Origin of the sequence: Vibrio sp. ABG19, assembly GCF_029962385.1 — a bacterium.
GTDB classification, from domain to species: Bacteria; Pseudomonadota; Gammaproteobacteria; order Enterobacterales; family Vibrionaceae; genus Vibrio; species Vibrio ostreae.
The window spans coordinates 1-57,671 of sequence record NZ_CP071708.1 but is presented as its reverse complement, the minus strand read 5'-3'; the positions used below and the strand labels follow the sequence as shown (position 1 = coordinate 57,671).

At 53.2% G+C, this 57,671-nt stretch carries 24 protein-coding genes (1 of these 24 running past the window's edge); 13 read left to right on the top strand and 11 right to left on the bottom strand.

The window, feature by feature from the left end:
- Positions 1-1,623, top strand: partial view of a TonB-dependent siderophore receptor gene (locus J0X00_RS06345; RefSeq protein WP_282477704.1) — the 3' portion only. The gene continues 525 nt to the left of window position 1, outside the view; the window shows 1,623 of its 2,148 coding nt (coding positions 526-2,148); its start codon lies off the left edge, out of view; the stop codon is at positions 1,621-1,623.
- 76 nt (positions 1,624-1,699) lie between these two features.
- On the opposite strand, the gene J0X00_RS06340 is transcribed toward J0X00_RS06345, so the two are convergent.
- Positions 1,700-3,139: a sucrose-specific PTS transporter subunit IIBC gene (locus tag J0X00_RS06340; RefSeq protein ID WP_282477703.1), complete on the bottom strand. Its 1,440-nt coding sequence runs from the start codon at positions 3,137-3,139 to the stop codon at positions 1,700-1,702.
- Between the two features lie 254 nt (positions 3,140-3,393).
- Between J0X00_RS06340 and J0X00_RS06335 the strand changes: the two genes are divergently transcribed.
- Both J0X00_RS06335 and J0X00_RS06330 read left to right on the top strand, forming a co-directional pair.
- Positions 3,394-4,383 carry a LacI family DNA-binding transcriptional regulator gene (locus J0X00_RS06335; RefSeq protein WP_282477702.1) on the top strand — a complete coding sequence of 330 codons (990 nt, stop codon included), beginning with the start codon at positions 3,394-3,396 and terminating at the stop codon, positions 4,381-4,383.
- Positions 4,384-4,617: 234 nt separating this feature from the next.
- The gene (locus J0X00_RS06330; protein WP_282477701.1) at positions 4,618-6,249 is read left to right on the top strand and encodes a glycoside hydrolase family 32 protein; all 1,632 of its coding nucleotides are present in this window, start codon (positions 4,618-4,620) and stop codon (positions 6,247-6,249) included.
- A 217-nt stretch (positions 6,250-6,466) separates the two neighbouring features.
- On the opposite strand, the gene J0X00_RS06325 is transcribed toward J0X00_RS06330, so the two are convergent.
- Both J0X00_RS06325 and J0X00_RS06320 read right to left on the bottom strand, forming a co-directional pair.
- Entirely contained in the window at positions 6,467-7,855 is a 1,389-nt protein-coding gene (locus J0X00_RS06325; protein WP_282477700.1) for a carbohydrate porin, read from the bottom strand.
- A 344-nt stretch (positions 7,856-8,199) separates the two neighbouring features.
- On the bottom strand, positions 8,200-9,123 hold the full coding sequence (locus J0X00_RS06320; protein WP_136483123.1) for an aminoimidazole riboside kinase: 924 nt from the start codon (positions 9,121-9,123) through the stop codon (positions 8,200-8,202).
- Positions 9,124-9,374: 251 nt separating this feature from the next.
- Between J0X00_RS06320 and J0X00_RS06315 the strand changes: the two genes are divergently transcribed.
- The 6 genes from J0X00_RS06315 (at position 9,375) to oppF (ending at position 16,143) form a co-directional block, all read left to right on the top strand.
- A complete protein-coding gene (locus J0X00_RS06315) occupies positions 9,375-9,758 on the top strand; it encodes a DMT family protein (RefSeq protein WP_282477699.1) in 384 nt (127 codons plus the stop codon).
- Between the two features lie 830 nt (positions 9,759-10,588).
- The gene (locus tag J0X00_RS06310; RefSeq protein WP_136483127.1) at positions 10,589-12,220 is read left to right on the top strand and encodes an ABC transporter substrate-binding protein; all 1,632 of its coding nucleotides are present in this window, start codon (positions 10,589-10,591) and stop codon (positions 12,218-12,220) included.
- A gap of 99 nt (positions 12,221-12,319) precedes the next feature.
- Entirely contained in the window at positions 12,320-13,240 is a 921-nt protein-coding gene (oppB, locus tag J0X00_RS06305) for an oligopeptide ABC transporter permease OppB (RefSeq protein WP_218562939.1), read from the top strand.
- A gap of 15 nt (positions 13,241-13,255) precedes the next feature.
- On the top strand, positions 13,256-14,158 hold the full coding sequence (gene oppC, locus J0X00_RS06300) for an oligopeptide ABC transporter permease OppC (protein WP_136483131.1): 903 nt from the start codon (positions 13,256-13,258) through the stop codon (positions 14,156-14,158).
- Between the two features lie 24 nt (positions 14,159-14,182).
- The gene (locus J0X00_RS06295) at positions 14,183-15,154 is read left to right on the top strand and encodes an ABC transporter ATP-binding protein (RefSeq protein WP_168796943.1); all 972 of its coding nucleotides are present in this window, start codon (positions 14,183-14,185) and stop codon (positions 15,152-15,154) included.
- Complete coding sequence (gene oppF / locus J0X00_RS06290; RefSeq protein ID WP_168796937.1) at positions 15,151-16,143, top strand: murein tripeptide/oligopeptide ABC transporter ATP binding protein OppF; 993 nt, start codon at positions 15,151-15,153, stop codon at positions 16,141-16,143. The genes J0X00_RS06295 and oppF overlap by 4 nt, the downstream gene beginning before the upstream one ends.
- Positions 16,144-16,237: 94 nt before the next feature.
- Here the strand turns inward: oppF and J0X00_RS06285 are convergent, their stop codons facing one another.
- The 6 genes from J0X00_RS06285 to J0X00_RS06260 form a co-directional block, all read right to left on the bottom strand.
- A complete protein-coding gene (locus J0X00_RS06285; RefSeq protein WP_282477698.1) occupies positions 16,238-18,352 on the bottom strand; it encodes a type I secretion system permease/ATPase in 2,115 nt (704 codons plus the stop codon).
- 11 nt (positions 18,353-18,363) lie between these two features.
- Positions 18,364-20,274 carry an EAL domain-containing protein gene (locus J0X00_RS06280; protein ID WP_282477697.1) on the bottom strand — a complete coding sequence of 637 codons (1,911 nt, stop codon included), beginning with the start codon at positions 20,272-20,274 and terminating at the stop codon, positions 18,364-18,366.
- A gap of 5 nt (positions 20,275-20,279) precedes the next feature.
- A complete protein-coding gene (locus J0X00_RS06275; protein WP_136483141.1) occupies positions 20,280-20,942 on the bottom strand; it encodes a transglutaminase-like cysteine peptidase in 663 nt (220 codons plus the stop codon).
- 126 nt (positions 20,943-21,068) lie between these two features.
- On the bottom strand, positions 21,069-22,460 hold the full coding sequence (locus tag J0X00_RS06270) for an HlyD family type I secretion periplasmic adaptor subunit (RefSeq protein ID WP_282477696.1): 1,392 nt from the start codon (positions 22,458-22,460) through the stop codon (positions 21,069-21,071).
- 263 nt (positions 22,461-22,723) lie between these two features.
- Positions 22,724-23,353, bottom strand: coding sequence for an OmpA family protein (locus J0X00_RS06265; protein WP_282477695.1), 630 nt, complete (start codon positions 23,351-23,353; stop codon positions 22,724-22,726).
- Position 23,354: 1 nt separating this feature from the next.
- Positions 23,355-24,668 (bottom strand): TolC family outer membrane protein, encoded by a 1,314-nt coding sequence (locus tag J0X00_RS06260; protein ID WP_282477694.1) that lies wholly within the window; start codon positions 24,666-24,668, stop codon positions 23,355-23,357.
- A 417-nt stretch (positions 24,669-25,085) separates the two neighbouring features.
- On the opposite strand from J0X00_RS06260, the gene J0X00_RS06255 reads away from it, so the two are divergent.
- The 3 genes from J0X00_RS06255 (at position 25,086) to J0X00_RS06245 (ending at position 52,983) form a co-directional block, all read left to right on the top strand.
- Entirely contained in the window at positions 25,086-50,264 is a 25,179-nt protein-coding gene (locus J0X00_RS06255; protein WP_282477693.1) for an Ig-like domain-containing protein, read from the top strand.
- A gap of 331 nt (positions 50,265-50,595) precedes the next feature.
- Positions 50,596-51,540: a glutathione S-transferase family protein gene (locus J0X00_RS06250; protein WP_282477692.1), complete on the top strand. Its 945-nt coding sequence runs from the start codon at positions 50,596-50,598 to the stop codon at positions 51,538-51,540.
- A 165-nt stretch (positions 51,541-51,705) separates the two neighbouring features.
- A complete protein-coding gene (locus tag J0X00_RS06245; protein WP_282477691.1) occupies positions 51,706-52,983 on the top strand; it encodes an MgtC/SapB family protein in 1,278 nt (425 codons plus the stop codon).
- Positions 52,984-53,125: 142 nt separating this feature from the next.
- Here the strand turns inward: J0X00_RS06245 and pta are convergent, their stop codons facing one another.
- A complete protein-coding gene (pta, locus tag J0X00_RS06240; RefSeq protein ID WP_282477690.1) occupies positions 53,126-55,270 on the bottom strand; it encodes a phosphate acetyltransferase in 2,145 nt (714 codons plus the stop codon).
- Positions 55,271-55,424: 154 nt separating this feature from the next.
- Entirely contained in the window at positions 55,425-56,621 is a 1,197-nt protein-coding gene (locus tag J0X00_RS06235) for an acetate kinase (RefSeq protein WP_136484410.1), read from the bottom strand.
- A 348-nt stretch (positions 56,622-56,969) separates the two neighbouring features.
- On the opposite strand from J0X00_RS06235, the gene yfbV reads away from it, so the two are divergent.
- Positions 56,970-57,422, top strand: coding sequence for a terminus macrodomain insulation protein YfbV (gene yfbV, locus J0X00_RS06230; RefSeq protein WP_136484411.1), 453 nt, complete (start codon positions 56,970-56,972; stop codon positions 57,420-57,422).
- Positions 57,423-57,671: the final 249 nt, after the last annotated feature.

The window sequence follows — 57,671 nt, the reverse complement described above, 5'->3', positions numbered from 1 at the left end:
CTGTCGGTTTCCGGCGGGTCGCGTAACCTCAAACAGGTCACACTCGATACCACCGGTCCGCTTGGGGATGGCGACCTGCGCTATCGTTTGCTGGCTAAATCCCGTAAACAGGATGGCCAGGTCGACGGCACTGAAGAAGAACGTTACGTGATTGCCCCGTCTCTGGACTGGCAAATTACGGACGATACGTTACTCAACCTGAATCTGTACTATCAAAAAGATCCGGATATGGGAATGAATTCCGCTTTACCGGCATCAGGCACCGTAACCGGAAATCCATATGGTTCAACGTCGCCATCGACCTCGGCCGGTGACCGTAACTGGAGCAAGTTTGAGCGGGAATTTTGGATGCTAGGCTACAAAATCCAGCATGATTTTAATGCCGAGTGGTCTTTGCTGCAAAGTCTGCGTTATACCGATGCCACGCTTTATCAGGAAAACACCTATCACAGCGCCGGACAATTTGATGCCGTGACGGGCAATCTGCAGCGCAACATCTACAGCACGGATGAAGATTCGCACGGCATTGTGGTCGATAACCAGCTGTCAGGTCAGGTTAGCTGGGGCAGTGTGGAACACAACCTGTTGTTGGGTCTCGATTATCAGCGTCTCAAGGGCAATTCGGACTATCGGACTTATCAGACTACTGAGAGCGATTTTGGCGCATTCAACCTCTTTGCACCTGACAATAACCTGTTGGATCGCAGTAGCCTCACGCAGACGGATTTGTATGCCTACGATATATCCATCAAACAGTTGGGTTTCTACTTTCAGGATCAGTTACGCTGGAATCGCTGGGTGCTGATTGGCGGCGGCCGCTTTGATCATTATACCAGCAGCAGTGAGGTGTCCGGTTACAGCACGGATGCGGATGATAATGAGTTTACCTATCGGGTCGGTGCATTATACGAATTTGATTCTGGCCTGGCGCCTTTTGCCAGCTTCGCGACCAGCTTCTCTCCGGTTGCCGGGGTCGACAGCCAATTCGGCCAGCCGTTTAAGCCTGAAACCGGTGAACAGGTGGAAGTCGGGGTCAAATACCAATCGGCGGATATGAGCAAGCAAGGCAGCATCTCTTTGTACCATATCCTCAAAAACGATGTTGTGGTGACCGATCCTTCTTCCGCGGATTATCAGGATGATATTCAGGTCGGCGAAGTACGTTCACAGGGGATCGAAGTCGAAGGGCGCTGGTGGGTAACCCCTGGCTGGGATATTGCCGCCAGTTACACCTATTCCGATGTTGAGGTTACTAAAGACAGCGCCAACGGCCTGCAGGGCACGACACCGATTTACGTCCCTGAGCACAGCGCCACACTGTGGAGCACCTATCAGATTGATCAGGGAGTGCTTGATGGCAGCCGGGTCAGCGCAGGCGCACGTTATGTCGGCAGCATGATGATGGATGCGACGAATACCCAGGGCAAAGTACCGGACTACACCATGGTTGATTTGTCGCTGGGCTACGACTTGGGCAAAATCAGTGAGCGTCTGCAGGGCGTCAGCGCCGACGTGATTGCCAGCAATCTGTTCGATGAAAAATCCTATACCTGTTACGACAATATGAACTGCTGGTACGGAGCGGAGCGTACGATTGAAGTCAAACTGGGTTACCAGTTCTGAGTTAAGCACAGAGAAAACAACGCCCGGCGAAAGCCGGGCGTTTTGTTCGTCATCAGCCAGTGATTATCTATGTAGATCAGGCTGTAGTACTGACGCCTTGCTTGGCTTTTTGACGCATCCCCAGCACTATGGTCAGACCGAAGGCGACCGCAAACGAAATCACCATACCCACCACGTAGTAACCGATTTTTTCCGGATTGATGGAGATAATGCCCGGAATACCGGCTGCGCCCAAAGCGTGTGCTTTTACGTGGAACAAGGTCAGGAAAGCGCCGGATACCGCAGCACCAATAATCGCAGCGATAAACGGGTAGCGTAGCTTGAGGTTAACGCCGAACATGGCGGGTTCAGTGATGCCAAGCAGCGCTGTAATACCCGATGGCATCGCGATGCCTTTTTGTTTCACGTCTTTGGTGGTAAATGCCACTGCCAATGCAGCCGCGCCCTGTGCAACGTTCGACATTGCTGCAATTGGGAAGATGAACGTACCGCCTGTGGTGACGACATCAGCCAGCAACTGGGTTTCAATCGCGATAAAGCTGTGGTGCATACCGGTAATGACAAACGGAGCGTAAATCAGGCCAAATACCGCACCGCCAACGAAACCCGCTGAGTCATATAACCAACTCAGGCCATCACCGAGCATAAAGCCAACATCACGGGTAATAGGGCCAACCAGAGTGAAGGTCAGAAAGCCGGTGATAAAAATTGCCAGCATCGGAGTCAGCAGGTTATCGAGTACCGAAGGGACAACCTTACGCAGCCCCAGCTCAACTTTGGCCAGAATAAATGCCGAGACCAGAACCGGCAGTACAGAGCCCTGATAACCGACTTTTTCGATTTCCAGCCCGAGTATATTCCAGGTCGGTACCGTGCCATGGACAGCCGCGCTGCCAAAACCCCAGCCATTAAGCAGGTCCGGGTGCACCATCAGCATACCCAGTGCCGCGCCCAGGAAGGGGTTACCACCGAACTTACGTGATGCGGAAAATGCCAGTAAGACGGGTAAATAAACAAAAGGCGCGTTGGCAAAGGTGTTGATCATGCTGGCCAAATCAGCCAGTCCCGGGTTGGCGTCAATCAGAGATTGCCCGTCAATAAACAGCCCTTTTGCGGTCAGAACATTAAACAACCCCATCAGCAGACCGCCGGCGACAATGGCCGGAATGATGGGGACAAAAATATCCGACAGGCCTTTAACCGCGCGCTGCAGCAGATTTTGCTTATCTGCCCCGGCTGCGGCTACGTCATTAGTCGACATTTCAGCCATGCCAGTCAGTTTAGCCATCTCGGCATAAACCTGGTTGACAATGCCGGATCCAAAAATGATCTGGTATTGACCTGCGACTTTAAACTGGCCTTTTACGCCCTGCAGTCCGTCAATGGCCTTTTCGTCAATCTTATTTTCGTCTTTGACTGCAAGACGCAGTCTGGTTGCGCAGTGTGCCAGCGCCTGAAGGTTTTCTTTACCGCCCAGGTGCTCGAGAAGTTGCTTTGCTATGACTGGATAGTCCATAACTCACTCCGGTTCTTGTTACTTGTCAGTATAGTGGTTAACTGCGTTATTTTTGAATTTTCGGGAACGTTTGCAAGACGCATTCTTGTCAATAAAAAACCGCCGGTCAAAAGCATCTCGTTTATTCTGTGAGAAAGATCAGCAAAACCGAGAAGGAAAAAGGGCAAAACAAGGTTAAAATCACGCTAGTTAGGTGGTTGATGTCGGTTCATTCTGCAATCAATCCCAATTTTCGCAGCGTAATAGGATATGGCATGGCAAGTTTGCACGATGTGGCCAGGTTGGCCGGGGTGTCAAAATCGACGGTCTCGCGCGTCATTAATGATGAATACGGGGTCAAAGAGTCGACTAAAGTGAAAGTGCTTCAGGCGGTGTCCGAGTGCGGCTACGTCGTCAATCAGGTGGCTAAAGATCTTAAATCACAGAAGACCAATCTGATTGGTGTGATTGTGCCACGGGTGTCTTCCCATGCCACCGCACAGGGTGTGGATGGCCTGACCAAGATACTGGAACAAAATGGTAAGCATGTCCTGCTGGCCAACACTCATCAGATGCATGCCAAAGAGCTGGAATACATCCGCATCTTCAATCAAAAACGGGTCGAGGGCATTATTTTTTATGCGACCCACCTCGACATGCCGCTGATTAAAGAGATTCAGAACTCTGCAGTGCCGGTCGTGCTGGTCGGGCAAGATGGTTCTCTGCACGATATTCCCAGCGTGGTTCATGACGATACCCGGGTTGGCTTTGAAGCGGGCAACCGTCTGGTAGCGGCAGGCTGCCAGCGTGTTGGCTTTATCGGCGTACAGAGTGATGATATCGCGGTCGATGTGCAGCGCGGTCAGGGGCTAGAGCAGGCGCTGACGATGCATAACCAGTCGTTGGTTTGTCATCTGCGTGGTGACTTTTCGATTGAGTCCGGTCATCGGCTGGCACAGCAAGCGATGCGCGACTATCCGCAACTCGATGGCTTGTTCTGTGCGACAGACCGTCTGGCAGTAGGGGCGGTAAAAGCGCTGCAGGCGGCCGGTATTCAGGTTGGTAAGCAGGTGAAAGTGCTGGGCGTCGGGAATGATGAACTGGCGTTTGTCAGTAATCCCGGGTTATCAACCTTCAATTATGCGTTTGATAAAGCAGGTGAAAATGCCGCTAAAATGCTGCTGGACCGGATTGCCGGTCAAGGACAGGAAATGAGTAAAGTGGTGCTGACATTTCAGAACATTGTCCGTGAAACCTGTGTGTGACGATCCTGCTCTGATCATCGTTGCCGACCATTCTCACATAACATCTGTTCTCACATAACATTTGTGTTTCACAACCGCCTGAATGTTCGGCTTCGGCCGCCTATCAGGCGGAGTTTGTGTGTCCGGCTTCACACACATCTGCATAACCTTGCTATAAAAATTGGAAACACTTGCCTGACAGTGGTTAGTTGTATATTTTGAGAACGTTCCCGAAATTAGCTATTAGGTCAGTTTATGTCGTTACAGAGACTTATCGAACTCGCGGGCGGGCTCGATAACATTCAACGGATTTTGGCGCCGGACGGGCGCATAGTCGTTGCGGTATCCGATCGCCACGCTGTCTGTTCACTACCAGATGAGGTCACGGCGGAGTCCGTACTCGGAGAGTGGCAACTGAGTATAAAACGTGATAATACCATTCAGGATGAGGATCTGGCCTTGGTCGGCCGCTCTATTGCCGCCAGGCAGCAGATTAAAGCCGCGCAGTATCGTGTCGCCCGGCCATCTCACTATCGCCCGCAGTGGCATATTTCTCCGCCGCAAGGCTTGCTCAACGATCCCAATGGTTTTATCTACCATGATGGGGCTTACCACCTGTTCTATCAATGGTATCCATATTCCTGTGAGCACAAAGACAAATACTGGGTTCATCTCACAAGTGATGATTTGATTAGCTGGCACTGGCAGTCTGTGGCCTTAACCCCGTCCGACTGGTTTGACAGCCACGGGGTCTTTTCCGGCCATGCAGTCAGTCATGGCGATGATTTAATGCTGTTTTATACCGGCAATACTCGTTTGGGGCCTGATCGTCAGCGCCAGACTATGCAGTGTTCGGCCCGTATGAACGCAGACGGGCAGTTTGAAAAATTAGGACCGCTGATTCGAGAGTTGCCGCCGGGGGTGACCGAACATATCCGTGACCCGAAAGTGGCGTTTCATCAAGGGCGCTGGCATATGTTGCTGGGTGCTCAGACCGAATCTCTGCAGGGACGACTTGCCGTTTATCATTCTGATGATCTGCTTAACTGGCAGTTTGATAAGCTATATGGTGATGAGCTTTCTCCTTACGGTTATATGTGGGAGTGCCCGGACTGGTTTGAGCTTAGCAATGAATGGTTTGTGGTGTTTGGCCCGCAAGGCATTGAATCTGAAAACCTGCATCACAATATTGTGCACCAAAACCGTATCTTCCGCGTTAATCAGGATGAGCAGGGCGGCTTTGATTTTATCGAAGGCTGGGCCCTGGACGAAGGGTTTGATTTTTATGCGCCGCAAAGTGTACAAACCCCGGACGGGCGCCGTGTGATGTGCGGCTGGATGGGATTACCGGATGAGTTAGATCAACCGAGTTGTGATCATGGTTGGCTGCACCAGTTAACCTCGATGCGTGAATTACGCTGGCTTAACGGGCGGGTGCTGCAACAGCCGGCGGCTGAACTGGATTTACTGCGTGGTGAAACCCGTCAGGTCAACTTGAATGATAAGCCGCTTGACCTGAGTACCAAGAGTTTCGAGCTGGTGGTCACGCTGGCGTGGGGCAGCGAACTGCACCTGATGCATGACGATAAACATAAAGTGGTACTGACGCTGGATAAACAGCAGGGTGTGCTGCGTTTTGATCGCTCCCAAACCTTGATCCGCCAGGGCGATACAATCCGTGAACTGGTGTTGAACAGTGAGTCGGTAACATTGCAGATTCTGGCCGACAGCTCATCGCTGGAAATTTTTATTAATGGTGGTGAGCAGGTAATGACCGGACGTGTATTCACTCCTGAGCATGCAACCCGGATCTCTCTGCAAGGTGCCGCTGTCAGTGGCAGAGTGACTCTTCTTCATTCTGCTCACGCGCCGTTTGTTGACGCATAAGAGGTTATGAGCAGCCAAGCCATCCCGTCGGGATGGCTTTTTTTGTTTCTATGCTGGCTGTTTTCTGGTTTGCTGTTTTGCAAGGCAAGGCAAGGCAAGGCAAGGCAAGGCAAGGCAAGGCAAGCTGTGAGTGCCGGGGTCAGGAGCACTGACAGAAAAAAGCCCGGCTTGCGCCGGGCTGAATGGGGGATTACTTTTTTGAGACCAGGTATTAAAATCAGAACCAGGTTTCCATTTGCAGTGCGAATACGGTTTCACCGCCGTTACCCATGGTGCTGGCGTCGCTTGCCAGGCTGACTGCGTAGTCATCCAGTTCGCTGCTCCAGTCAACGTAGCTGACTGCAAAGCGAATTTCCGGGCGGTCAAAGAAGCCGGCGGATGTCGCCAGTTTAAAAGTGGGTGCCAGTGTCGCTTTGTAGAAACTGCCCTTGGCTTTTTCAACGCTGTTGTCCATATCCATGTACTGATAGGTGCCTTCGTAAACCATCTCAAAGTTCTCGGTCAGCTCTTGCGCGAAACGAACGTTGGCGGTTGCCCAGATAAACTCGTCGTTGTTTTTAATGCGATCCTGGCTGTATTCAGCCATCAGCGCTGGTGCGATGCGCCAGTTGTCGGCAAATTGGGTGACACCGTAGCTGAACAAACGAACCGCTTTGGCATCATCATTCAAATCGCCGTTTGAACCTATACCTTTTAGTTCAGCACCTAATCCCTGACCCAACACAATACCGGTCTTGGAGAAACCGTCTTGTATGCCATAGAAGCTGTCGCCATGATACGCGAACAGAGCATGGATACCGTTTTCAGCGCGCTGAGTCGGGGACGCTGCTTCACTGGCGCGATCTCGGTTATCAGCCGATTTCATGCCACTTAACATCACCTGAAAAGGACCAATATGGTTATTCATGGTCGCCACATAGTTTTCGATGTCCGTGCTTGAGCTGTCAATGTCACCAAAGTCGCGGCCGTAAAGCGAGAAATTGGCTTTCCAGCTGTCACTCATCTGCACATCATAAATCCCTGCGCCGCTTCCGGACAGGAATACAATATCTGAATCAAGGAAGTGGATGTCAAAATTATCGCGGTCAAAGCGTTTTCCCGCCCAGAGTGTTGCATTAGCAAAGGCACCGCTGAACGAGGGCAGCGAGCTCAGCTCAGCATACACCTGGCGTACGTTAAGCTGGCTGTCATCCGCGGTCCATTCATTGTTGGTTTCGACTCCGTCGGCCAGCATGATCTTAAATCGTGCTTTTGAACCATCGTCCATCACCCGGTTATGAATCAGATTCGCTTCGAGGTAATTGTCATCTTCCAGTCCGAGACGGCCAACCGGTGCGCCCAGCGCGCCTGCGGCGGTCATGTAAGGACCGGTGCCGACCGCACCGTTAAAGTTGTCATTGATTAACAGTCCGGCACGGGCATAACCGTGAAATTCGAACGATGACGCTTTCTGTTCCGCCTGCTGGGCGGTTTGCTCGGTCTGGGTCAGACGTGATTCCAGTTCGTTAATCCGGGCTTCCAGAGTTGCTAAATCACTCTGTGCGAATACAGAAGTAGTCGGTAGCAGGGCAAGCGAGATAGCGATCGTCAGGGCTTTTGTCTTCATTGTTATTGTCTCCACAAATGGATGAAAAATAGGGGATTGCTGCAAACGTTCCCGTTAATTCATGACACAGTGTGGGTTGTTTTAATTTTTTGGTCTCATCGATTCAGCAAAGTGCGTTTCACGCTACGCTCTCTGAATCTGAAGACTTAATTTGATTAGCAATATACCTAACATTTCGGGAACGATCCCTGAAAATAAACTGATAATTCTACTCAACGCACGATCTACGGTGATTTTGTGATCCAGATATGGGGAAGTTGATGCATAGACAGCATAAATAAATAGGGAGAAATAAGAAGAAAGGCGAGCGTCAAGCTCGCCTGGCAGGATACGAGTAAGCAGGCTTACGACTGCAGGAATACCATTAATGCCTGTTGATTGGGTAAAGCGGTCATCGCCCCTTTTTCAGTGGTCGCCAGAGCGCCACAACCATTAGCCGATTGCACCGCCTCATGGATAGAAGGCTCGGTTTGCCATTGTTCATGTTGTGCCAGTGTGGCCAGTAACCCGCCGACAAACGCATCACCGGCCCCTGTGGTATCGACCGGTTTTACTGCTTTGCCGCTGAGCAGTTGTTGCCCCTCTGCGGTCACTACCAGCGCGCCTTTCGCGCCCTGTGTAATCACGGTCAGTGGCAGGTCGTAACTGCGCAGGGCTTGCAGACCATCCTCGATAGACGCTGTGCGTGTCAGTTGCATAAGTTCTTGTTCGGAGAATTTGGCGACATCGGCCAGCGCGACCGCCTGCATGACCACGTTAATGAGTTCACTCGGATCGTTCCATACTTCCTCACGTAGGTTAGGATCGAAGCTGATAAATCCACCGGCTTGTTTCATTTTCTTCATCGCCGCCAGAGTTGAGCTGCGGCTCGGTTCGTTAGCAAGCGCGATAGAGCATACGTGTAACCATTCTCCTGCCCGAAAATCAGGAATATCCTCAGTTTGCAGGAACTGGTCTGCGCTTGGCTTCACCATAAAAGTAAAGCTGCGTTCACCGTCATCATCCAGATCAACAACGACCGTAGAGGTGCGATGTAAAGGGTCAAAGTGAAGGTGGTCAATATTGACCCCTTCACTTTGAAGTGTCTGTGCCAGAAATTGTCCGAAGGGATCTTTACCCACCCGGCCAAAAAAGGCGGTGTTACCACCGAGTCGGGCGATAGCGACAGCCACGTTGGCTGGCGCGCCGCCCGGACACTTGAGGTAATGTTGCTCGCCGTCCGGAATCAAATCAATCACTGCGTCTCCGGTGACCCATACTCTGTTCATAGTCAATCTCCTGTAAATTTGCTTCAGTTTAATCCAAGCCCGATTGATGAAAAGTGGTTGGCGGGATGGTTTGTTAGTGCAGGATAAAATCTGTGATCAACAAGAAAGATAAAGCTTCTATCAGGAGCAATTGGCTTGATTTGTTGGTATCGTTCCCGACATTTTGCTTTTGTATTTCGCTTGCTGAGATTGACGGCAGTCAGACGCAGGCGCAAACTGCGCTGGTTTTCCATTTATTAGCGGAGTTAATCATGTTTGGTCTTCCACCGATTGTGCCCACCATCGGGCTGCTTGTCATCAGTAACGTATTCATGACTTTTGCCTGGTATGCCCATCTGCGTGAGTTGGAACATAAACCCTGGATTGTGGCCGCGCTGCTCAGTTGGGGGATTGCTTTGTTTGAATATATGTTTCAGGTGCCGGCAAACCGTATTGGCTACACCGTACTTAATCTTGGTCAACTGAAGATCCTGCAGGAAGTGATTACGCTGAGCGTGTTTGTGCCTTTTGCGCTGATTTATATGAAAGAGCCGTTTCGGATGGACTTTATCTGGGCGGGCTTATGTCTACTGGGGGCGGTGTTCTTTATATTCCGGCCACAAATCATCGAAGTGGTCGCGCGTGCTCTGGCTTAGAGCTGGCTTTGTGTTACTAAACTTAAACCACTTTTCAGCCGGTTTATTCTCCTTACTCTCTCTATTGGTGTTGGTTTCCGTCTCCCTCTGGGCCTGATAACCGCGTGCCTGCTGGCACGTGGTTATGTATCACGCACGCTGTGTCGTTAACTCTCCCTGTTTATAGACTGATAGGCTCGCCACTTAGGGTGTGTCATTCTATTTATTGTACAAAATGATGCTTTATAACGGATTATTTTGGACTAGGGTTAATAGTTAGAGGCGAAATTTAATGCTCCGTATTCGCTCACGTTCAACCTGGCTGTATATCACGCATCATGCGGTAATTAGCGTTATGATACCGCTTTCATTTTGTAACTGATACGCAAACGTTTCCTAAAAAGTGCGTTGTGGATCACAATGGTGCAACAGGTGACTCTGTTCACAATTTCTGTCATCTGATGAGTGGATCATCACTTTCAATTAGACGTAATGTGAGGCGGATGTTAAATTTTCCGCCGAATTTCTAGCATAAGATGCTGAAAAAGTAATCTTGGTTAGTATATGTGGCATTTACGGTTGGCTCTAAGTCCTTATTTGTACTGAAATTCTGCGTTACTGACGATCAATTAAGTCATTTCACTGATTTATTGATTCTGCGCAGTGCATAGTTTTTGTTAAAGACTATTTTTAGGCAAGTTAGTTTGATGGTCGCCGTTCTACGCCGCTTTCTTTGTATGGGTTAGGTTTTGTGTTTGGTTTTTTGCGTTAAACACCCTAATTATGGCAGTCAGATGCCTCATGCCCCACAAGGAAGTCATGGATGCAAAATGAAAACTTGGAGTTTATGCATGTATAAAAATAAAATCACTCAGGCCCTGCTTCTGGGGGCTGGCCTTGCAGTGGCAAGTGCTTCTTTCTCATCTCTCGCCGCGAATGTTCCCGCTGGTACTAAACTCGCTGACAAACAGGAATTTGTCCGTGGTAACGGTACTGAAGTCGCTTCTATCGATCCGCATAAAACGGAAGGGGTGCCAGAGTCACACGTGATTCGTGACCTTCTGGAAGGCCTGGTAAACCAGGATGCGAACGGTAAGACGGTTCCGGGTGTCGCAGAAAGCTGGGAAACGACAGACAACAAAACTTTTATTTTCCACCTGCGTAAAGATGCGAAATGGTCAAACGGTGATCCGGTTACCGCTGACGACTTCGTGTACAGCTTTAAGCGTGCGGTTGATCCTGCAACGGCTTCTCCATACTCGTGGTATATTGAAATGACCACTATGGTGAACGCGGCAGATATTATCGCCGGGAAAAAAGATAAAGAGACACTGGGTGTGAAAGCGCTGGATGCGAACACCCTAGAAGTGAATCTGGAAACATCGGTTCCATATTTTGTAAAAATGATGGGCCACACCACAGTGAAACCTGTTCACCGTGCAACGGTTGAGAAGTGGGGCGATCAGTGGACCAAACCTGAACACTTCGTTGGTAACGGCGCTTATGTGGTTGATAAGTGGACGGTAAACGAACGTTTAGTGCTCAAGCGTAACCCATACTATTGGGATAACGCACACACCGTTATCGATCAGGTCACCTACCTGCCAATCGAAAACCAGGTAGCGGAAATGAACCGCTTCCTGTCGGGTGAAATTCAGATGACGTATGAACTGCCGCTTGAGCACTTCAAACGTCTGAAGAAAGAGTACCCGGAATCGGTGAACGTGAAAGGTAACCTGTGTACTTACTACTACGGCTTCAACAACCAGAAAGCGCCGTTTGATGATGTGCGCGTGCGCAAGGCGCTATCGTACGCTATCGACCGTGACATTGTCGCCAATGCGATTCTGGGTCAGGGTCAGAAGCCTGCTTACTTCATGACGCCGGAAATCACCGCTGATTTCAATCCAGAGATGCCAGCTTACGGCAAAATGACTCAGAAAGAGCGTATTGCTGAAGCGAAAAAACTACTGGCAGAGGCCGGCTTTGATAAGTCTCACCCACTGGAATTCACCCTGCTGTACAACACCTCTGAAAACCACAAGAAAATCGCAACCGCGATTCAGTCAATGTGGAAACAGGCGCTGGGTGTGAACATCACTTTGGAAAACCAAGAGTGGAAAACCTTCCTGGATACCCGCCGTGAAGGTAACTATGACGTGACTCGTGCTGGTTGGTGTGGTGATTATAACGAAGCATCCAGCTTCCTGTCGCTGATGCAGTCCAACAACAGCTCCAACGACCAGAAATATCACAGCGCAGAGTACGACGCCGTGATGGAAAAAGCGTTGAATGCGAAGACCGATGAAGAGCGTGAAGCACTGTACGTTGAGGCAGAAAAACTGCTGGCGCGTGATATGCCAATCGCCCCTATCTATCAGTATGTAACTTCCCGTCTGGTGTCGCCACAACTTGGTGGTTACCCGGTTAATAACGCGGAAGACAAGATCTACACTAAAGATCTCTACATCAAAGCTCAGTAAATCCTGAGCATTAAAACTATAAATATATAGACACTGTATGTGCCCTGCACATACAGCGTCTTTTCGTTTTCTATTGTCACAGACTGAAAGAGTGAGTTTATGATTAAATTCATAGCAAAAAGGATATTTGAAGCAATCCCAACCTTGTTGGTATTGATCACGATATCATTCTTTCTGATGCGTTTTGCACCAGGTAACCCATTTTCTTCTGAGCGTCCGTTACCGCCGGAAGTGATGGCCAACATCAATGCGAAATATGGCCTGGATAAACCAGTATCCGAGCAGTACTTCACCTATCTGACTAACATTTTGCAAGGCGATTTTGGTCCGTCATTCAAATACAAAGATTATTCGGTTAACGAACTAATCAGCGCGGCTTTGCCTGTTTCAGCTAAAGTGGGCTTTGCTGCTTTCATCTTCACTGTCATCATGGGGGTCGGAGTTGGCACCATTGCCGCGCTAAGGCAAAACACTTGGGTCGACTACACCATAATGTCGACCGCCATGCTCGGGGTGGTGATGCCATCCTTTGTGTTGGCACCGGTACTGATCTACATCTTCTCCATCAATCTCGGCTGGTTCCCGGCGGGGGGGTGGCAAGACGGATCGTTACAGTACATGGCGCTACCTGTCATTGGTATGTCCTTGTTGTATGTGGCCACGTTTGCCCGTATTACCCGTGGTTCGATGATCGAAACCCTCAACAGTAACTTTATCCGTACCGCTCGTGCGAAAGGTCTGAGCTATCGCTATATCGTGTTTAAGCACGCATTGAAACCGGCGCTGTTACCTGTGGTGTCCTACATGGGCCCAGCGTTTGTCGGCATCATTACCGGGTCGGTGGTGATTGAGACCATTTTTGGTCTGCCGGGGATTGGTAAACTGTTCGTCAATGCGGCGTTTAACCGTGACTATTCATTGGTGATGGGCGTAACGATTTTGATCGGTTTCCTTTTCATTCTCTTCAATGCGGTGGTGGATATTCTGCTTGCTTATATCGACCCTAAAATTCGCTACTAATCGGACACGGATATTATGTTGAGCAAAAAAGAAAATTTAGAAGCGATCGAAAAGTTCTCTGAGAACCTGGAAATTGAAGGTCGCAGTTTATGGCAGGATGCGCGCATTCGTTTTATGCGTAACAAAGCGGCGATGGTCAGCCTGTTTATCCTGACGTTAATCACCCTGGCGGTGATTTTTCTGCCGATGTTTTCGGCTTATACCTATGAAGATACTGACTGGTATGCCATGCACGCTGCGCCGAATGCCGAGCATTGGTTTGGTACCGATGCGCTGGGGCGTGATTTGTTGGTACGTACCCTGGTCGGTGGCCGAATTTCTCTGATGGTCGGTATTATGGGCGCGCTGGTGGCGGTACTGATTGGTACCCTGTATGGCGCCGCATCGGGCTTTATCGGTGGTCGTACCGACCGAATCATGATGCGCCTGCTGGAAATCCTGTACGCGATTCCGTTTATGTTCCTAGTGATTGTACTGGTGACTTTCTTTGGTCGTAACATCATTCTTATTTTTGTGGCGATTGGTGCCATTGCCTGGCTGGATATGGCGCGTATCGTACGTGGTCAGACGCTGAGCCTGCGCAGTAAAGAGTTTATTGAAGCGGCTCATGTGTGCGGTGTCAGCAAGTGGAAAATCATTACCCGCCATATCGTGCCTAACGTGCTGGGTATTGTCGCGGTGTATTCAACCCTGCTGATCCCGAGCATGATTCTGACCGAATCTTTCCTTTCTTTCCTTGGTCTGGGTGTTCAGGAACCAATGACCAGTTGGGGAGCATTGTTGCAAGAGGGTGCCAACACGATGGAAGTGGCGATCTGGCAACTGCTGTTCCCAGCGGCCTTTATGGTGATCACTCTGTTCTGTTTTAACTACGTGGGTGATGGTCTGCGCGATGCGCTGGATCCAAAAGACAGATAATCACACAAGATTAAGGAAGTAATGATGAGCTTATTAGATGTCAAAGATCTGCGCGTCGAATTCACCACTCAGGATGGGATTGTCACCGCAGTTAACGATTTAAACTTCTCGCTTAATCAGGGCGAGACTCTCGGTATCGTGGGCGAGTCCGGGTCGGGTAAGTCCCAGACCGTGTTTGCGATTATGGGTTTGCTGGCTAAAAACGGAATCATCTCCGGTAGCGCGAAATTTGAGGGTAAAGAAATCCTCAATCTGCCGGAAAAGGCACTCAACAAGGTGCGTGCCGAGCAGATCGCGATGATTTTCCAAGACCCGATGACGTCACTTAACCCGTATATGAAAGTCAGCGACCAACTGATGGAAGTGCTGATGTTGCACAAGGGCATGGGGAAAGCACAAGCATTCGAAGAGTCAGTGCGTATGCTGGAAGCGGTCAAAATCCCGGAAGCACGGAAGCGGATTACCATGTATCCGCATGAATTTTCGGGCGGTATGCGTCAGCGTGTGATGATTGCGATGGCACTGTTGTGCCGTCCGAAACTGCTGATCGCCGATGAGCCGACCACGGCACTGGACGTGACCGTCCAGGCTCAGATCATGGACTTGCTCAACGAGCTCAAACGTGAGTTTAACACTGCGATCATCATGATTACCCACGATTTGGGGGTGGTGGCCGGCTCGTGTGACAAAGTGCTGGTGATGTACGCCGGTCGTACCATGGAATACGGCAGCGTGAACGAAATTTTCTACAATCCAAGCCATCCGTATGCGGAAGGTTTGCTGAAAGCGATTCCGCGTCTGGATACCGAAGGCGATATTCTGCCGACGATTCCGGGTAACCCGCCAAACTTACTGCGTCTGCCGGTTGGCTGTCCTTATCAGGAACGCTGTCACCGTGTGATGGACCGTTGTAAGCGTGAAGCACCGATTCTGACGCCGTTTGGTGATGGTCGTCAGCGGGCTTGTTTTTCTGACTGGGAGGCGTGGACAAAATGAGCGCAGATAAAGCATTACTGTTAGACGTAAAAGATCTTAAGGTTCATTTCAGCATTGCCGCTAAGTCGGCCTGGCCATGGACCAAACCATCGACACTGAAAGCTGTGGACGGCGTCAATGTACGCCTCTATCAGGGTGAAACTCTGGGCGTGGTAGGTGAATCCGGCTGTGGTAAGTCGACCTTTGCCCGTGCCATTATTGGATTGGTGCAGGCTACCGAAGGTGAAGTGGTGTGGCTCGGTCAGGACCTGACCCGGATGCAGGAAGTCAAACGCCGTGAAACGCGTAAAGAAATTCAAATGATTTTCCAGGATCCGCTAGCGTCTCTTAACCCGCGAATGACGGTTGGTGACATTATTGCTGAGCCGCTGCAGACCTTTTATCCGCAACTGTCCAAGCAGGAAGTCAAAGACCGGGTTAAAGAGATGATGGCCAAAGTGGGCCTGCTGCCGAACGTCATTAACCGCTATCCGCACGAGTTCTCCGGCGGCCAGTGTCAGCGTATCGGCATTGCCCGCGCTCTGATTCTGAAGCCGAAAATGATCATCTGTGATGAGCCGGTATCAGCACTGGACGTCTCGATTCAGGCCCAGGTGGTTAACCTGCTCAAAGAGCTGCAGAATGAACTGGGTCTGAGCCTGGTATTCATCGCGCACGACTTATCCGTGGTGAAGCACATTTCTGACCGTGTGCTGGTGATGTATCTGGGTAATGCGGTCGAGCTGGGGGAGTCGGATGCACTGTTTGCCAACCCGAAGCACCCATACACCAAGGCCCTGATGTCAGCGGTACCGATTCCGGATCCGAATCTGGAGCGCAGTAAAACCATTCAGATGCTGGAAGGGGATTTGCCGTCTCCGATTAATCCGCCATCGGGTTGTGTATTCCGTACTCGTTGTCCGCAGGCAACGGCGGAATGTGCTAAGACCAAGCCCCAAATCAAAGGGAGTGACGTCCACTCCGTCTCTTGTTTACACGTTGAGGTGTAAATTCAGCCTGTGACAGGCTTAAGCGCGGTGCCTTTATGGACCGCGCTTTTTTTATCTCTGTCGATTGTTGTTAGTTTGTCTCTGGCCGGTCAGTTTAGTTCGCAGCCCGCACTTTACCGTGGCGTAAGTCGGTCAGTACCATCTCTTTCGGACCATCTGCGATGATGGAACCTTTTTCCATCACAATCACCCGGTCCACCACATCCAGCATGGTGGTTTTATGGGTAATCAGTACTAAGGTTTCGCTCGGGGTTAACTGACTGAGCTGGTGCTTGATCTGCATCTCGGAGCGGTTATCCATCGCACTGGTCGGTTCATCCATCAACAACACAGGCGGACGTCCCAGCATGGCTCTGGCAATCGAAACGGCCTGGCGCTGACCGCCGGAAAGCAGTAAGCCGCCTTCACCCACCTGGCGTTCAAGGCCCGCCGGATCTTGCTGAGTAAACACGGTGACGCCAGCCCGGTTCGCTGCGTCCATGACATCACGGTCGTCAGCCAGTGGCCGCCCCAGAGTGATATTGTCGCGAATGGTACCGTAGAAGAGTAAGCTCTCTTGCGGTACACAACCGATATTACGGCGGATATCGATATGATGTAGCTGGGCGATGTCTGTGTCATCAATACGAACGTGTCCTTCGGTGGGTTGATACAGCCCCATTATGAGTCGCTCAAGCGTGGTTTTACCGGAACCGATTCGGCCGATAATCGCCACTTTTTCGCCCGGGTTAATGGTCAGGCTGAGATCGCGAATCGAAGCAATCGGTGAGTCCGGATAATGGAAGGTCACTTTATCGAGTTCAATTTTGCCCTGAATCATCGGACGGTGAATGTAGCGTTTACCGGCCTCTTGCTCGTCAGGCATCGCCATCACTTGTTCAATGATGGTGAGCGATGATTTTGCCTGGTTATAACGGGTTGAAAGCAGAGACAACTGGACCAGAGGGCCAATCGCTCGTCCGCTCAGCATGGTCGCGGCAATCAGTCCGCCCATGGTCAGGTCGCCCGCTGCAATCAGATAAACACCTAGGATAATCATGCCAACGTTAGTCGACTGCTGCACAAAGCCCGCGGTGTTCTGAATTCCGTCGGTGATACGGCGACTCTTGATGTTCCAGTTTGCCATGTGGGCGACGGCTTCTTCCCAGCGGTATTGATACTGGCTTTGCGCACCGAACAGCTTAAGCGTCTCGAGACCGGCCAGGCTCTCAATCAGGTTGGCGTATTTTTGCGATGCCAGTCTGGAACCCTCTTCGATTGCACGGCGTAACGGCGCCTGAATCAGCAGTGAGTACACCACCAGGATCACTACGCCAACAATCGGCACCAGCACCAGTGAACCGGCCATCAGCCAAATCAACAGTAAAAACATCAGTGCGAACGGCAAATCGATCAGAGAAGCGATAGTGGCAGAGGTGAAAAACTCACGAATCGACTCAAACTCCTGCAAGTGGCGCGCGAAAGCACCGACCGATGGCGGACGTGACTCCATGCGGATCCCCATGACCTTGGCAAACAGCTTGGAGGAAATCAGGATATCGGATTTTTTGCCTGCCACATCAATGAAGTAGTTCCGCAGCAGTTTGAGCACTAAATCAAACAGGAAGATGACCAGCACACCACTGGCCAGTACCCACAGAGTTTCGAACGCCAGATTGGGGACCACTTTGTCGTACACCAGACGGGTAAACATCGGTGCTGCGATGGCAAACAGGTTAATCAGGATCGAAGCGATCAGCACATCGCGATAGATGCGCTTTGACTGCCAGATCGTACCCCAGAACCAGTGACCATGGCGGGTTTTCAGTACTTCCGGAGAGCGCTCATCAAAACGGAACTGCTTTTTGACCATAAAGTAACGGCCAATATAACGCTCTTTAAGTTCATCAAGCGGATAGGCGATCGGCACCATACCCGATTCGGCGGTCACCACTTCCGCTTCCTGCTTTTCCTCGTTAATACTGTTGAGTACGCACGCCTCGCCACTTTTTAGCAGCACAATGACCGGGAATACCAGTTGTGGAATTTCATGCAGTGCGGAGCGGTTCTCTTTCGCAACCAGACCGGCACGTTCCGCGGCGCGCGGAAATAAAAATGGTGTCAGCTTGCCATCTGACATTGGCAAACCGTTGATCAAAGCCTCGGGAGAATTGGCGAGGCCGTAATAGCGGCTGACGTAAATCAGAGAGTTCAGCAGCGTGTCTTGCATTGCGCTCATCCTTATTTATCGACAATAAAACCCTGGAACACATCGACGAAATGCTCGGCGAGCAGATCGAGCTGATCCTGGGTCTCGACGCGGGATGCGATAGTGGTGATATCCAAATCGTGAGCGGTACGCGAAATGGACGTCAGAGTAAATTTCTGATTCTCATCATCAAGGTGGTGAGTAAACAGATAATCGAGTTTGACGTAGTTTGGTCGAAACTCATTAATGTAATCCAGCGACTGGAAGTTACGGCCGTAGTTATCAACACCAAAATCAGCGCCCGCGCCGCGCAGAGCGTTACAGAATAAGGCAGTATGGTGCGGAGCATTAACAAAGCAGTTCTCCGGAATTTCAAACTGCAGTAATCCTGCCACGGCTTTGTGTCGGGTCAGTAACTGAGTGACCCAGCGAATAAAGCTTGGCTGCTCGATACTGCTTTGCGAAATGTTGATGGCAAGTTTATCGGTCACTTCACCGGACACCAGCTTATTAATCATAGACTGGAGTACGTATTGGTCGAACAGGTGAGTGGCGTGTAGCTGCTCCAGCGCGAACAGATATTGGTTGGCGCTGTAACGTACCCCGTCTTTTTCAATCGCAGAGAACACTTCGCGATGGAAAGTTTTACCGTGTGTATCCGTTGCCGCCTGGAAGCGGAAGGTGAACCAGTCATGGTGAATCGCTTCTTCAACCAGCGCTTTCCATTGCTGTTTACCCATTACCATCTGATTGCTTGAGCTGGAAATAAAGCCGTATTTCAGCTCCGGATTCGATTTGGCCGTGGCCATCGAGTTGTCGAGCAGGGAAAGCAGCTCGCGTGAGCTCTTCGCTTTTTCATTGAACACCACGCCGAGCGCCGCATCGGCAGCGGCCATACCGGTTGGATCCGGATTAATATCGTTCACGCAGTTCATGATGTTGTCAGCGGCCTGGCGCAGTTCTTCCTCTTCCATATTGGGCAGGATGAGCGCAAATTCTTCGGCAGAGATACGGGCAATGGTGATGTTGGGGGCAGTCATCGATGCTTTGAGGTGAGTGGCGAGTTCACGCACCATGTTATCGCCGGCTTCGTAGCCTTTCTCTTCATACAAATCTTTGATGAACTGAACCTGCAGCATAGCCACGCCACCAACCGCGTTTTCTGTCAGCCAGCCGTTCAACTGGTTCATGTAGTAAGAGCGGTTGCCCAGTTGTGAAACCGGATCCATGTAAGCGCGCTCGCGCAATTGCTGTGCTTCCTGAGCCTGGGCTTTAAAATGCTTTTCAACCTGTGCCGACATGTTATTGATCCCTTGTACTACCGCGACCAGGTCTTGGGTGTCGGGTAGCGGCAACGGTTCGCCAAACTGGTTGTTGGCGATTTGCTTCATCTTGTTCACTATGGTTGTCAACGGTTTAAGGGCATGATGAACGATGTAGGCAATCGAGAGCATACCGATCACAACGATGGCGCCGAATGCGATCGAGAGGCGAATCAGCGCGTGCCATAGCTGAGCATAGGCTTCACCCGGATGACTGACGATTTCGACCTCTGCCAGTTGCATCCAGCCGCTGGTCACAACACGGCGGTCATGGATAGGCTGGAACAAATCCAGATCAGTAAACCATTGCGGAACCTGGCTTGGCTTAATCGGATAAGAGCGAACGATTTCACTGTGGTCATCGAGAAAGATAAGGCGCACGACCGAGTAGGTACTGCCGTCAAACAGAGCATTGATGACGGATTCGACCGCAACGCTGTCCTTCTTTTCCAGATAGGGCGCTAAAGCAAGACCCACGGTGTTAATCGTGTTGCTGACTTCAGAACGTTGCTGCTGTTCAAGGTTGTCGCGTGTGGTATTAAATTCGATGATGAATACGGAAATCATCAACAAAATCAGCACCATTATCATTCCGGCGACCAGTTGTTTGTATAGTGTCATTCTAGCTACTCATCGTAATTGACCAACGGTTTATTCAAATTCAGCGAACGCTCGCGTGAACGTAAATCATTCCAGAGGCTGAGCCGGGAAGCGTTACCTGCCAGCTCGCCATTTTTCGATTTCATCAACCACAGATGTTGACCGTTAAAGCTGTATATAGGTAGCAGGTCAGGGCGCGCGGAGGCCGGTTTTATCTGCGGATTAATGTTATCCAGAATCAAAGGTTGTGAGCTGGGTGTGGCGTAGTAGGCCAGTACCATGTGAAACTGATTCAGTTCAATGGCTTTGACGTACACCAGGCGCAGTTTGTTATCAGCAACACCAAGTTCCAGCAGCGAAAAATATTTGGCGATAGTGAAGTCCTCACAATCACCGGCATTACTGCCTAAAAATTCCAGTGGTGTCGCCCAGTAGTCATTTTTGCCCCACAATACATCGTCGTTGACAAAGTAGAGCTGATTGAAAAAACGGTTTACTTCGGTCAGTTGAGCGCGTTCTGATAATGATCGGTAACGCACCATCTCCTGCCGCCAGGTCTCAACCCGTTTACCCGCGCGTGGCCCGTAGGTTGCTGTCACTGCATCAACCCACTGTTGCTCTTTGGTACTGAGCGCGCCAGCTAGTGATGAAATCACCAGCGCCGCCAGTAAACATAGCCAGCGTTTCATCGCATACCTGTTGCTACGGTGTGACTAAAGGTCATCTCTCTTCCACTATCCTTTGCATCCGGTTGTATAAGTTTAGTTATACATCAATCAGCGCTTTTCATCACGGACCGGTTTATCTTTGCCGGATTACTCTCGCAGCGCATTGTCTTTGGCGCGCAAAATTGGCTTAAGTAAATAATCCAGTACGGTGCGTTTACCGGTGATGATATCCACCGACGCCGTCATGCCGGGAATGATTGGCAGCGTGTCATCCTGACCAAATGATGTTTGTGTGGTGCGTACCCGTACCAGATAAAAACTGTTGCCTTCTTCATCCTGCGTGGTATCGGCGCTGATGTGTTCAAGGGTGCCTTCCAGGCCGCCATATTTAGTGAAGTCATAGGCACTGAACTTTACAATCGCCGGCAGGTCAGGGCGCAGGAATGCGATATCCTGTGGCGCGATCTGTGCTTCGACCAGCAAGGTGTCTTCGGTCGGGACGATTTCAACAATATCCATACCCGGCTGGATAACACCACCGACAGTATTGACGTTGAGGGTCTTGATGGTGCCGGTGACCGGAGAGACGACAACGGTGCGGTTGACTCTGTCTTCCAGCCCTACGGTAGATTCAGTCATCGCCGACAGCTTATCCTGAGCTTCGTTGAGCGCATCTTGCTGCTGCGAACGGAACTTCTGTGCGGCATCGATACGGCTCAACATTGACTCACGAATACCTGAGCGTAATACCGGTATTTTCAGTTCACTGGAGGTGAGTTCGCGACGAGTGTCATTGACCTGCCGTTGCAGTTTTAACAGCTCAATCCGCGGGACCACGCCTTCATCCGCCAGGGGTTGGGTGATCTCCAGCTCTTTGTTAGCATATTCGTAACTTCGGCGTAGGTTGCGAACCCGGGCCTGAATTTCAATCAGATCCTGTTGTTTTTGTTTAACCTGCTGTGAAATCACAGACAGTTGGTTGCGCAGGTTATCAAGATCTTGCTGATACTGGTCGCGCTGACGCTCAACCAGTCTGGGCTGCAATTCAAGCAGTGAAGGAGGAAAAGCCAGCTTGTTGTAATCAATGCGTACACTGCTTTGCCAGTCCTGTTCCGCAAAATCTTCATTAATGATGACACTGGCGATGGACGCAGTCAGCTGCAATACGTTGGCTGTCAGGTTGGCCATTTGCTGCTCACGCTCACGATAGTCGGAACGAAAACGGGTGTCATCGATAAGTAATAGCTGCTGGCCTTTTTTGACCTGCTCGCCTTCACGGACCAGGATCTGTTTAACCAGGCCGCCTTCCAGGTTCTGAACCACCTGGATTTGCGAAGATGGCACGACTTTACCCTGACCGACAGTGACTTTATCGATCTCTGCCCATGAGGCCCAAACGATGGCCAGCAAAAAGAATACGACCATAACCCAAAGCATGATACGCGCGCTGCTGGGAGTATTAAGCAGCAGTGCGGCGGTTTGATCGTCGACAAAATCCAACTCATCACTAGAGAGCTGGTGATATTTATGCTGACTCATTGGACTATCCTGCGTTGATATTCCTCGGGCATTAACAGACTGAGGCCACAACGATCTAAAGGGGAAAGAATAACCCAATTGTGCCTGAGGTTTTGATAACTAGCGAGGCGGTTTGAAAAAAAATCATACATAGTCAGAAGAATGGGTTGCGGGAAACAGGGAGTCAAGTTGTTCGAACTTTCTAACCCGTTTACCTGTCACTCAATGGAGAAACGACCTGGGGAAACTCAGGTCGTTTTCGTTACGGTTTAATCGGTAAGCGATTAAGAATTAGGTAAAGCAGTGAACACAGTCCACTCTTTCAGCATTTCGTCTTTCAGACCGACGACGGTCGCCGTTACGCGACGGTTCTGGGCGTGACTGACCTGGTCATCGCCATCAGCAACCAGAACCGTATCACCAAAACCGATGACACGAATGCGGTTCGGCGTAACACCATAACGAATCAACTGCATACGGACGGCTGCTGAACGACGCTCAGAGAGTGTCTGGTTATACTTGGCACTGCCGACTTTGCTCGCATAACCTTGTAGCTCAATTGAGGCTTCCGGATAAAGCTGTAGAAACTCCGCCATCTGACGAATCTGATCATCAAAAAGAGGGGCAATGGCAGAGGAATCGCTAGCAAACAGGATATGAAGTTTTTGCTGTTCAGAGCTGTTGATTTGCTTGCCACAACCGTCATTGTCGACTTGCGCACCTTGTGGGGTTTGCGGACATTTGTCACGGGCGTTAATGACACCATCATTGTCGTCGTCGAGCAAATCGGCACCTTGTTCTGCAACAGGTGTTGCCATGTAATCGTAAACGTCCGAACTTTCTTCTTGAGCGGCGTAGGCAGAATGCGCCAATGTCATACTCAAAACAGCAATCATCACATTTCGAATTGTCATATTAGTAATCCACCTTTTCCAGCCACTCTTTCGGAACATCGACGCGCAGAGCCGCCAGCAGACCGCCGGTTGCGTTCAGAACGCGGTATTTTGCGTATTGCTCTGAGTACTTCGCATCCAGATAATCGCGGCGAGCTTCGAACAGCTCATTTTCACTATTCAGCAAGTCGAGCAGGGTGCGCTGGCCAATCTGGTACTGCTTGCGATACGCCACAACGGTCTTTGATGTTGCGTCGACATGGTCGGCTAGGAACTCTTTCTGCTGCAGGGTAATATCCAGTGCGTTCCAGGACAGGCGCAGACCCTCTTCCACGGTACGGAAAATATTGGCACGTAAGTCTTTAGCGCGATTAAGCTGATAGGCGGCACTTTTTGTGTTCGCACTGTCGGTACCACCGTTGTAGAGGTTGTAGCGTAAACGCAGCATGGCGGTGGTTTCTTGCTGATTGCCGCGGTCACCGCCTGCATCATCCATCCAGCTTTGTGACGCTTCAAAAGAGAGGGTCGGAAAGTTAGGTGCTTTAGATTGTTGATACTGGAAGCGTGCAGCGTCGACGTCTGTCTGAGCCACTTTAATCACCGGATGCGATTGCTGTGCCTGCTCAAGAGCCTGGTCAACAGAGGTCGGTAAAGCTTCACTGTCTGCTCTCGGGAAGACCAACGCTTGTGGCTCTTGTCCTACCAAACGGTGAAACTGTGCCTGAGCATCAAGCAGGTTGTTTTGCGCAGCCAGCAGGTTGCTTTGTGCACGCGCCAGACGTGCTTCCACTTGGGTTACATCCGCCGTTGAGCCGATACCCGAATCCGCACGACGTTTAATGTCGCGGTAAATTTCCTTGTGTGTCGTCAGATTACTTTCCGACAGTGCAAACACTTCATACGCCTGTGTCACATCCAGGTAGGTGTTCGCCACTTGCAGAGCCTTATCTGATGCATCGGCAAGTAACTGGTAGCGGTCCGCTTCTGCTTCTGCAGAGGTGCGGTCCATGTCGTTTAAGGTCGCTGAACCATCCCAGATAAGCTGGTTAAAAGTAAGAGTTAAGTCCTTACGGGTCAGGTCGGTGTCAGCGCTACCGCTTGATTCTGTCGGTCTGATCCCTTCGTAGCCGATGCCAGCATCCAAGTCGAGACTTGGCAGATAAGCCCCCGTAGCTGCACGTGAATCAGAAACACGAGCTTTAAACTGGTTAAAAGCGCTTTTTAACTCCGGATTGGTGGCAAGTGTCAGTGAAACTGCCTGCTCAAGTGTTTGAGCATATGCTGGACTGGACAGTGCAAGAGCACAGGCCAGAGCCTTTACGGAAAACCCTTTCAAAATCAAACTCCCATGTTGGGTTATTAACGATTGAAGCCAAAGCTTAATCCAGAATCGATCTTATTAATGAGACGCCGGGAAGGAGTGTCAATAAAGTGACTCAAAATTTCAGTTAGTTTTAAGCTTGTTGCATATACAAGAAATTATGCATTGATAACTCACTAATTAGAAATGGATTTTATCGGTTAAGTACCCGAATTAAAAGCAAAGTATCGAATATGATCCCGTTTGAATTTTGTGTTGTATCAGCTTTGAGAATATCGGAAATACGTCAAAAAAACGTTAACAGTACAACGTTTTAACCTTTGTTTAACTATGGATTAGTGCTAAATTTAACTGAATTTTTCCAGGATAAATGTATCGCACCAAGTTGCATACCTTGCGGTATATCATCTTCTATTATGTCCGAGGCTTTTTATGGGATTAAACTCTCTTGTCACTAGTGGAATTCTGTCTGCTAACCAAATGATTGTTATCGATCCGACTGGTAACGTCAGAATTGCGACCGTGGGTGAACGGCTACCACAGGGTACCGTTATTGTTCAAATCGGTAATGATGTGGATGATGACGCAGCGGTTCAAGCACAACTGGTTGATGCCAATAATATGCCTCAGGACATCACGGATGATGTGGCACAGATCTTTGCTGCACTAGAAGAGGGTCAGGACCCGACGCAGGTCGATGGCGATCTGGCTCCGGCTGCTGGTGGAGTGCTGAGTTCGGCAGTGACCGACTCAGCGACGATTGATCGTACTGACATTCAGATTATTGCCACAACGAACTTCGATACAACAGGACTGGAAAGTCTTGGCCTTTCACAAACGCAAAGTCTGGCGCTGACCAACTTAGTGACTGCAGACGCTGCAGACATCACTCTGGCTGTTGCCGGCACCGTTACTGTTGACCCGATCGCAGATGACGGGGTTATCAACTTTGATGAAAGCGAATCAACCATCACTGTCAGTGGTGCCGCGACTGGAGGCGATATCTCTGAAGGTGATACGGTGAGCATGCTCATCAACGGTACGTCTTATACGACGACTGTAGATGCCGATGGTAACTGGTCAGTGGATGTGGCCGGTAGCGATCTTGCTAACGATACAGAGTTTGATGTCACCGTGACATCAAGCAATGCTGATGGAAGTACGGTTGAGTCTAGCGCGACCTCTACTCATACCGTGGATCTGTCTGCGGATCAGGGAACCGTAAGTATCAACCCAATCACCGACGACAACACCATCAACAGTGACGAAAGCACCGGCCGCGTGACCGTGTCAGGGACGGCAACCGGCGGCGATATTGCCGAAGGCGACAGTGTGTCGATGGTGATTAATGGCAGCGAATACCGCACCACCGTCAACGACGATGGCAGCTGGTCGGTCGACGTGGACGGCGACGATTTAGTGAATGACAGCGAGTTTGATGTCGTTGTGACCTCAGGCGACGCCGCCGGTAACACCGTGGCATCAAGCGCGACCGCCAATTACAGCGTGGACCTGACCGCGGACGCGGGCACAGTGACGGTCAACCCAATCACCGACGACAACACCATCAACAGTGACGAAAGCACCGGCCGCGTGACCGTGTCAGGGACGGCAACCGGCGGCGATATTGCCGAAGGCGACAGTGTGTCGATGGTGATTAATGGCAGCGAATACCGCACCACCGTCAACGACGATGGCAGCTGGTCGGTCGACGTGGACGGCGACGATTTAGTGAATGACAGCGAGTTTGATGTCGTTGTGACCTCAGGCGACGCCGCCGGTAACACCGTGGCATCAAGCGCGACCGCCAATTACAGCGTGGACCTGACCGCGGACGCGGGCACAGTGACGGTCAACCCAATCACCGACGACAACACCATCAACAGTGACGAAAGCACCGGCCGCGTGACCGTGTCAGGGACGGCAACCGGCGGCGATATTGCCGAAGGCGACAGTGTGTCGATGGTGATTAATGGCAGCGAATACCGCACCACCGTCAACGACGATGGCAGCTGGTCGGTCGACGTGGACGGCGACGATTTAGTGAATGACAGCGAGTTTGATGTCGTTGTGACCTCAGGCGACGCCGCCGGTAACACCGTGGCATCAAGCGCGACCGCCAATTACAGCGTGGACCTGACCGCGGACGCGGGCACAGTGACGGTCAACCCAATCACCGACGACAACACCATCAACAGTGACGAAAGCACCGGCCGCGTGACCGTGTCAGGGACGGCAACCGGCGGCGATATTGCCGAAGGCGACAGTGTGTCGATGGTGATTAATGGCAGCGAATACCGCACCACCGTCAACGACGATGGCAGCTGGTCGGTCGATGTGGACGGCGACGATTTATTGAATGGCAGCGAGTTTGATGTCGTTGTGACCTCAGGCGACGCCGCCGGTAACACGGTGGCATCAAGCGCGACCGCCAATTACAGCGTGGACCTGACCGCGGACGCGGGCACAGTGACGGTCAACCCAATCACCGACGACAACACCATCAACAGTGACGAAAGCACCGGCCGCGTGACCGTGTCAGGGACGGCAACCGGCGGCGATATTGCCGAAGGCGACAGTGTGTCGATGGTGATTAATGGCAGCGAATACCGCACCACCGTCAACGACGATGGTAGCTGGTCGGTCGATGTGGACGGCGACGATTTAGTGAATGGCAGCGAGTTTGATGTCGTCGTGATTTCTGACGATGAAGCCGGCAATACGGTGGAATCTAGTACGACCGCGAACTATGAAGTTGATCAAAGCGCACCGGAAAATAATGACGGCAGCAACCGCATTGCGTTTATTGATGGCGGCGACGAACTGCTCAGCCGCAGCGAAGCGACCAGCGTGACCCTGACAGGTAAAGTCGAAGCCGATGCAACGGTGACGGGCATCACCATCACCGACGGGACGATCACATTAACGGTCAACAGCGATGACATCACCGTCGATGCAGACGGCAATGTCTCTGTCGCAGGCCAAAACTTGTCTGGCCTGAATGACGGCGAGCTGACCGTGACCATGAATGTCACCGACGCGGCCGGCAACCCGGGCGCCGTGACCGACACCACCGAACTGGATCAAAGTGCGCCCACCAACAACGATGGCGACAACATTATTGCGTTCAACGATGGCGGTGATGAGCTGCTGAATAGCAGCGAAGCAAGCAGCGTGACGTTGACCGGTAAAGTGGAAGCGGACGCGACGGTAACGGGCATCACCATTACTGACGGCGACACCACGCTGACTGTGGCGGCGGCAGATATCACGGTCGACGCAAACGGCAATGTGTCGGTCACAGGCCAGGACTTATCCGGCCTGAACGACGGCGAGCTGACCGTGACCATGAATGTGACCGACGCCGCCGGTAACCCGGGCGCGGTCACCGACACGACCAAACTAGATCAAAGTGCGCCGGAAAATAATGACGGCAGCAACAGCATTAACTTTGTTGATGGCGGAGATGAACTGCTGAGCCGCAGCGAAGCAAGCAGCGTGACGCTGACCGGTAAAGTGGAAGCGGACGCGACCGTCACTGGCATTACCATCACGGACGGCGACACCACGCTGACGGTTAACGCCAGCGATATTAGTGTGGATGCAGACGGCAATGTCTCTGTCAGTGGCCAGGACTTGTCCGGCCTGAACGACGGCGAGCTGACCGTGACCATGACTGTGACCGACGCCGCGGGCAACCCGGGCGCCGTGACCGACACCACCGAACTGGATCAAAGCGCACCGGAAAATAATGATGGCAGCAACCGCATTAACTTTGTTGATGGCGGAGATGAGCTGCTGAGCCGCAGCGAAGCGACCAGCGTGACGCTGACTGGTAAAGTGGAAGCGGACGCGACGGTAACGGGCATCACCATTACTGACGGCGACACCACGCTGACTGTGGCGGCGGCAGACATCACGGTCGATGCAGACGGCAATGTGTCGGTCATTGGTCAAAACTTGTCCGGCCTGAACGACGGCGAGCTGACCGTGACCATGACTGTGACCGACGCGGCGGGCAACCCGGGCGCGGTGACCGACACGACCGAACTGGATCAAAGCGCGCCAACCAACAACGATGGCAGCAACCGCATTAACTTTGTTGATGGTGGCGACGAACTGCTGAGCCGCAGCGAAGCGACCAGCGTGACGTTGACCGGTAAAGTGGAAGCGGACGCGACGGTGACGGGCATCACCATCACCGACGGGACGATCACATTAACGGTCAACAGCGATGACATCACCGTCGATGCAGACGGCAATGTGTCTGTGAGTGGCCAAAACTTGTCTGGCCTGAACGACGGCGAGCTGATCGTGACCATGAATGTGACTGACGCGGCGGGTAACCCGGGCACCGTGACCGACACCACCGAACTGGATCAAAGCGCACCGGAAAATAACGATGGTGACAACAGCATCGTGTTCAACGATGGCGGCGATGAATTGCTGAGCGGCAGCGAAGCGACCAGCGTGACCCTGACAGGGAAAGTGGAAGCTGATGCGACCGTGACTGGCATGACCATCACCGACGGGACGACCACATTGACGGTCAACAGTAATGACATCACCGTCGACGCAGACGGTAATGTCTCTGTCAGTGGTCAGGATTTGTCCGGCCTGAACGACGGCGAGCTGACCGTGACCATGACTGTGACCGACGCGGCCGGTAACCCGGGCGCCGTGACCGACACCACCGAACTGGATCAAAGCGCACCGGAAAATAACGATGGTGACAACAGCATCGTGTTCAACGATGGCGGCGATGAATTGCTGAGCGGCAGCGAAGCGACCAGCGTGACCCTGACAGGGAAAGTGGAAGCTGATGCGACCGTGACTGGCATGACCATCACCGACGGGACGACCACATTGACGGTCAACAGTAATGACATCACCGTCGACGCAGACGGTAATGTCTCTGTCAGTGGTCAGGATTTGTCCGGCCTGAACGACGGCGAGCTGACCGTGACCATGACTGTGACCGACGCGGCCGGTAACCCGGGCGCCGTGACCGACACCACCCAACTGGACCAAAGCGCTCCGGAAAATAATGACGGCAGCAACAGCATTAACTTTGTTGATGGCGGCGATGAGCTGCTGAGTAGCAGCGAAGCGACCAGTGTGACGTTGACCGGGAAAGTGGAAGCGGACGCGACGGTAACGGACATCACCATCACCGACGGGACGACCACATTAACGGTCGACAGCGATGACATCACGGTCGACGCAGACGGCAATGTCTCAGTAAGTGGCCAGGATCTGTCCGCTCTCAACGACGGCGAGCTGACCGTGACCATGAATGTGACTGACGCCGCGGGTAACCCGGGCGCGGTGACCGACACGACCGAACTGGATCAAAGCGCACCCACCAACAACGATGGCAGCAACCGCATTAACTTTGTTGATGGTGGCGACGAACTGCTGAGCCGCAGCGAAGCGACCAGCGTGACGTTGACCGGTAAAGTGGAAGCGGACGCGACGGTCACTGGCATGACCATTACTGATGGCAATACTACGCTGACTGTGGCGGCGGCAGACATCACGGTCGACGCAGACGGCAATGTCTCTGTGGCAGGCCAGGACTTGTCCGGCCTGAACGACGGCGAGCTGACCGTGACCATGACTGTCACTGACGCCGCGGGCAACCCGGGCACCGTGACCGACACGACCAAGCTGGATCAAAGTGCACCGGAAAATAACGATGGCAGCAACAGTATTGCGTTTAATGATGGCGGCGATGAGCTGCTGAGCCGCAGCGAAGCGACCAGCGTGACGTTGACCGGTAAAGTGGAAGCGGACGCGACGGTGACGGGCATCACCATCACCGACGGCGATACCACGCTGACGGTTAACGCCAGCGATATTAGTGTGGATACGGACGGCAATGTGTCGGTCATTGGCCAGGACTTGTCCGGCCTGAATGACGGCGAGCTGACCGTGATCATGAATGTGACCGACGCGGCGGGCAATTCGGGCGCCGTGACCGACACCACCAAACTGGATCAAAGTGCGCCAACCAACAACGATGGCAGCAACAGCATTAACTTTGTTGATGGCGGCGATGAGCTGCTGAGTAGCAGCGAAGCAAGCAGCGTGACGCTGACCGGTAAAGTGGAAGCGGACGCGACGGTCACGGGCATGACCATTACGGACGGCGATACCACGCTGACTGTGGCGGCGGCAGACATCACCGTCGACGCAGACGGCAATGTCTCTGTGGCAGGCCAGGACTTGTCCGGCCTGAACGACGGCGAGCTGATCGTGACCATGACTGTGACTGACGCGGCCGGTAACCCGGGCGCCGTGACCGATACCACCCAGCTGGATCAAAGTGCGCCCACCAACAACGATGGCAGCAACCGCATTAACTTTGTTGATGGCGGCGATGAGCTGCTGAGTAGCAGCGAAGCAAGCAGCGTGCCCCTGACCGGTAAAGTGGAAGCGGATGCGACGGTAACGGGCATCACCATCACCGACGGGACGACCACATTAACGGTCGACAGCGATGACATCACCGTCGACGCAGACGGCAATGTCTCTGTCGCAGGCCAGGACTTATCCGGCCTGAACGACGGCGAGCTGATCGTGACCATGAATGTGACTGACGCGGCGGGTAACCCGGGCGCAGTGACCGACACCACCGAGCTGGATCAAAGTGCGCCCACCAACAACGATGGCAGCAACAGCATTAACTTTGTTGATGGCGGCGACGAGCTGCTGAGCCGCAGCGAAGCGACCAGCGTGACGCTGACCGGTAAAGTGGAAGCGGATGCGACGGTAGCGGCGATCACCATCACCGACGGGACGACCACATTAACGGTCGACAGCGATGACATCACCGTCGACGCAGACGGCAATGTGTCTGTGAGTGGCCAAAACTTGTCTGGCCTGAACGACGGCGAGCTGACCGTGACCATGACTGTGACCGACGCGGCCGGTAACCCGGGCGCGGTGACCGACACCACCCAACTGGATCAAAGTGCACCGGAAAATAATGACGGCAGCAACAGCATCGCGTTCAACGATGGCGGCGATGAGCTGCTGAGTAGCAGCGAAGCAAGCAGCGTGACGCTGACCGGTAAAGTGGAAGCGGATGCGACGGTGACCGGTATGACCATCACCGACGGGACGACCACATTAACGGTCGACAGCGATGACATCTCCGTCGACGCAGACGGCAATGTCTTGGTCATTGGCCAGGATCTATCCGGCCTGAATGACGGCGAACTGACCGTGACCATGAGTGTCACTGACGCCGCGGGTAACCCGGGCGCCGTGACCGACACGACCGAACTGGATCAAAGCGCACCGGAAAATAACGATGGTGACAACAGCATCGTGTTCAACGATGGCGGCGATGAACTGCTGAGCCGCAGCGAAGCGACCAGCGTGACCCTGACAGGGAAAGTGGAAGCGGACGCGACGGTCACTGGCATGACCATTACGGACGGCGATACCACGCTGACTGTGGCGGCGGCAGACATCACGGTCGACGCAGACGGCAATGTCTCGGTCATTGGCCAGGATCTATCCGGCCTGAATGACGGTGAGCTGACCGTGACCATGAATGTGACTGACGCTGCGGGCAACCCGGGATCAGTCACCGACACCACCGAGCTGGATCAAAGTGCGCCGGAAAATAATGACGGCAGCAATAGCATCGCGTTCAACGATGGCGGCGATGAGCTGCTGAGCCGCAGCGAAGCGACCAGCGTGACGCTGACCGGTAAAGTGGAAGCGGACGCGACGGTAACGGCGATCACCATCACCGACGGGACGACCACATTAACGGTCGACAGCGATGATATCACCGTCGACGCAGACGGCAATGTCTCTGTCACAGGCCAGGACTTGTCCGGCCTGAACGACGGCGAGCTGACCGTGACCATGAATGTGACCGACGCGGCCGGCAATCCGGGTGCCGTCACCGACACGACCGAACTGGATCAAAGTGCGCCCACCAACAACGATGGCAGCAACAGCATTAACTTTGTTGATGGCGGCGACGAACTGCTGAGCCGCAGCGAAGCAAGCAGCGTGACGTTGACCGGTAAAGTGGAAGCCGATGCGACGGTGACCGGCATCACCATTACGGACGGCGACACCACGCTGACGGTTAACGCCAGCGATATTAGTGTGGATACGGACGGCAATGTCTCTGTTATTGGCCAGGATCTGTCCGCTCTCAATGACGGCGAGCTGATCGTGACCATGACTGTGACTGACGCGGCGGGTAACCCGGGCGCAGTGACCGACACCACCGAGCTGGATCAAAGTGCGCCCACCAACAACGATGGCAGCAACAGCATTAACTTTGTTGATGGCGGCGATGAACTGCTGAGTAGCAGCGAAGCAAGCAGCGTGACGTTGACCGGTAAAGTGGAAGCGGATGCGACGGTGACCGGTATCACCATCACCGACGGGACGATCACATTAACGGTCAACAGCGATGACATCACCGTCGATGCAGACGGCAATGTCTCTGTCGCAGGCCAAAACTTGTCTGGCCTGAATGACGGCGAGCTGACTGTGACCATGACTGTCACCGACGCCGCGGGCAACCCGGGCATCGTGACCGACACCACCCAACTGGATCAAAGTGCGCCCACCAACAACGATGGTAGCAACCGCATTAACTTTGTTGATGGCGGCGATGAACTGCTGAGCCGCAGCGAAGCGACCAGCGTGACCCTGACAGGGAAAGTGGAAGCGGACGCGACGGTAACGGCGATCACCATCACCGACGGGGCGACCACATTAACGGTCAACAGTAATGACATCTCCGTCGATGCAGACGGCAATGTCTCGGTCGCAGGCCAAAACTTGTCTGGCCTGAACGACGGCGAGCTGACCGTGACCATGAATGTGACTGACGCGGCCGGTAACCCGGGCGCGGTGACCGACACCACTAAGCTGGATCAAAGTGCGCCGGAAAATAACGATGGTGACAACAGCATCGCGTTCAACGATGGCGGCGACGAGCTGCTGAGCCGCAGCGAAGCGACCAGCGTGACGCTGACCGGTAAGGTGGAAGCGGACGCGACCGTGACCGGCATCACCATCACCGACGGCACGACCACATTGACGGTCAACAGTAATGACATCACGGTCGACGCAGACGGCAATGTCTCAGTGAGTGGCCAGGATCTGTCCGCTCTCAACGACGGCGAGCTGACCGTGACCATGAATGTGACTGACGCGGCCGGCAACCCGGGCGCGGTCACCGACACCACCGAACTGGATCAAAGTGCGCCGGAAAATAACGATGGCCGCAATAGCATCGCGTTCAACGATGGCGGCGATGAACTGCTGAGCCGCAGCGAAGCGACCAGTGTGACGTTGACCGGTAAGGTGGAAGCGGACGCGACCGTGACTGGCATCACCATTACGGACGGCGACACCACGCTGACTGTGGCGGCGGCAGACATCACGGTCGATGCAGACGGCAATGTGTCTGTGAGTGGCCAAAACTTGTCTGGCCTGAACGACGGTGAGCTGACCGTGACCATGAATGTCACTGACGCGGCCGGTAACCCGGGCGCCGTGACTGACACCACCCAGCTGGATCAAAGTGCGCCCACCAACAACGATGGCAGCAACCGTATTGTGTTCGACGATGGCGGCGATGAGCTGCTGAGTAGCAGCGAAGCGAGCAGTGTGACGTTGACCGGTAAAGTGGAAGCGGATGCGACGGTAACGGGCATCACCATCACCGACGGTACCACCACATTAACGGTCGACAGCGATGACATCTCCGTCGACGCAGACGGCAATATCTCTGTCGCAGGCCAGGATCTGTCCGACCTGAACGACGGCGAACTGACTGTGACCATGAGTGTCACCGACGCGGCCGGTAACCCGGGCGCGGTGACTGACACCACCAAACTGGATCAAAGCGCACCGGAAAATAATGACGGCAGCAACAGCATTAACTTTGTTGATGGCGGCGATGAACTGCTGAGCCGCAGCGAAGCGACCAGCGTGACCCTGACAGGGAAAGTGGAAGCGGACGCGACGGTGACGGGCATCACCATTACGGACGGCGATACCACGCTGACTGTGGCGGCGGCAGACATCACGGTCGATGCAGAAGGCAATGTCTCGGTCACAGGCCAGGACTTATCCGGTCTGAACGACGGCGAGCTGACCGTGACCATGAATGTGACCGACGCGGCCGGTAACCCGGGCGCGGTGACCGACACCACCCAACTGGATCAAAGCGCACCGGAAAATAATGACGGCAGCAACAGCATTAACTTTGTTGATGGCGGTGATGAGCTGCTGAGTAGCAGCGAAGCGACCAGCGTGACGCTGACCGGTAAAGTAGAAGCGGATGCGACGGTAACGGGCATCACCATCACCGACGGGACGACCACATTAACGGTCGACAGCGATGACATCACCGTCGACGCAGACGGCAATGTCTCTGTCGCAGGCCAGGACTTATCCGGCCTGAACGACGGCGAGCTGATCGTGACCATGAATGTGACTGACGCGGCGGGTAACCCGGGCGCAGTGACCGACACCACCGAGCTGGATCAAAGTGCGCCCACCAACAACGATGGCAGCAACAGCATTAACTTTGTTGATGGCGGCGATGAGCTGCTGAGTAGCAGCGAAGCAAGCAGCGTGACGTTGACCGGTAAAGTGGAAGCGGATGCGACCGTGACCGGTATCACCATCACCGACGGGACGACCACATTGACGGTCAACAGTAATGACATCTCGGTCGACGCAGACGGCAGTGTCTCTGTCATTGGCCAGGACTTGTCCGGCCTGAATGACGGCGAGCTGACCGTGACCATGAATGTCACCGACGCGGCCGGCAACCCGGGCGCCGTGACCGACACCACCGAGCTGGATCAAAGTGCGCCGGAAAATAATGACGGGAGCAATAGCATTGCGTTTAATGATGGCGGCGACGAGCTGCTGAGTAGCAGCGAAGCAAGCAGCGTGACGTTGACCGGTAAAGTGGAAGCGGACGCGACGGTAACGGGCATGACCATCACCGACGGGGCGACCACATTAACGGTCAACAGTAATGACATCTCCGTCGATGCAGACGGCAATGTCTCGGTCGCAGGCCAGGACTTATCCGGCCTGAACGACGGCGAGCTGATCGTGACCATGAATGTGACCGACGCGGCCGGCAACCCGGGCGCGGTCACCGACACCACCGAGCTGGATCAAAGCGCGCCCACCAACAACGATGGCCGCAATAGCATCGCGTTCAACGATGGCGGAGACGAGCTGCTGAGCCGCAGCGAAGCGAGCAGCGTGACGTTGACCGGTAAAGTGGAAGCGGATGCGACGGTAACGGGCATCACCATTACGGACGGCGACACCACGCTGACTGTGGCGGCGGCAGACATCACGGTCGACGCAGACGGCAATGTCTCGGTCATTGGCCAGGACTTATCCGGCCTGAACGACGGCGAGCTGACCGTGACCATGAATGTCACTGACGCCGCGGGCAACCCGGGCGCGGTGACCGACACCACTAAGCTGGATCAAAGTGCGCCCACCAACAACGATGGCAGCAACAGCATTGCGTTCAACGATGGCGGTGATGAACTGCTGAGCCGCAGCGAAGCAAGCAGCGTGACGTTGACCGGTAAAGTGGAAGCGGACGCGACCGTCACTGGCATCACCATCACCGACGGCGACACCATGCTGACTGTAGCGGCGGCAGACATCACCGTCGACGCAGACGGCAATGTGTCGGTCATTGGCCAGGACTTGTCCGGTCTGAATGACGGCGAGCTGACCGTCATCATGAATGTCACTGACGCTGCGGGCAACCCGGGCGCGGTGACCGACACCACCGAACTGGATCAAAGTGCGCCAGTCAACAACGATGGCCGCAACAGCATCGCGTTCAACGATGGCGGCGATGAGCTGCTGAGTAGCAGCGAAGCAAGCAGCGTGACGCTGACCGGTAAAGTGGAAGCGGACGCGACCGTGACTGGCATCACCATTACTGACGGCGACACGACGCTGACGGTTAACGCCAGCGATATTAGCGTCGATGCAGACGGCAATGTCTCTGTCACAGGCCAGGACTTATCCGGCCTGAACGACGGCGAGCTGACCGTGACCATTAATGTGACCGACGCCGCAGGCAACCCGGGCGCCGTGACCGACACCACCGAGCTGGATCAAAGTGCGCCGGAAAATAATGACGGCAGCAACAGCATTAACTTTGTTGATGGCGGCGATGAACTGCTGAGTAGCAGCGAGGCGACCAGCGTGACGCTGACCGGTAAAGTGGAAGCGGACGCGACCGTGACCGGCATCACCATTACGGACGGCGACACCACGCTGACGGTTAACGCCAGCGATATTAGTGTGGATGCAGACGGCAATGTCTCTGTCACAGGCCAGGACTTGTCCGGCCTGAACGACGGCGAACTGACCGTGACCATGAATGCGACCGACGCCGCCGGCAACCCGGGCGCCGTGACCGACACCACTAAGCTGGATCAAAGCGTGCCCACCAACAACGATGGCAGCAACAGCATTAACTTTGTTGATGGCGGCGACGAGCTGCTGAGCCGCAGCGAAGCGACCAGCGTGACGTTGACCGGTAAAGTGGAAGCGGATGCGACGGTAACGGCGATCACCATCACCGACGGGACGACCACATTAACGGTCGACAGCGATGACATCACGGTCGACGCAGACGGCAATGTCTCTGTCATTGGCCAGGACTTGTCCGGCCTGAACGACGGCGAGCTGACCGTGACCATGAATGTGACCGACGCCGCGGGTAACCCGGGCGCGGTGACCGACACCACCCAACTGGATCAAAGCGCACCGGAAAATAACGATGGCCGCAACAGCATCGCGTTCAACGATGGCGGCGACGAACTGCTGAGCCGCAGCGAAGCAAGCAGCGTGACGTTGACCGGTAAAGTGGAAGCGGATGCCACCGTGACCGGTATGACCATTACCGATGGCACGACCACATTGACGGTCAACAGTGATGACATCACGGTCGACGCAGACGGCAATGTGTCTGTGAGTGGCCAAAACTTGTCTGGCCTGAACGACGGTGAGCTGACCGTGACCATGAATGTGACTGACGCGGCCGGCAACCCGGGCGCGGTGACTGACACCACCGAGCTGGATCAAAGCGCACCGGAAAATAACGATGGTGACAACAGCATCGCGTTCAACGATGGCGGCGATGAGCTGCTGAGTAGCAGCGAAGCAAGCAGCGTGACGCTGACCGGTAAAGTGGAAGCGGATGCGACGGTGACCGGTATGACCATCACGGACGGCGACACCACGCTGACGGTTAACGCCAGCGATATTAGTGTGGATGCAGACGGCAATGTCTCTGTCGCAGGCCAGGACTTGTCCGGCCTGAATGACGGCGAGCTGACCGTGACCATGAATGTGACTGACGCGGCCGGTAACCCGGGCGCGGTGACCGATACCACCGAGCTGGATCAAAGTGCGCCCACCAACAACGATGGCAGTAATAGCATCGCGTTCAACGATGGCGGCGATGAGCTGCTGAGCCGCAGCGAAGCGACCAGCGTGACGTTGACCGGTAAAGTGGAAGCGGATGCGACGGTGACCGGTATCACCATTACGGACGGCGACACCACGCTGACGGTTAACGCCAGCGATATTAGTGTGGATGCAGACGGCAATGTCTCGGTCACAGGCCAGGACTTATCCGGCCTGAACGACGGTGAGCTGACCGTGACCATGAATGTGACTGACGCGGCCGGTAACCCGGGCGTCGTGACCGACACCACCGAGCTGGATCAAAGCGCACCGGAAAATAATGACGGCAGCAACAGCATCGCGTTCAACGATGGCGGCGACGAGCTGCTGAGCCGCAGCGAAGCGACCAGCGTGACGTTGACCGGTAAAGTGGAAGCGGACGCGACGGTAACGGACATCACCATTACGGACGGCGACACGACGCTGACTGTAGCGGCGGCAGACATCACGGTCGACGCAGACGGCAATGTGTCTGTGAGTGGCCAAAACTTGTCTGGCCTGAACGACGGTGAGCTGATCGTGACCATGAATGTCACTGACGCCGCCGGCAACCCGGGCGCCGTGACCGACACCACCAAGCTGGATCAAAGCGCGCCCACCAACAACGATGGCGACAACAGCATTGCGTTCAACGATGGCGGCGATGAGCTGCTGAGCCGCAGCGAAGCAAGCAGCGTGACGTTGACCGGTAAAGTGGAAGCGGACGCCACCGTGACCGGCATGACCATTACCGATGGCACGACCACATTGACGGTCAACAGTGATGACATCACGGTCGACGCAGACGGCAATGTCTCTGTCGCAGGTCAGGACTTGTCCGGCCTGAACGACGGCGAGCTGACCGTGACCATGAATGTGACCGACACCGCGGGTAACCCGGGTACCGTGACCGACACCACCGAACTGGATCAAAGCGCACCGGAAAATAATGACGGCAGCAACAGCATTAACTTTGTTGATGGCGGTGATGAGCTGCTGAGCCGCAGCGAAGCGAGCAGTGTAACGCTGACCGGTAAAGTGGAAGCGGATGCGACGGTGACCGGCATCACCATCACCGACGGGACGACCGAATTAACGGTCGACAGCGATGACATTACGGTCGATGCAAACGGCAATGTCTCGGTCATTGGCCAGGACTTATCCGGCCTGAACGACGGCGAGCTGACCGTGACCATGAATGTGACCGACGCCGCGGGCAACCCGGGCATCGTGACCGACACCACCAAGCTGGATCAAAGTGCGCCCACCAACAACGATGGCAGCAACAGCATTAACTTTGTTGATGGCGGCGATGAACTGCTGAGCCGCAGCGAAGCGAGCAGCGTGACGTTGACCGGTAAAGTGGAAGCGGATGCGACCGTGACCGGTATGACCATCACCGACGGGACGACCACATTGACGGTCAACAGTAATGACATCACCGTCGACGCAGACGGCAATGTCTCTGTCAGTGGCCAGGACTTGTCCGGCCTGAACGACGGCGAGCTGATCGTGACCATGAATGTGACTGACGCGGCCGGTAACCCGGGCGCGGTGACCGACACCACCCAACTGGATCAAAGTGCGCCGGAAAATAATGACGGCAGCAACAGCATTAACTTTGTTGATGGCGGTGATGAGCTACTGAGTAGCAGCGAAGCGACCAGCGTGACGTTGACCGGTAAAGTGGAAGCGGATGCGACCGTCACTGGCATTACCATTACGGACGGCGACACCACGCTGACGGTTAACGCCAGCGATATTAGTGTGGATACGGACGGCAATGTCTCTGTCGCAGGCCAGGACTTATCCGGTCTGAATGACGGCGAACTGACCGTGACCATGAATGTGACTGACGCGGCGGGTAACCCGGGCGCCGTGACCGACACCACCGAGCTGGATCAAAGTGCGCCGGAAAGTAATGACGGCAGCAACAGCATTGCGTTCAACGATGGCGGCGATGAACTGCTGAGCAGCAGCGAAGCGACCAGCGTGACGTTGACCGGTAAAGTCGAGGCGGATGCGACCGTGACCGGCATGACCATTACCGACGGGGCGACCACATTGACGGTCGACAGCGATGACATCACGGTCGACGCAGACGGCAATGTCTCTGTGGCAGGCCAGGACTTGTCCGGCCTGAACGACGGCGAGCTGACCGTGACCATGAATGTCACTGACGCGGCCGGTAACCCGGGCGCCGTGACCGATACCACCCAGCTGGATCAAAGTGCGCCGGAAAATAATGACGGCAGCAATAGCATCGCGTTCAACGATGGCGGCGATGAGCTGCTGAGCCGCAGCGAAGCGACCAGCGTGACGCTGACCGGTAAAGTGGAAGCGGATGCGACGGTGACCGGTATGACCATCACCGACGGGACGACCACATTAACGGTCGACAGCGATGACATCACGGTCGATGCAGACGGCAATGTGTCTGTGAGTGGCCAAAACTTGTCTGGCCTGAACGACGGCGAGCTGATCGTGACCATGAATGTGACTGACGCCGCGGGTAACCCGGGCATCGTGACCGACACCACCGAGCTGGATCAAAGTGCGCCCACCAACAACGATGGCAGCAACAGCATTAACTTTGTTGATGGCGGCGACGAACTGCTGAGCCGCAGCGAAGCAAGCAGCGTGACGTTGACCGGTAAAGTGGAAGCGGACGCGACGGTAACGGCGATCACCATTACTGACGGCGACACCACGCTGACGGTTAACGCCAGCGATATTAGTGTGGATACGGACGGCAATGTCTCTGTCAGTGGCCAGGACTTGTCCGGCCTGAACCACGGCGAGCTGATCGTGACCATGAATGTGACTGACGCGGCCGGTAACCCGGGCGCGGTGACCGACACCACCCAACTGGATCAAAGCGCACCGGAAAATAATGACGGCAGCAACAGCATTAACTTTGTTGATGGCGGCGACGAACTGCTCAGCCGCAGCGAAGCGACCAGCGTGACGCTGACCGGTAAAGTAGAAGCGGACGCGACGGTAACGGGCATCACCATTACGGACGGCGATACCACGCTGACTGTGGCGGCGGCAGACATCACGGTCGATGCAGAAGGCAATGTCTCGGTCACAGGCCAGGACTTATCCGGTCTGAACGACGGCGAGCTGACCGTGACCATGAATGTGACCGACGCGGCCGGTAACCCGGGCGCGGTGACCGACACCACCCAGCTGGATCAAAGTGCGCCCACCAACAACGATGGCAGCAACAGCATTAACTTTGTTGATGGCGGCGATGAACTGCTGAGCCGCAGCGAAGCGAGCAGCGTGACGTTGACTGGTAAAGTGGAAGCGGACGCGACCGTGACCGGCATCACCATCACCGACGGGACGACCACATTGACGGTCAACAGTAATGACATCACCGTCGACGCAGACGGCAATGTCTCTGTCAGTGGCCAGGACTTGTCCGGCCTGAACGACGGCGAGCTGATCGTGACCATGAATGTGACTGACGCCGCGGGTAACCCGGGCGCGGTGACCGACACGACTGAACTGGATCAAAGCGCACCGGAAAATAATGACGGCAGCAACAGCATTAACTTTGTTGATGGCGGCGATGAACTGCTGAGCCGCAGCGAAGCGACCAGCGTGACGTTGACCGGTAAAGTGGAAGCGGACGCGACGGTGACGGGCATCAACATCACCGACGGGACGATCACATTAACGGTCAACAGCGATGACATCACCGTCGATGCAGACGGCAATGTCTCTGTCGCAGGCCAGGACTTATCCGGTCTGAACGACGGCGAGCTGACCGTGACCATGACTGTGACCGACGCGGCGGGCAACCCGGGCGCGGTCACCGACACCACCCAACTGGACCAAAGCGCACCGGAAAATAACGATGGTGACAACAGCATCGCGTTCGACGATGGCGGCGATGAACTGCTGAGCCGCAGCGAAGCGACCAGTGTGACGTTGAGCGGTAAGGTGGAAGCGGACGCGACCGTCACTGGCATCACCATTACGGACGGCGACACCACGCTGACGGTTAACGCCAGCGATATTAGTGTGGATGCAGACGGCAATGTGTCTGTGAGTGGCCAAAACTTGTCTGGCCTGAACGACGGCGAGCTGACCGTGACCATGACTGTGACCGACGCCGCGGGTAACCCGGGCGCGGTGACCGACACCACCCAACTGGATCAAAGCGCACCGGAAAATAATGACGGCAGCAACAGCATTAACTTTGTTGATGGTGGCGACGAACTGCTCAGCAGCAGCGAAGCAAGCAGCGTGACGTTGACCGGTAAAGTGGAAGCGGACGCGACGGTAACGGCGATCACCATCACCGACGGGACGACCACATTAACGGTCGACAGCGATGACATCACGGTCGACGCAGACGGCAATGTCTCTGTCAGTGGCCAGGACTTGTCCGGCCTGAACGACGGCGAGCTGACCGTGACCATGACTGTGACCGACGCGGCGGGTAACCCGGGCGCCGTGACCGACACCACCGAACTGGATCAAAGCGCACCGGAAAATAATGACGGCAGCAACAGCATTAACTTTGTTGATGGTGGCGACGAACTGCTCAGCAGCAGCGAAGCGAGCAGCGTGACGTTGACCGGTAAAGTGGAAGCGGACGCGACGGTCACTGGCATCACCATCACCGACGGGACCACCACATTGACGGTCGACAGCGATGACATCTCTGTCGACTCAGACGGTAATGTCTCTGTCATTGGCCAGGACTTATCCGGCCTGAACGACGGCGAGCTGACCGTGACCATGAATGTGACTGACACGGCCGGTAACCCGGGCGCGGTGACCGACACCACCCAGCTGGATCAAAGCGCACCGGAAAATAACGATGGCAGCAACAGCATTAACTTTGTTGATGGCGGCGATGAACTGCTGAGCCGCAGCGAAGCGACCAGCGTGACGTTGACCGGTAAAGTGGAAGCGGATGCGACCGTGACTGGCATCACCATCACCGACGGGGCGACCACATTGACGGTCGACAGCGATGACATCACGGTCGACGCAGACGGCAATGTCTCTGTCACAGGCCAGGACTTATCCGGCCTGAATGACGGCGAGCTGACGGTGACCATGAATGTGACCGACGCCGCGGGCAACCCGGGCGCGGTGACCGACACCACCGAACTGGATAAAAGTGCACCGGAAAATAATGACGGCAGCAACAGCATCGCGTTCAACGATGGCGGCGATGAACTGCTGAGCCGCAGCGAAGCGAGCAGCGTGACGTTGACCGGTAAAGTGGAAGCCGATGCGACGGTAACGGGCATCACCATTACGGACGGCGACACCACGCTGACGGTTAACGCCAGCGATATTAGTGTGGACGCAAGCGGCAATGTCTCGGTCACAGGCCAGGACTTGTCCGGCCTGAACGACGGCGAGCTGAGCGTGACCATGAATGTGACTGACGCGGCCGGTAACCCGGGCGCGGTGACCGACACCACTAAGCTGGACCAAAGCGCGCCCACCAACAACGATGGCAGCAACAGCATTAACTTTGTTGATGGCGGCGATGAACTGCTGAGCCGCAGCGAAGCGAGCAGTGTGACGCTGACTGGTAAAGTGGAAGCGGATGCCACCGTGACGGGCATCACCATCACCGACGGGGCGACCACATTGACGGTCGACAGCGATGACATCTCTGTCGACTCAGACGGTAATGTCTCTGTCATTGGCCAGGACTTGTCCGGTCTGAATGACGGCGAGCTGACCGTGACCATGAATGTGACCGACGCCGCGGGCAATCCGGGCGCCGTGACCGACACCACCCAGCTGGATCAAAGCGCTCCGGAAAATAACGATGGCCGCAACCGCATTGCGTTCAACGATGGCGGCGATGAGCTGCTGAGCCGCAGCGAAGCAAGCAGCGTGACGTTGACCGGTAAAGTGGAAGCGGATGCGACGGTGACCGGTATGACCATCACCGACGGGACGACCACATTAACGGTCAACAGTGATGACATCACGGTCGATGCAGACGGCAATGTCTCTGTCACAGGCCAGGACTTATCCGGTCTGAACGACGGCGAGCTGACCGTGACCATGAATGTGACCGACGCCGCGGGCAACCCGGGCATCGTGACCGACACCACCAAGCTGGATCAAAGTGCGCCCACCAACAACGATGGCAGCAACAGCATTAACTTTGTTGATGGCGGCGATGAACTGCTGAGCCGCAGCGAAGCGACCAGCGTGACGTTGACCGGTAAAGTGGAAGCGGACGCGACCGTGACCGGCATCACCATCACCGACGGGACGACCACATTGACGGTCAACAGCGATGACATCTCCGTCGACGCAAACGGCAATGTCTCTGTCGCAGGCCAGGACTTGTCCGGCCTGAACGACGGCGATCTGACCGTGACCATGAATGTGACCGACGCCGCGGGCAACCCGGGCGCCGTGACCGACACCACCGAACTGGACCAAAGCGCACCGGAAAATAATGACGGCAGCAACAGCATCGCGTTCAACGATGGCGGCGATGAGCTGCTGAGCGACAGCGAAGCCACCAGCGTGACGTTGACCGGTAAAGTGGAAGCGGACGCGACGGTAACGGGCATCAGCATCACCGACGGCGACACGACGCTGACGGTTAACGCCAGCGATATTAGTGTGGATGCAGACGGCAATGTCTCTGTCGCAGGCCAGGACTTGTCCGGCCTGAACGACGGCGAACTGACCGTGACCATGACTGTGACCGACGCGGCCGGTAACCCGGGCGCGGTGACCGACACCACCGAGCTGGATCAGACCGGTCCTTCTCCTATAGCTAACAGCATTGTGTTTGAAGACGGCGGCGATAACTTCGTCAACAGTGATGAAGCGAGCAGCGTCGACCTGACCGGTGAAGTGGAAGCGGGCCACCGCGTGAGCCGCATAGTAATCAGTGATGGTAATGCTGAGCACGATATCGTAGTGGCTGACGAAGATATCTTGGTGGCTGCGGACGGCACGGTGACCGTGGCGGATCAGGATTTATCCGGATTCAACGAAGGCACACTGACCGTCACCATGACCGTGGTCGACCCAGCGGGCAATGACCTGGCGGTGACGGATACCACGGTGCTGGATCTGACTTTTGCTACTGCAGGTAACGCTACAAACGATGATGCGGTAACTAAAGAGGATACCGCGATAACGGTTGACGTTTTGGCGAACGATTCTGACTCCACTTACAGCGGAGAGCTGACTTTGGTTGCCGGATCTGTCTCTTTGGCAGAAGGCTTTGAAAATGCAGGTACAGTGGCAATTGTTAACAACCAGATTGTCTTTACACCGGCAAATAACTTCAGTGGTGAAGATATCGTCGTGAATTACACCGCGATGGATGCTGAAGGCAATACTGCTAATGCGACACTGACTTTGGATGTTACACCAGTTGCAGATGCGCCTAAATTTGAAGACTCTGCTGTCAATTCGAATCCGGGAGATGGTCTGACTATAGAGACCTGGACCGGAGTTTATCCAGAAGATTCTCAAGGTAACTGGGATGGCTCAGGTGTCTCTGCTGATCGACTGGAAGCTGTGGTGCGTGCTTATGTGAGTGGAAGTGCTACCGCTGATAGTTATAACTCTTCAACCATTCAGACCGTGACAGGAAGTACCTACAGTGGTCAGGGGACATTAACGGTTATTTCCGGGTTCATTTATCTTGAGGCGAATACCGTGTATGCCTTTGGTGGTCAAGCCGATGACAGCCTGTATGTGAAAGTCGGAAGTGATATCGACGCTTCGGCAACGTGGGGAACTGGGGCACAAGTTTCAGGTGATACGGTGATGGTGGAAGAGTCCGGCTACTATCCAATTGAAATCGCGCATCACAATGAACACGCTGATGGCTCTTATGAGGTTAATATTACCGCGAATGGTGTTACATCGAGCTTAAGTACTGAGCACTTCTCGCTGTTTAGCGATATGGATGCCATTGTTGAATCTGGTATACGTTTAGGCGGGACCGTCAGCGACGAACAAGGGAACCTGGATCACTACATTGCCTATTCAGTTAACGAGGGCGATGAAGACACAAGTATTCCATTGACGTCATTCACTGTAGATGTGACAGATGACTCTGAAACGATAACCGAGGTGACTGTAACCGGAGCTCCGGTCGGAACGGTACTCACTGACGGAACCAATACGATTACTTTTGTCACTGAAGGTCAGGTGATTTCAGTTAAGGACTTTGATTTCGAAAACATGTCACTGACGCCGCCGCAAGATTTTAACGGCACGATCAATCTAACCTTAACCGCCACTTCGACAGAAGGGGAACGGGCTGCGGTTGAGTCAGAACAGAGTGCTACAGCGACAAAACAGATCAGCGTTGAAGTGCATCCGGTAAATGATGCGCCAGAGTTGGAAAATATCACCTCTGTTTCGGTATCTGAAGAGGGACTACCTGATGGAAATCCTGATAACAATGGTCCTGTGGATACGACAGACAACAAACAAGCGAGCGGAACATTCGATGTCAGTGATGTTGATGGCGATTCTCTGGTACTGTCACTATCCAGTTCTGCGAGTTTGACCTGCGGTGGCGAAGACGTTGTCTGGCTTTGGGATACTGATAGCAACACCTTAATTGGTTATGTTGGCGAAATTGGTGGTGACGATTATCAGTCTGTGGTGACGGTAACTCTGACCGAGCCACAAGCGGGTTCAACCCAATGGAGCTATGGTGTTGAATTACAGGCACCGCTTGATCATCCTGATACCAGTTCAGAAGACGTTGTTGATTTTAATGTGACATTGGCAGTCTCAGACGGGCAAACTGTAACGCAAGGCACTATCAATATTGCGGTTGAGGATGACTCACCGATTGCAGGGTACATCCCGTCACAGGCACTAACCATCAACAATATTCCGGATATTCTGGTTGGTGAATTTAATCTGAGTAATTACAGCCCTGCGGCTAATCAGGGATTCACTATCAGCGCGAGAAGTTTTGCTTCGGACAATGATTTGACCTTGGTCGATGGAACGGTTACTTCGTCCCACGAAGGTATTGGTGTTAGTGGTCCATCGCCTTATCACCGTTTAGATAATGAAGTGGATTATCGTGAGCTTGGTGGTGAAGGTGCATCGGAAGAGATCATCATTACGCTGGACGAGGGCACGGTTGCGTACGGCTTTAATGTAGATTTCGGTTACTTCTATGGTGGTGAAAAAGAGTCGGGTGAAGTTGAGTTCTGGCGTGATGGGGTACTGATTTCGACTCAGACTTTTGAATCTGAAGATGACGGTGGTAATCAGTCAGCAGATTTTGTCCTGGCTAAAGATGGTGGCTTTGACAAAGTGGTTATCCGGGCCACGGACAATGGGGTTGGTAACCACAGCGACAACAGCGATTTCACCATTAAGTCGATAGAGTTTCTTGGCTCAGATACGACCGAACCTCAATCGATTGCTTATGGAAGCGGACAGGTTGATGTTGATTGGGGGGCTGATGGTGCAGGTTCTATCTCGTTGGGCTTTAATGATGCGGATTGGGTGAATTCTTCAAATGTAACCATCGTCACGAATGGAAACCGGACCAACACTATTACAGGCGAAGGCATTGATGGCTCATTAGTATTCCGATTGGAATTCACGCCGGCAACAGGACAATGGGAGTTCTATCAGTATCAGGCAATGTCGGCCACTGATGGTGACACAGATATTAATTTCACTGTCTATGCCACAGATGGTGATGGTGATATTACGCTTGGCGGCTTTGCTGTTACTCCGCTAACACCTCCCACAGTCAGTAATCTGATGCTGACTGTCTCGGAAGAAGGTCTGGACATCGGTATTGCGGATTCTTCATTGGATCAGCCAAACCATGGCACCACTGATTCTGTCACGGATGAAGGTGATGTTACGTTTACTGGTCAAGGGACATTGTCACTTGGTAAACCGGATGAGAGTTTAACGTCCAATGGACATACGATTCACTGGCAGTTGTCGACCGATGGTCAGACTCTGAGCGGCTCAGCAAACGGCTCTCAGGTGATTGAAGTCGTGGTGGACAGTACTGGGCACGTAAGCACCAAACTATTCGGAGCGATTGACCATCCTCAGGGTGCAGACAGTCTGACTGTTAATGTGCCGGTTACTGCGACAAACGGTGTTGGCTCAACTTCGGGTAACATTGCGGTTGTGATTGAAGATGATGCGCCGGTAGCACAGGAAATCGTTCAGGTAGCAGAATCAGAAGTGAAGCAGGGTGCGAACGTTCAGTTAATGCTTGATTTGTCCGGCTCGATGGCGGGAGAGCGTCTTACTGTGATGAAAGCGTCTGTGACCGAGCTTCTTCATCAATATGAGCAACTAGGTGAGACGCGTGTACAGCTCATCACATTTAATGACAGTGCAAAAGTAGAATCTGAGTCGTATGGAAAGGGACAACACAAATACACGACCTACTGGCTGAGCGTTGACGAGGCTTTGGAAAAAATCAGTAAATTGGGGACCGGTGGTCAAACCGATTACGATGATGCTTTAGATAAAGCAGAGCGTTTTTGGGCAAGTTCTGGAAGTTTGGACAATGCAACCAACGTAAGTTATTTCTTGTCTGATGGAGAACCAACAGGTGAGGATCGCCACTGGCTTGATCTATTCCGTTTTTTTGATAATCCGAACGCAATTAGCGTGAGCGAGGCTAATCAATGGACTGACTATCTGACAGCCAACAAGATAACAAGCCATGCCTACGGTATCGGCACGAACTTAAATACCGACCAGCTGAACTTGGTCGCTTATGATGGGTTTACATCAAGCAATACTGATGCCATTACGGTGGCGGATGTATCACAACTGCCGCCGGTTATGCTGCAATCGGTGATTAAGCCGATTGAAGGGTCGGTGGTCAGCAGTGGAAATGGTGCAGGGTTTGGTGCCGACGGTGGCTTGGTTAGCGCAATATCGATTAATGGTGTTACGTTTAGTTTTGATGGTTCTACTGTGCAGCAATCCGCCTATTCATCTGATGTATCGGCGGTGATTAACTACCACACTAATGTGTTATCCATCTATATCGATAATAAGCACTCACTGGTGATCGACCTCGACGACGGCAGTTACCGTTTCTATGGTGCGGCAGACGAGACACCGCAGCGCATCGAGTTCGGTTATACTCTGACCGATAACGATGGAGATTCCAGCTCCAGCACCATGACGTTTGTCACCGGTTATGACATCAACTCCACGCTTGATGCTGTTGATACCGTACATGTATACAATGATGGCGATTCGGTCCAATGGTCTTCGGTTCCTGTGGCTATCGCGAGTACATCCAGCAGTGTTGACTACAGTGAAAATGGCCTTGTAGTAAACGTCGGTGCCGGTGGTGATGATGTGTTCCTTGGCGATGGTGATGACGTTATCTTCCTTGGCGACAGCCATATTGAAGGTCTGGATGACAATGCCACTGCTGCACAGAAGCAAGCAGCTGCCCAGGAAGTCATGGAGGCCTTTGGCTCGGGTCATGACAGTGATTGGCTGGTCGATGCTGATGATGAAGACAGTGCACTGAATATAAGCGCAGCAAGTAATGCCTATGTGGATATTGCGCACGGCGGCGGCGGTGATGACTACATCTATGGCGAAGGTGGTGTCGATGTTATCTTCGGCGGCTCTGGTAATGATCATCTGTTCGGTGGTGACGGCAACGATACCTTACGTGGCGGCACGGGCGATGACGTACTTAACGGCGGCGCCGGTGATGACATCCTGGTGGGTGGTCTGGGTAACGATATCCTGACCGGTGGTGAAGGTAATGACCTGTTTGTGTTTGATGGCGAGTTCCAGAATGACCATGAATACAAACACCAGATGGATGTGATTACTGATTTCCACCAGGGTGACAAGCTGGATCTGTCACAGATGATGGAAGATCTGGGAAGTGATTCGATGGAAGATCTGCTGGCACACGTTAATGTCAAAGTGGAAGACAACGACATCGAACTGACGTTTGAAACCGGTACGGGTGAAGAGAGTCACAGCCAGTCTATCGTGTTGAGTGGAAGTGCGAGTCAGTTTGGTCTTAACGACCAGTCGAGTAGCTCGGATATCACTAGCATGCTGCTGAGCGATATCATTAAGCACGATCCAACAAACAGCTAGTACTGTTCAGGTAAGTATGTAAAGGTTCGGCACATATTCCCGGCTTCGGCCGGGTGTATGGCCGAATTTTTTTGTTTGTGGATGCTCACTCTGGATTGATTGGTCTCTGCGTTTGTTTCAGCTCCACCTGCTGCAATCGATGCGGTGATTGCTCTTGAGTGCTAATTGGTGAGTCACTGCTGGTTATATTTCTGTTGTGACATTTACCGTTTGTTTCTCACCTAGTTCAAATTTTTCGAATATCTAAGCCAATCCTTCCCGGTTATTTCCCGATTTCGCCTATCTATAATGGTCTTAATTAAGAGTCAAAAACATTTTAACGAGGTGAATCATGGGTAAATTAGTCGAGGGTGTATGGCACGACGTTTGGTATGATACCAAAAACAGTGGCGGCCGTTTTGTGCGTGAAGACGCAGGCTTTCGTGACTGGGTTGAAAATAAACCAGACGCAAAATTTACTCCGGAGTCCGGACGCTATCATTTGTATGTATCGCTGGCGTGTCCGTGGGCGCACCGAACTCTGATTTTCCGTCAGCTCAAGCAGCTACAAGAGCATATTGACGTCACTATCGTTTGTCCGGATATGCTGGCAGAAGGCTGGACTTTTGGTATCCCTGAGCCGCTGTTTGGTCATACCCGTATGCATCAGATTTACACTCAGGCTAAATCGGATTACACCGGTCGGGTGACCGTACCTGTCTTGTGGGATAAGAAGACGAACACCATTGTCAGCAATGAATCGTCTGAAATCATCCGGATGTTCAACACGGCGTTTAACGCCTTGACGGGTAACCAGGATGACTACTATCCGCAGCATCTACAGGCGTTAGTGGATGAGTGGAACGAGTTTATTTATCCGAACATCAATAATGGTGTTTATCGCTGTGGTTTTGCCACCACGCAAGAAGCGTACGAAGAAGCGTATGATTCGCTGTTTGCGGCACTGGATAAGGTGGACAGCCACCTGGCGACCCATCGTTACTTAGCCGGTAATGTGATCACGGAAGCGGACTGGCGTCTGTTTACCACACTGATTCGTTTTGATGCGGTGTATGTCGGCCATTTCAAATGTAATAAAAAACGTATTGCGGACTATCCGAATCTGAACGGTTATCTGAAAGAGCTGTATCAGGTGCCGGGCGTCAAAGAGACCACCGATTTTTATCATATTAAGCGCCACTATTACTTCAGCCATACCACAATCAATCCGACTCAGATTGTGCCGGTAGGACCGGATCTGGATCTGGACACATCGCACGGTCGTGAAGGGATTTAAATACCTGAACCTGCCGATGTAGCAATACTGATAAACCCTGGCCAATCGGCTGGGGTTTGTTTTATCTGAAATGTGAACTCCATTTTTATCAAAACCTTATACACTTATTAGAGGGTACATCTGCCATTGTCCTGCTCACCGGGATCAACCCGTGATGGAGTTATTATGGAGCTTACCAACGTCAGTCAAAGTGTTATCTGGAATCTACTTATTGCTCTCTTGCTGGGTGCCATTGTCGGTACGCAGCGTGGCTGGATAACGCGGCATAATGTCGAGGGATCGCGGGTGGCTGGTATTCGCACCTTCTCTTTGGTGGGGCTGTATGGCGGCTTGTCGGCGGTGCTGGCTGAACGCTATTCGCCGCTGCTGCTTGGCTTTGCACTATTGGCGCTGGTGATGGTTACCTGCATCGCGTTTGTGCTTAAGCAGCGTAAATCACAGGACATCAGTATTACCGGCGTGGTGAGCTTGTTAGTCACTTTTGTCATCGGCAGCCTGGCGGTGTCCGGTAATCCTGTGCTAGCGGCCGTCGCGGCGGTCATTACTGCCTTGGTGCTGGACAATAAGCAGGAGCTGCACCAGGCGCTGCAAAAGCTGCAGGAATATGAACTGGATGCCGCACTGCGGCTGATGTTGATTTCGATTGTGATGCTGCCGCTATTACCCAACCAAAGCTACGGCCCTTGGGGAGCACTGAATCCGTACGAGATTTGGTGGATGGTGGTACTGATCGCCAGTATCTCTTTTATTGGTTACTTTGCCATTCGTATCGGTGGGGCCCGACGCGGCGTGCTGTTTACCGCTGCGTTTGCCGGGCTTAGCTCGTCAACCGCGTTAACCTTGCAATTTGCCCAGTTGTCGCGTGAGCGGGCTGACATCAGTCCTTTGCTGGCGTGCGGTATTCTGCTTTCGTGCGGTACCATGTTTCCGCGGTTGTTGGTGGTACTTTCATTAATTAACAAGAATTTATTGCCGATGCTGGCGCCTGTGGTGGCAGTGATGATGCTGGCGCTTTACCTGCCGGCATGGTTATTGTGGCGCTGTGCTGAGACAGTGGCCCCTGAACAACAAAGTGAACAGGAAAAACGCCATAATAATCCGCTCGCGTTGCAATCGGCGTTGTGGTTTGGCCTGGTTTTGGCCCTGATCATGTTGCTATCGCATGCTTTGTCAGAGTGGTTTGGCGAAGCGGGTACCCTGGGCCTGGCTGCGGTGTCCGGGATTACCGATGTCGATGCGATTACTCTGGCACTGGCGAGGCAGAGCTCGGACGGACTGGATAATCATACTGCGGCGCTGGGTATTGTGATTGCAGCCTCGGTCAATACCCTGGTGAAAATGGGGATGGCCTGGGTAGTGGGTGACAGGCAGGTCGGCATAAGAGTGATGCCGGTGATGCTGCTGTCTGTCGGGCTGGGTTTACTGACGCTGTGGATGATCTAAATATCGTCAGCTGATTGTTAAATGTGTCAGTGCTTTTTACAAGGGCTGTTTTTTCACAACAGCAGGGCTTTTCACAACAGCAGGGCACAAATAAACAAAAGGCCTTCGCAGTGCGAAGGCCTTTATCTTCAGTCAGAAGCCATTATTTTTGCTCTTGGTCTGCCTGAATTGCAGTCAGAGCGATGGTGTAGACGATATCGTCAACCAGCGCGCCGCGTGACAGGTCGTTGACCGGCTTACGCATGCCTTGCAGCATCGGACCGATTGAAACCAGGTCAGCACTACGCTGTACCGCTTTGTAAGTAGTGTTACCTGTGTTCAGATCGGGGAACACAAATACCGTCGCTTTACCTGCAACCGGAGAGTTAGGGGCTTTAGAAGCGGCTACGTTCTCCATGATCGCTGCGTCGTACTGTAGCGGACCGTCGATAACCAGGTCAGGACGTTTTTCCTGTGCCAGGCGAGTCGCTTCACGGACTTTATCAACGTCAGCGCCTTTACCTGAAGTACCGGTCGAGTACGAGATCATCGCTACGCGAGGATCAATACCGAATGCCGTTGCAGAGTCTGCTGACTGGATAGCAATCTCAGCCAGTTGCTCAGCGGTCGGATCCGGGTTGATGGCACAGTCACCGTAAACCAGAACCTGGTCAGGCAGCAGCATGAAGAAGATCGAAGAAACGATCGACGCATTTGGTGCTGTTTTAATGATCTGGAACGGAGGAACGATGGTGTTGGCCGTTGTGTGAACGGCACCAGAAACCAGACCGTCGACTTCGTTTGCTTCCAGCATCATGGTGCCCAGGAATACTGAGTCTTCCAGCTTCTCGCGAGCAACCACTTCAGTCATGCCTTTCGCGCCGCGCAGCTCAACCAGACGAGCAACGTAGTTTTCGCGGATAGCGTCAGAGTCGATGATTTCAACACCAGCGCCCAGTTCAACACCCTGTTGCGCTGCTACGCGACGGATTTCATCCGGGTTACCCAGCAGGACACAAGTCGCGATACCGCGTTCAGCACAGATAGATGCAGCTTTAACGGTACGTGGCTCATCACCTTCAGGCAGAACGATACGTTTACCGGCACGACGAGCGAACTCAGTCAGCTGGTAACGGAACGCAGGCGGACTCAGACGACGAATCCCCTGCGTACCTTCACTCAGAGAGTCGATCCAAGGGCCGTCGATGTGGCTGGCAACGTGATCGTTAACGAACTCGATACGCTCTTTATCGTCCGCCGGAACTTCCAGGCTGAAGCTTTGCAGGTTCAGCGAAGTTTGCCAGGTGTTACCCTGTGCCTTGAAGATTGGCAGGCCTGATTCGAAAGCTGGTTTACACAGCTGTTCGATTTCGTGCGGGATATCGTAACCACCGGTCAGCAGGATAGCGCCGATCTCAACGCCGTTCATCGCCGCCAGAGATGCCGCAACGATAACGTCCGGACGGTCTGCTGAAGTGACCAGCAGTGAACCTGGTTTGAAGTGCTCAATCATGTGTGGCAGTGAACGGGCACAGAAAGTGATGCTCTTCACGCGGCGAGTGTTGATCTCACCTGCATTAACGATTTCAGCTTTCAGGTGTTTCGCCATGTCGATAGCACGGGTCGCGATCAGTTCAACATTCCATGGCACGCAACCCAGAACGCGGATTGGGCTGGAGTTGAAGATCTGCATCACTTCCAGGTTCGCTTTGGTCGCTGCGTCAGAATCGTCAAAGATTTCAGACAGATCAGGACGAGTACGGCCAGCTTCATCGACCGGAGCGTTCAGTTTGTTGATGATCACACCAGCGATGTTTTTGTTCTTCACGCCGCCGAAGTTAGAACAGGCAACTTCCAGACGCTCTTTCAGCTGAGATGGGTTGTCGGTGCCTGGAGTGGCAACCAAAACGATCTCTGCGCCCAGCGTTTTTGCTACTTCGTAGTTAACCTGGTTAGCGAACGGGTGCTTACGGGTCGGAACCAGACCTTCGATCAGAGTCACTTCCGAATCTTTATTGATTTGGTTGTAACGCTCAACGATGGTTTCCAGCAGCACGTCCATTTTCTCGCCGCCGATCAGGCCTTCAGCTTCAGGCATCGACATTGGCTGAGCCAGTTTGATGCTGCTGTTTGCACTGATGATGGTCGAAGTCAGGTCAGGCTGGTCGCCGCCACTGCGTGGCTGTGCGATTGGCTTGTAGAAAGAAACATTTACGCCTTTGCGTTCCATAGCACGCAGCAAACCCATGCTTACGCTGGTAAGACCAACGCCGGCACTGGTTGGGATAAGCATAATAGTACGGGACATTCTTAAAGTACCTCAACACTATTGTTTAAAATCTAAGGAGCTTAGATTGAAAGGAACAAAGCCCAACAGGCGATCTGCAAGATGAGAGTGACAGAGCGGGTGTTGAGCCCCTAAAAAACACTGGCTAACTCGAGGAGTTAGCCAGGGAATCTGATTAGATGTTGGTCAGACGAGCTGTGTCTTCAGCGATAACCAGTTCTTCGTTGGTTGAGATAACCATCGCTGGGATACGGCTGCCTTCAGTTGTGATAACACCTTCGCCGCCGAAACGTGCTTTCAGGTTCGCTGCGCCATCTACTTCGATACCGAAGATAGCTAGGCGGTTCAGAACCATTTCACGGATTGGTGCAGAGTTCTCACCGATACCACCGGTAAATACGATAGCGTCCAGACGACCGTCCATGCTAGCTGTGTAACCTGCAACGTATTTCGCCAGGCGGTGGCAGAATACGTCCATTGCACGAGTCGCTTCTTCTTTAGTGCCGTAGTTGTCTTCAACGAAGCGGCAATCAGAAGTGACTTCGGTCAGACCTTGTAGGCCAGACTCTTTAGTCAGCATCTTGTTGATGTCAGCGACTGAGTAACCCAGCGTGTCGTGCAGGTGGAATACGATCGCAGGATCGATATCGCCACAACGAGTACCCATAACCAGACCTTCCAGAGGAGTCAGACCCATAGAGGTGTCAACTGACTGGCCGTTCTTGATTGCACAAACAGACGCACCGTTGCCCAGGTGGCAGTTGATGATATTCAGTTCGCTGGCTGGTTTACCCAGACGCTCTGCGGCTTCACGTGCGATAAACAGGTGAGAGGTACCGTGTGCGCCGTAGCGACGGATGCCATGCTCTTTGTACAACTTGTATGGCAGCGCGTACAGGTACGCTTCTTCTGGCATAGTTTGGTGGAAAGCAGTGTCGAATACGGCAACGTTCTGCAGTGCAGGGAATGCTTTCTGAGCTGCTTTAATACCAACGATGTGCGCCGGGTTGTGCAGAGGAGCGAAGCTAGCCGCGTCTTCAATACCTTTCAGAACGGTTTCGTCGATCAGAGCTGATTGAGTGAACTGCTCACCGCCGTGTACAACACGGTGGCCAATGGCTTTCAGTTGCTCTGCCAGTTCTGGCTTAGAAGCAAGGATAGTTTCAACGATGAAAGTCAGAGCTTCATCGTGTGCAGCGCCATCACCCAGTTGAGCTTCGTGCTTGCCGTCAAGTTTCCACTTGATACGTGCTTCTGGAAGGTGTAGACATTCAGCAAGACCTGAAAGGTACTCGTCGCCATTTTGTGCGTCGACAACAGCGAACTTAAGTGAAGAACTACCGCAGTTTAAAACTAAAACTAGCTTAGACATGAGTAACTACCTGTAATAATCGGTTAGGACAAAAATTAATCTCAAGAATAGTCAACCCATGCAGGACTGCTACTAATCTTGGTCAATAAAGCTTCAATTTCCGTATAAAAAGACGTGACAGTGTCAGTGTAATCGTCGGTGCAATCCGTGCTGCATTCATCGCAGAGTTGCTTAAATAATAATTACGGGCAACAATGAGATTGAGAATGCGCAAAGGATAGCGATATTAGGTCAAGATAACAAAAAAAATTTGAAAGAATATTATAATTTGTCAAATTTTTACGCCATTTGTTGAATCGTTCAACTATTTTTTAAAGAACGATTGGCAGCTTTAACGAGGGGAATGGTATGAGTAATAAAGCAGGAATCATCCACAGCCTAAAAGATGGTCAGAAGTACATGGACACCTGGCCAATGCGCAAAGAGCTGAATCTGCTGTTTCCGGAACCGCGCATCATTAAAGCAACGCGCTTTGCGATTAAAGTGATGCCGGCGGTTGCGGCGATCAGTGTCCTGACGCAGATGACCTTTCACAACGCCGGTGCGATGCCGCAGACGATTGTGATCGCGTTGTTCGCGATAAGCCTGCCGCTGCAAGGGATATGGTGGCTGGGCAACCGAGCCAATACCCAACTACCGCCCGCTCTGGCGCATTGGTACCACGAACTGCATGAAAAAATCATTGAGACGGGGTTTGCGCTGGAACCGGCTAAGGCCAAGCCACGTTATAAAGAACTAGCCGCTATTCTCAATCGGGCATTTCGTCAACTGGATGAAACCTCGCTAGAGCGTTGGTTCTGAGTCTTGATGGCAGCTTTAGCCGTTCTATTGGCACTGAAGTTGCCGTTACTTAAGGTGAGTGATGAGTTTAAATACTCGATAGTAAATCTGTTATTCAATTAATTTAATAGAGGCTCAACGATATTAATATAATGAGTCACTTTTGTTGCTATCTTGATATTATTTTGTTGGTCGTGCGATGTTAAATTGTACGGCCTTTACTTTATATACAGATGTTTTTGTAAAGTGATGACTATTTCAACATAACCG

Coding starts and splice junctions, on each gene's coding strand:
- J0X00_RS06245 (WP_282477691.1), top strand. CDS start 51,706: ATGGAGCTTACCAACGTCAGTCAAAGTGTTATCTGGAATCTACTTATT.
- oppB (WP_218562939.1), top strand. CDS start 12,320: ATGATTAAATTCATAGCAAAAAGGATATTTGAAGCAATCCCAACCTTG.
- pta (WP_282477690.1), bottom strand. CDS start 55,270: ATGTCCCGTACTATTATGCTTATCCCAACCAGTGCCGGCGTTGGTCTT.
- J0X00_RS06280 (WP_282477697.1), bottom strand. CDS start 20,274: ATGACACTATACAAACAACTGGTCGCCGGAATGATAATGGTGCTGATT.
- J0X00_RS06250 (WP_282477692.1), top strand. CDS start 50,596: ATGGGTAAATTAGTCGAGGGTGTATGGCACGACGTTTGGTATGATACC.
- J0X00_RS06315 (WP_282477699.1), top strand. CDS start 9,375: ATGTTTGGTCTTCCACCGATTGTGCCCACCATCGGGCTGCTTGTCATC.
- J0X00_RS06235 (WP_136484410.1), bottom strand. CDS start 56,621: ATGTCTAAGCTAGTTTTAGTTTTAAACTGCGGTAGTTCTTCACTTAAG.
- J0X00_RS06275 (WP_136483141.1), bottom strand. CDS start 20,942: ATGAAACGCTGGCTATGTTTACTGGCGGCGCTGGTGATTTCATCACTA.
- J0X00_RS06340 (WP_282477703.1), bottom strand. CDS start 3,139: ATGGACTATCCAGTCATAGCAAAGCAACTTCTCGAGCACCTGGGCGGT.
- J0X00_RS06265 (WP_282477695.1), bottom strand. CDS start 23,353: ATGACAATTCGAAATGTGATGATTGCTGTTTTGAGTATGACATTGGCG.
- J0X00_RS06325 (WP_282477700.1), bottom strand. CDS start 7,855: ATGAAGACAAAAGCCCTGACGATCGCTATCTCGCTTGCCCTGCTACCG.
- J0X00_RS06335 (WP_282477702.1), top strand. CDS start 3,394: ATGGCAAGTTTGCACGATGTGGCCAGGTTGGCCGGGGTGTCAAAATCG.
- oppC (WP_136483131.1), top strand. CDS start 13,256: ATGTTGAGCAAAAAAGAAAATTTAGAAGCGATCGAAAAGTTCTCTGAG.
- J0X00_RS06270 (WP_282477696.1), bottom strand. CDS start 22,460: ATGAGTCAGCATAAATATCACCAGCTCTCTAGTGATGAGTTGGATTTT.
- J0X00_RS06320 (WP_136483123.1), bottom strand. CDS start 9,123: ATGAACAGAGTATGGGTCACCGGAGACGCAGTGATTGATTTGATTCCG.
- J0X00_RS06285 (WP_282477698.1), bottom strand. CDS start 18,352: ATGCAAGACACGCTGCTGAACTCTCTGATTTACGTCAGCCGCTATTAC.
- J0X00_RS06310 (WP_136483127.1), top strand. CDS start 10,589: ATGTATAAAAATAAAATCACTCAGGCCCTGCTTCTGGGGGCTGGCCTT.
- yfbV (WP_136484411.1), top strand. CDS start 56,970: ATGAGTAATAAAGCAGGAATCATCCACAGCCTAAAAGATGGTCAGAAG.
- oppF (WP_168796937.1), top strand. CDS start 15,151: ATGAGCGCAGATAAAGCATTACTGTTAGACGTAAAAGATCTTAAGGTT.
- J0X00_RS06330 (WP_282477701.1), top strand. CDS start 4,618: ATGTCGTTACAGAGACTTATCGAACTCGCGGGCGGGCTCGATAACATT.
- J0X00_RS06295 (WP_168796943.1), top strand. CDS start 14,183: ATGAGCTTATTAGATGTCAAAGATCTGCGCGTCGAATTCACCACTCAG.
- J0X00_RS06255 (WP_282477693.1), top strand. CDS start 25,086: ATGGGATTAAACTCTCTTGTCACTAGTGGAATTCTGTCTGCTAACCAA.